Consider the following 57,671-nt stretch of genomic DNA (forward strand, 5'->3'; position numbering starts at 1 on the left):
GTTCCCGCGCACAGCGCCAGGGTGGGCGCCGCGACCAGCACCGGGTCGATGCCCAGCTGCCCGGCGGCGTCCGCCGAGAGGCCGCCGGTGCGGGCGGCCAGCTGCTGGTAGGTGATCACGGCCAGCGCCAGCAGGGTCAGGTCGGCGCCGGAGCGGGCCACGGTGGAGACCACCGCCTGCCGGCGCGACACCACCCGGTCGGCGTCGCGCCGCAGCACGGGCGGCAGCGCGACCAGCACGACACAGGCCAGCGCGCACAGCGCGGCCACCGGCCAGCGGACGGTGGTGTCGGTGTGGTCCAGCGACATCCCGGCCAGTGGGCCCCAGGAGGTCAGCAGCCGCAGCAGCGGCCCGGTCAGCAGCGGGGCGAGTACCGCGGCGGGCAGCGCCAGCAGCAGTGCCTCGACGGCCGTCCAGGCGGCGAGTTGCCGCCGGGTCGCGCCGCGCGAGGTGAGCAGGGCGTTCTCCGGGCGCTGCCGTTCCGCCACCAGGTGCACCACCAGCAGCAGCGCGGCCCCGGCCAGCACCGCCAGTTGCAGCGCCCCGATCAGCAGGCTGGAACGGGCGACCAGCGTCGCCGAGTGCAGTTCGGCCAGCAGGGCGGGCAGTTCGGTGCGCGTCTGGAGGCCCGGGGAGTGCTGCTTGACGAGGTCGTTCAGCTTGTCGGCGCGGGAGCGGATCCGGTCGATCCGCTCCGGGTCGGCGGTGGAGAAGTCGGCGGTCAGCTGAAGGCTCCGGCTGCCCTGGGTCAGCAGGCCGGAGGTGAACACGCCGTCGTCCACCATCAGCGGACCGTACGTGGTGAAGCCCTTGACCTGGATCTCGCGGCCGCCGAGCGGGTCGAGCCGCCAGTAGGGGGCGTCCCGGTCGGCGACCTGGTAGACGCCGGTGACCTCGACGGTGAGCGGGCTGCCGCCGTACCGGTCGGCCAGCGTGACCTTGGCGGGCAGCGCGCTCTCGGTCAGGCCCAGCCGGAGCAGGGCGCTTCTCGGCACGACCGTCTGCACCGTGCCGCCGGCGGCCGGCCACTGACCGGCGGTCAGCTTCAGCCGGCTGCGGTCCAGCGCGGCCAGCACCGTCAGGTCCACCTCGCGGCCGGCGGCGCTCGACAGGGCGGGCAGCCCGTACGCGCGGCTGAGGGCGAGCGACTGCGTGGTGACCGGCAGCCCGTCGAACAGCTGCGTGCCGAGCGCGGCGGCCTTCGCGTCGTCCGCCGCCCTGGTGTCCGCCGCGTGGTCGGCGCCCAGCTGCAGGACGGCCCGGCTGCCGCCGTCCAGGTTCCGGCGCAGGCCGGCCTCGGCGACGGTGCGGTTGAAGGCCACCAGGGTGGTCAGCACCGTGGTGGTGATGAGCACCGTGAACAGCACGGCGGCAGCCAGCGGCAGCCGCCCGCGCAGTCGGCGCAGCACAAAGCCCAACATTGCTCCCCGTACCCCCGTTCCGGTTCAGCGTGTACCGGATGGCGGACGACTCTGTCAGATGGGATCAAGCAGCGGAAGGGCCTTGCGCGAACCGTTGTCAGAGTGAGCAGAATCGTGCACCTTCACACCCAACCGCCAACGGGGGAGACCGAGATGACCGAACCGCAGGAGCCCATGGTCGTGGTCGAGGAGCTGTGGCGCAGCTTCGGCACCGGGGCCCGCACCGTGCACGCGCTGCGCGGCGTCTCCTTCACCGCGGCCCGCGGTGAACTCACCGCCCTCAAGGGCCGCTCCGGCTCCGGCAAGACCACCCTGCTCAACCTGGTCGGCGGCCTCGACACCCCGACCAGCGGCCGGATCTCGCTCGACGGCACCGACCTGTCCGGCCTCGACGAGGCGGGGCGGCTGGCGCTGCGCCGGGACCGGATCGGCTTCGTCTTCCAGTCCTTCGGCCTGCTGCCGACGCTCACCGCCGCCGAGAACGTCGGCGTCCCGATGCGGCTGCGCCGGCTCCCCGCCGCCGAGCGCGAGGAGCGGGCGCGCACCCTGCTGGCCCTGGTCGGGCTGGCCGAGCACGCCGGGCAGCGGCCGACCGAACTGTCCGGCGGCCAGCAGCAGCGGGTGGCGATCGCCCGGGCGCTGGCCAACGACCCGGTGCTGATCATCGCGGACGAGCCGACCGGCCAGCTCGACTCCGAGACCGGCCTGGCCGTGATGGAGCTGCTGCGCGCGGTGGTCCACTCGCAGGGCGTCACCGCCCTGGTGGCCACCCACGACCCGGCCCTGATGGAGCAGGCCGACCGGGTCGTGGAGCTGCACGACGGCACCGTGACCCTGCCGGAGGCCACTGCCGCGTAATACGGGGAACGGTCAGGGGGAGGGGATGACCCTGGCGAAGTCGTGGTGGGTGCGGACCGCCTGATTCCATTCCAGGGTGCGGATCAGGCGGTGCACGACCAGCAGCGGAATGACGCCGAAGACACCGAACGACATGTCGACGAATTGCCAGAACAGCGGGATGCCGCGCAGCGGGCCGCAGATCAGCGCGAGCGGGATGACGGCGCCGCAGGCCAGCATCGCCCAGCGGATCACCCACAGGTTGCGGACCGGATCCCGCAGCGGCCCCCAGAACGCGGCCGCGATCACCAGGTGCGCGAACGCCAGCCAGTCGGTGCCGTAGGCGAGGAACGGGTGGTTGCCGTAGCCGTCGGCGACGCCGTCGCGGACCCGGTGCACCCAGGCGTCGAGGGCGGGGAGCGCGGAGTCGAGTCCGCTCGCGTCCAGGGCCCGGACCAGCAGGTCGGTCTCGATCTGCAGCGGGAACGCGGTCACTCCGCTGAGTACCAGGCAGACGATGAACAGCCACAGCCAGCGCCTGATCCGGCGTCGGACGAGTGCGGTGTCGGTGACGGTGGCGGGGCCGGGGCCGGCGGTGGTGGAACCGGTCGGGGCGGTGGCGATGTCGGACATGGGGATTCCCCCCTCCATGACGCGGGTGCCGGAAACGGCACGCGGTGTCGCGAGAGGGACTCTAGACCTGAAATTGAACGCGTTCAACATGCCGGAGCAGCCCGCCCAAAGGGGACGTTTCGGACCTGTCCACGGAAAGCCCTAATCTTGTCCCCCGTGACCGCCATCGCAGACCAGCCCACCAGGCCCGCCCCCGGACCGGCCGCCGACGAGGGACTCGCCCGCCGGCTCAAGGCGCTCGCCTGCACCGCGCCGCTGCACGACCTCGACAGCCGCAAGGTCAACCTGGCCGGCGAGTACGCCTCGTACACGATGGCCGAGATCGGCCTCGCCGCCATCGACCTGGTCACCCTCAACATGGACTTCGACACCGGCGCCGACCGCGACATAGTCCTCAGCCGGCTCCACCCCCGGATCGCCGCCCAGAACCCCGGCCGCGCCGCCACCGAGCACGAACGCGTCGCCCGCTGGGTCCTGGAGTCGCTGATCAACGTCGGCAGCGTCGACCGCGGCTTCCGCGCCGTCTACGGCACCTTCGGCCCCGACGGCGAATACACCCGCCGCGACTACGACTTCAAACTGATCGAGGAAGTCCCCGGCCAGGACGGCGGCGTCTACCTGCGCACCACCGACGAGGCCGTCAACGTCCTGGTCGGCGCGCTGGACACCGACGTGACGAGCGCTCAGATCGCCGCCGAGGTCAAACTCGAGGTGCTGATCCGCCGCGGCCGCCTCGCCGACGCCCAACTCGCCGCCGAACAGGCCCGCTACCGCACCGTCCAGTACGCCGAAACGCTGCGCCGCGCCCTCGAGGCCACCCGCCGCAACGTCCGCGCGGTCGACTGGATGGAGACCGTCCCCGACCTGATCGACGAGGCGCTCGACCACATCGCCGACCGGTACCGGCACGAGAACGCGATCCTCACCAACATCCGCAAGGCCCGCGACGAGAGCACCGACGCCGAACACAAGCGGCGCGCCGCCGAACTCGTCGACATCGTCAAGGACTGCATCCGCCGGCACACCCAGCTCCAGACCCGCCTGCTGGAAGCCGGCCCGCTGTTCCGCGCCGAACAGGACCGGCAGGCGTTCTCCGCACCCACCGCGCGCACCGGCATCGACCTCTACGGTCAACTCCTCGCCCCGGTTCTCACCCTCCCGCTCGCGGACGCCACCCGGCCCACCGACGCGTTCTTCGCCCGCGGCACCGGCCTGCGCACCCCCGTCTCGGTCCGGGTCAGCGACCTCGTCGACCTGCTGCTCACCCCGCCCGTCGAACGCGAACACCTCGGCGCCGAACTGCCCGAACCCGACCTGGTCGCCACCCCCGACGACAGCCGGTTCTCCGAGGCCCAGCTGGAAGCCGCCCTCGACCTGCTCGACCTGCCCGCCGACGCGCCCCGCCGCCTGTCCGGCCTGCTCGCCGACGCCCGCGCCCGCGGCACCGACGACGGCGAGGACGGCGAAGAACTCGCCTACCTGGTCGCCCTGCTGGCCGTGCACGCCGCCAGCCCGCCGGTCGGCACCGCGTACCGGCAGGGCGAGGAACGCCTGCTGTTCGCCGTGGACGACGGCACCCGCCTGGACGACCCGGGCTTCGGCGGCGCGGACCTGATCGTCGGCAGCGCCCTGCTGGACGCCGCCGGGATGGCCGCCGACCGCCGGGACGCGAAGTGACGAGCCGCTCTTCCAGCACCACTTGCACCGCCCGCACCGCCCGCACCGAAGGAGCACCCGCATGACCACCAGCACCGAGGCGTGGGCGCCGCAGGACGCCGAGCCGGCCGCTGCCGCCGCCCACCCGGCGATCAGCCCGGCGGACGTCGCCGAGGCCGCCCGCCTGGTGTCCTTCGGCCTGCAGGCCAAGCTGCTGCCGTCCCGGGACGCGGAGTACGCCGAACTGGTGCGCCGCTACCGCGACGACCCGCAGTTCGGGCGCCTCGCCGACGCCGTCGCCACCGGCATGGGCCTGGTGGTGCTGGAGGTCTCGCCGCGCGCCGGGATGGCCGTCGCCGCCGCCGAGGAGTCGGTGTTCGCCGTCCGGATGGGCGACTACTCGCGCCGCGCCGCCTCCGAGTCCACCGACCGCTTCCTGCACGGCCTCGCACACCTCGCGGTCGCCGCGCTCGCCTTCCCCCGCCCCGAGGACCTCGCCGACGACGGCTACCTCGGCCGGGTCAGCGTCAACGGCGTGGACGCGTTCGTCCGGCAGGCCTGCCGCCGCCTCGAGGAACGCGCCGCGGCCGAGGGCAGCAACACCGACCCGGCGAGCTCCGCCCCCGCCCTGGAGGCGGCCTGGCGGGTGTGGGCCCGCCGCTCCGCGACCGGCGCCACCAAGGACGCCCGCCGGCTGTCCGGCTCCACCACCGGCATCGTCTCCAAGGCGGTGTCCTTCCTGGTCGACTCCGGCTTCCTGCAGAAGACCTCCGACGACGCCGGCGGCACCTACCGCACCACCGCCCGCTACCAGTTGCAGGTCCGCGACCTGGCCGGCAGCGCCGCCATGGGCGAACTGCTCGACCTGGGCGTCGTCCCGGTCAGCGACGGCACGGCCACCCTGCTGCCGCCCGACGACAGCGACGAACTCGTCGCCGACGCGGGCCTGCCCTTCCACGCACTCTGACACTCCGTCAACTGTCCAGCGCCACCCTGCAACTGCCGCTCCAGGAGAACCACCGCACATGTACGAGCTGAACCGGGTCCGCCTGTACTCGATCGGACCGGCGGGCGCCCGCTACGCCGACACGGTGCTCGACCTGCGCGGAGTCGGCGATCCGGTCCCCGAACCGCAGCCGCAGCAGATCGGCCTGTTCGGGGAGGAGCCGGAAGGCCCGCAGCGCCGCCCCGCGCCCGCCGGCGTGCTGTTCCTGGAGAACGGCGGTGGCAAGTCCGTCCTGCTCAAGCTGATCTTCTCGGTGATGCTGCCCGGCCACCGCAACACCCTGGGCGGCGCCTCCTCCGGCGTGCTGCGCAAGTTCCTGCTGGCCGACGACTGCGGCCACGTCGCCCTCGAGTGGCAGCACACCGTCACCGGCGAACTCGTCGTGGTCGGCAAGGTCAGCGAGTGGCGCGGCCGCCAGGTCTCCTCCGACCCGCGGAAGTTCGCCGAACTCTGGTACTCCTTCCGGCCCGGCCCCGGCCTCACCCTGGACGCGCTGCCGGTCGCCGAACGGCCCAGCCTGGCCGGCGACCAGAAGGCCCGCGGCCGCCGCCGCACCATGAAGGGCTTCCGAGACACCCTCACCGAGGCCGCCAAGGCCCACCCGCACCTCGACGTCACCTTCGAGGAGATCCACGACCGCTGGATCGAGCACCTCGGCGCACTCGGCCTCGACCCCGAACTCTTCCGCTACCAGCGCGAGATGAACGCCGACGAGGGCGAGGCCGCCGGCCTGTTCGCGGTCCGCAACGACGCCGACTTCACCGACCTGCTGCTGCGCGCCGTCACCGACACCCGCGACACCGACGGCCTCGCCGACCTGGTGCACGGCTTCGCCGCCAAGCTCGGCCGCCGCGCCGAACTCACCGCCGAACGCGACTTCACCGCCGGCTCCGTCGACCTGCTCCAGCGCATCGTCGACGCCACCGCCGGCCGGGAGACCGTCCGCGAGGGCCACCGCGCCGCCGAACGCCGCACCCGCAAGCTCGCGACCTCGCTGTCCGCGCGCTCCGCCGTCGAACGCGACCGGATGCACGACCTCTCCGTCGAGGTCGCCGCCGCCGCGAGCGCCGTCACCGCCGCCGAGACCGACCGCACCCGGCACGCCCTGATCGTCTCCGAACTCGGCTACCGGCACGCCACCCTCGGCCTGGAGGCCGCGACCGCCGAAGCCGGCCGCCTGCGCCGCGAACTCACCGACGCCCGCGCCCAGTTCACCGCCTGGCAGGCCGCCGAAGCGGTGCTGCGGCACCGCGCCGCCGCCGACCGCGCCAGCCGGGTCGCCGCCGCCATCCGGGAAGCCGAACTCGACGCCGCGCCCGCCCTCGCCGCCCGCGACCGCGCCGCCGGCGCCCTCGCCCGCGCCCTCGAATCCGCCGCGCTGAACGCCGAGACCCGCGCCGACCAGGAGGAGCTGCGCGCAGGCGAATTGCAGCAGGACGGCTCCGCCGCCCAGGCCGAAGCCACCGCCGCCGCCACCGCCGCGCAGAAGGCCCGCTCCGAGGCCGAACACCTGCGCCAGCGCCTCACCGAGGTCGAGCAGGAGACCGCCGCCGCCGTCGAAGCCGGCTGGATCGACGACTCCGGCGCCGAACCCGACCCCGCCCGCGCCGCCCTGCACGCCGCCGACGCCGAACGCGCCGCCACCGAAGAGCTCGAACTCGCGCGCACCGCCGCCGAATCCGCCGCCGTCCGGGCCCGCGAATCCGCCGCCGCCGAGGCCCGCGCCGAACTCGCCGCCGCCCGCGCCACCGACGCCCGCACCGCCGCCGAACGCACCCTCGCCGCCGAACAGCGCACCGCCGCCCAGCTCGCCGCCGAACCCCGGCTCGCCGAACTGCTCTCCCTGACGCCCTACCAGGACGGCGCCGAGGAGGCCGAAGGCTTCCTGACGCCCCGTCAACTCGACGCGTCCGCCGAGGACTTGCGCGAACTGCTCGACCAGTCCGTGGCGAACGCCGAACGCACCCTGTTCGACCTGCGCACCGCCGCCGCCGACGACTCCCGGATCCTCGCCGCCCTCGGCGACGGCGGCCTGCTGCCGCCCGGCCCCGACGTCCTCGCCACCGTCGAGTACCTCGGCGAACAGGGCATCCCCGCGCTGCCCGGCTGGCGCTACCTCGCCCAGTCCGTCGACCCCGCCGACCACGACGCCATCCTCGCCGCCCGCCCCGAACTCGTCGACGGCGTCGTCGTCACCGACCCCAGCTCGCTCGACCGGGCCCGCGAAGCGCTCGCCGCCGCCGCCCTGCTGCCCCGCTCCACCGTCGCCGTCGGCACCGCCGCCGCCCTCACCGCCCCGATCGAAGCCGAGCCCGCGTTCTTCCTGGTGCCGCCGAACCCGGCCATGCACAACGAGACCGCCGCCGACGACGAACGCCGCGAACTGCGCGCCCGCGCCACCGCCCGCGAGGAACACATCCGCGAACTCGCCGCCCGCCTCGGCGGCGACCGCGCCCTCGCCGCCCGCCTCGCCTCCTGGCACGCCAGCTGCCCGCCCGGCACCCTCGCCGAACTCGCCGAAGCCGCCGCAGCGGCAGCCGAACACGCCGAAGCCACCGCCGCCGAACTCGCCACCCTGCGCGCCGACCACACCGAAGCCGACGCCGACCACCAGGCCGCCGCCGCCCGCCACGAGGAATGCCGGGAAACCGCCCAGCGCACCCGCCGCCGCGCCGACGCCCTGGCCGGCCTCGCCTTCCGCCTCCGCGAACGCGCCAACTGGACCCGCCGCCAGCGCGAACTCGCCGACGACGCCACCGAATGCGAACGCCGCCAGGCCCTGTGCACCGAACGCGCCCGCACCTGCGACGAGGACCGCCGCGCCGCCCAGCGCGCCGCCGACGACGCCCGCCGCACCGCACGCACCCTGCGCGGCGAACGCGCCGAGATCGCCGCCGCCGACACCAGCACCGAACCCGACGAGACCGCCACCCCCACCTCGCTGCCCGCCCTCCGCGAGGCCTACCGCGCAGCAGCCCAGCTGTACGAAAAGGTCGGCGTCGGCGCCGACCTGCGCGCCGAACAGGCCCGCGCCGAAGGCGACGAAGCCGCCGCCGCAGCCGAACTCGACCGCCTCAGCAACAAGGTCAAGGCCCGCGCCGAGGAACTCCTCGCCAGCCCCGACGGCGCCGACGGCCCCGCCCGGCAGGCCGCCGCCGCCCGCGCCGAAGAGCTCGTCACCATCATCGAAGCCCGCTCCGGCGCCGCCGCCGAAGAAGTCGGGCGCCTGCGCGGCGACGCCGAACGCTCCGCCCCCGTCAACGGCGAAGCCCACACCGAACTCCCCGACGACCTCCTCCCCGCCGACCCCGAACACGCCCAGGCCCTGCTCCGCACCGCCACCGCGCTGCTCGCCGAACGCCGCGAACGAGTCGACACCGCGCGCACCGAACACGCCGACCTCCAGCGCACCCTGGACCAGGCACAGGCCGCCGCCACCGACTTCGAGGAACTCGCCGGCCAGCTCCGCGACTCGCTGCGCGACAACGGCGAGGAGACCGAGACCGCCGACGCCTACCTCGGCGGCCTCGCCGCGGCCCGCGCCGCCGTCGCCGACACCCGGCGCGCCATGCGCACCGCCGCCGGCGAACTCACCGGCGCCGAACTCGCCGTCCGGGACGCCTCCGACGCCCTCGTCCGGCACGCCAACGCCGCCCGCTACGAAGCCGTCCGCACCCCCGCCCGCCAGCAGATCCGCGAGCTGCCCGCCGCCGCCCTGCCCGACCACGCCGCCGCCTGGGCCGCCGCGTTCGCCCCCCGGCTGCGCGTGCTCACCGACGAACTCACCCAGCTGGAACGCAACCGCGCCTCCATCGTCGACCGCCTGCGCGGCCTGGTCGAATCCTCGCTCGCCACCCTGCGCGCCGCGCAGCGGCTCTCCCGCCTGCCCGAAGGCCTCGGCGAATGGTCGGGCCAGGAATTCCTGCGCATCCGCTTCGAGGACCCCGACCACGCCGTCCTGGTCGAACGGCTCGGCGAAGTCATCGACGACGCCACCCAGTCCGCCGTCAAGAAGAACTCCGACCTGCGCCGCGACGGCATGTCCCTGCTGCTGCGCGGCGTCGCCGCCGCGATCGGCCCCAAGGGCGTCTCGGTCGAAATCCTCAAGCCCGACGCCGTCCTGCGCGCCGAACGGGTCTCCGTCGGCCAGATGTCGGACGTCTTCTCCGGCGGCCAGCTGCTCACCGCCGCCATCGCCCTCTACTGCACGATGGCCGCCCTCCGCGCCAACGACCGCGGCCAGTCACAGCTCCGCCACGCCGGCACGCTGTTCCTCGACAACCCGATCGGCCGCGCCAACGCGACGTACCTGCTGGAACTCCAGCGCGCCGTCGCCGACGCGCTCGGCGTCCAACTCATCTACACCACCGGCCTGTTCGACACCACCGCGTTGGCCGAGTTCCCCCTCGTCATCCGCCTCCGCAACGACGCGGACCTCCGGGCCGGCCTGAAGTACATCTCGGTCGAGGAACACCTCCGCCCCGGCCTCCCGGCGGCGCAGGACCCTGACGGGCCGACGATTCACGGGGAGATCACGGCGACGAGGATGTTCCGCAAGCCTGAGTAAACGGTGGGAGCCCGCCTGCAAGGTCGCGAACACGTGCAAGTCATTGCCTGTGCCGCGATCCTGCTGACGGGCTCCTTCCGATTCGCGCAGTTCCCCGCGCCCCTGGTGGCCCTTACAGGTGGGTCGACACGGTGACCGACGCGACCTTCATCGGGTGGCCCGGTTCGGTCGCCGCCGTCGGTGAACTGCCGTAGGCGCTCGGCAGGTTGCCGCCGATGGCGACGTTCAGGATCAGGAAGATTCCGTGGTGCACCGCCTGGTCCCAGGCGGTCGGGTCGACCTGGTCGGAGGTGACCTTGAAGTACTCCTGGCCGTCGCGCAGCCAGCGGACCTTCTCGACCGGGGCGGTGCGGTCCACCTCGACCGTCCAGGTGTGGAACGTGCCCCAGCAGTCCGCGCAGGACTGTTCGCCGGAGCCCAGGCCGTTGGGCTCCTTGCAGGGGCCGCCCGGCGTGGTGCCGCAGTGCATGGTGCCGAAGACGCCCCGCCCGCCGACCGATTCGAGGACGTCGAGTTCGCCGACGCCGGGCCAACCGGTGTACCCGTCACGGAGCTTGCCGCCGAGCGCCCAGAACGCGGGCCAATAGCCGGAGGCCGCAGGCCCGTTGACGGCGGGCAGGGCCAACTTGGCTTCCACGCGCAGCACTCCGCCCGTAGGTGCGGTGAAGTCCGCGCGCTTGGACTCGATGCGGCCCGAGGACCAGTGGCCGCTCGCGTCCCGGGTGGGGACGATCTCCAGTGCGCCCTGGCCGTCCAGGCGGACGTTGGCGGTGGAGTCGGTCATGGTCTCTATCTCGCCGGTGCCCCACTGGGCGGCGGGGCAGCCGGGGTAGCAGGTGCCCAGGTCGTACTGCCAGTTCGCGGGGTCGGGCTTCGCGCCGGCGGGGCCGTCGAACTCGTCGTGCAGCAGGGTGGTCCAGCCGTTGCCGAACACGTCTGCCTCGATGAGGAGTTGGTCGAGCCGCGCGGTGAGGACGACGGCCGCCGCGTTGGTCAGGTGCGAGTCGTCGCGGTACAGCAGGACGTGCTCCAGGACGGCCGGGCACATCCGGCCCTCGCCGGGGCACAGCACCTGGTTGACGCCGATGGTGCGGACGCCGGGGACGCGGCCCGCGGCGATCTCCTCGGCCAGCGGGTCGGCCCACAGGCCCTCGCTGCGCGGGAAGTCGCAGGCGGAGGTGGTGTCGGGGTGCCCGGAGACGCAGGCAGGGACGTCCCGGCCGGGGTTCGGCGTGTCCTGCAGGTAGACGATCGGGACGCCCAGCTCCCGCAGCGGGGTGAGGGTCTGCTCCCAGCCGTGCAGCAGCGCGTCGCGGTCGGCGGTGTAGCGGTTCAGCGTGGAGACGACGATCAGTTTGGGTTTGGGCCCGTCCCCCAGCCGGCGCAGCGTGTTCGCCCGCCAGGTGTCGCACTCGTGGTAGGTGCGCCCCAACTGGGGGTTGGTGACCGTGAGTTCGGGCAGCGGGCAGCCCTGCTTGACGAGTTCCTCGACGGACAGGTGGTGCTGGGCGGCGATGCCGAGCAGCGCGGAGAACCACTGGCCGGCGTGCGAGTCGCCGAGCAGCACGATCCGGTCGTCGCCGGTGCCGAAGCGGCAGGGCGGGCTGGTGGTGTCGGCGGGGTTGACCTCGCAGGCGCCGTCCGGCGGGAAGTCCCCCCGGGCCTGGAGGGGGTTGGGTACGGTCGGGGCGTGTGCGGGCGGGGCGGCGGCGAGCAGGGTGCGGCCGTCGCGGGCGCCCGGCGGCAGGCCGGACGGGTCCGGGGGAGTGGCGGGGCCGAGCATCCGGATGGTGCCGGTGCCGACGACCAGCGCCAGCACCACCGGCAGCACCACCGCGGTGAGGCCCAACGACAGTCCGCGGCGCGGGATTTCGCCGAGCACCAGGCTGCGGCGCAGCGGCTGCTCCAGCCAGTTGAGGGCGGCGAGCGCTGGCAGCGCGGCGGCCGCCGTCAGCGCGACCTTGACGCCCCAGTGCAGGCTGCCCCACTGGGCTTCGGCGAGCACCAGCACCGGCCAGTGCCACAGGTACAGGTTGTAGGAGAGCCGGCCGATCGCGCGCGGCGCGCCGAGCGACAGCAGCCGTCCCACCAGGTGCGGCCCGGTGCCGGCCAGGATGATCGCGGCGGTGCCGACGGTCGGCACCAGCGCGGCGTAGCCGGGGTAGGGGGTGCGGGCGTCGAAGAGCAGGACGGCGGCGAGCACCGCGGCCATGCCGCCGAGGCCCAGCAACTCCCGTACCAGGCGCGGTATTCGGCGGATCGGCAGCAGCGCGATGACCGCGCCGGCCGCGAACTGCCAGGCCCGGGTGGGCGTGGAGAGGTACGCGCCGGCGCTCCAGTGCAGCGAGAGCCAGAACGAGCCGGCGCCGAGCAGCACGGTCAGGCCGAGCAGCGTGCGCCGCTTCCAGACCCAGCGGGCGGCGAGCGCCATCAGCGGGGCCCACAGCAGGTAGAACTGTTCCTCGACGGCGAGCGACCAGAAGTGCAGCAGCGCGCTCGGGTCGCGGCCGGCCGCCAGGTAGTCGGTCTGTTCGGCGATGAAGCGCCAGTTGGCGACGGACAGCGCGGAGGCGAGGACGTCGCGCTCCAGGTCGGCGCGGCGCAGCGGCGCGGTGAGCAGGGCGCCGAGGACGGCGACCACGGCGAGCACCACGGCGGCGGAGGGCAGCAGGCGGCGGGCGCGCCGGGAGTAGAACTCGGCGAGCCGGACCCTGCCGGTGGCGGCGCTCTCGCTGCGCAGCAGTCCGGTGATGAGGTAGCCGGAGATGACGAAGAACACGTCGACGCCGACGAAGCCGCCGGCCAGGCCGGGGACGGCCGCGTGGAAGGCGAGCACGGCGAGCACGGCGACGGCCCGCAGTCCTTCGATGTCCGGTCTGAACTTCGGTCGCTCGACGGGTGGTTGCCCGAGAACGACGGTGAGCGGGGCGGTGCTGGTGGACACGGGAGGTGGACCTTTCAGCCCAGCCAGGGCAGCATCGGCGCTACCCAGCCGGAGGCGAGCAGGGCGATCAGGGCGAGCGTGCTCGTGACGGCGAGGGCCTCGGGCCAGCGCCTGGGCCGCATCGCCGGGCGGGCCCCGGATTCGGTGTTCTGGGTGGGGTGCGGCCGCAGCTCGGCGTACAGGTCGCGGACCAGCGGGACGCCGGCGTGCAGCTGCACGGCGAGGTACAGGGCCAGGCCCCAGGTGTAGTGCCAGCCGTACATGGCGGTGGCGACGGTGACGCCGACGGCGGTGGCGACCAGCGTGCCGGCCGTCCACAGCAGCGAGACCAGCAGCACCTTGCGGGCCATGCCGCCGGAGGCGCCGGGCTTGGCGACGCCGGTGGGCACCCAGGCGGCGCTGCGGCCGCGCAGGGTGTGCCAGTAGGCGGTGGCGGCGGCGAAGCTCATCAGCACGTTGGCGCGCAGCACTTCGGTGCGCCAGCGGGTGCGGCTGACCCGGGGCAGCAGCACGTGCCACAGCCACAGCAGGGAGAGCATCGGCAGCACGTACCAGGCGCGGACCTCGCCGGGGAAGGCGAACAGCATGACCAGCGGCGGCAGCGGTGCGGTGAGCACGTTCACGGCGGCGGCCAGGTAGCCGACGATGCCCTCGTCGAAGCAGCGCCGCATCCGCCAGGTCATGGCCTTGCGGGCGGGCCGGTCGCCGATCAGGTGAAGGTTGCCCATCGCCCAGCGGTACTGCTGGTTGACGAAGCTGGTGGTGGACTCGGGCGAGGTGCCCTTGGCGACCAGCACCGGCACGTACCGGGTGCTGAATCCCTGCTGGTGCAGGGCGAGTCCGGTGTACATGTCCTCGCTGTGGTCGAGCCGGGCGAAGCCGCCGGCGGCGTCGATCGCGGAGCGCCGGTAGACGGCGTTGGAGCCGCAGCAGATGGCCGCGTCGGAGGCGTCCCGGCTGGGCTGCACCCAGCGGAAGAACCACTCCTGGGCGGCGCCGGCGGCGCGCTGCACCCAGCCCATCGAGGTGTCGGTGTCGAAGCACTGCGGGCTCTGCACGATGCCGACCTTCGGGTCGCCGAAGTACGGCAGCAGGTGCTGCAGCAGGTCGGCACGCGGCGCGAAGTCGGCGTCCAGGATGGCGATGTACTCGCCCTTGCTCAGGGTGAGCGCGTGGTTGAGGTTGCCGGCCTTCTTGAACTCGCCGCGGTTCGGCCGCACCACGTAGTGGTACCCGAACTCGGCTGCCAGCGAGGCGACTTCGGGCCGGTCGCCGTCGTCCAGCACCCACACGTCGAGCGTGCCGGGGTGGTCCATCCGGGCCACCGCGCGGTAGGCGTTGGCGAGGATGTCGAGCGGTTCGCCGCAGGTCGGCAGGTACAGGTCGACGGACGGCGGGTCGGCGGGCTGCCAGGCGGCGACCAGCAGTTCGTGGCCGGCCCGGGTGAAGCGGCGGCGGCGGAGCCCGTTGACGCAGGTCAGGGCGAGAGCCACCACGTTGATGCCGAGCACGGCCAGGAACGGCCAGAGCGCGGGATTGCGGAGCGAAAAGCTGAACATCGTGGCCGCGCTGAACACGAAGGCGAGCGCGGAGAGCAGCGGGACCCAGCGGCGCTGAGGTCCGAAGTACCAGTAGAGCTCCTGATCGGAGGGTGGCGACGGAAGGTGATTGACAGTCATAAGGCCCCCCACGGCCGGTCATTGACACCTGTCGACGGTCAGATTACCTGATTGGTATAGACCAAATGACCACGCTCGATGAACGCTGGGGCAACTTCGGTGAAGCCTGTGTGACAAGGCATGACCGCGCCAGAAATTACCCCTCGGCGGCGCCAGGAGGGGTTGCTGTGGCGGCTGACGTGCGGCGTTGTTCGAGTGGTTGCGAATGTGGTTGGCGAAGGGTCGCCGAAGTCCATGGCGGGGACTCGCCGCGAGAATTGACGCGCCGTCAGGCTCGTGGCCTGCGGTTCGGTCGAAAGGTCAGCGGGCAGCCGGCTTCGGGGTGTGGAGGCACGGCTCGGCGGCGGCCAGCACCGCGTCCAGCAGACCGGGAAAGCGCTCGCCGAGATCGGCCGAGCGCAGTGTGTTCATCTTAGAAGTGCCGCGCCGATGCTGACGAATCAGTCCCGCATCGCGGAGGACCCGAAAGTGATGTGTCAATGTCGACTTGGTGACTGGAAGCTCGAATGCGAGGCAATTCAGCTCGTCGCCACCCGCTTCCGCCAGTTCGGCGACGATCCGCAACCGGGTCGGATCGGAGAGTGCGTGCAGCACGGCTTCCAGCCGCAGCTCGGCGACGGCCGGCTCGGGCAGCAGCTTCTGGCACTCCGGGTCGCCGGCACAGTCCTGGTCGATGGTCACCCCGCCATAGTACGAGAGTCCTCGTAGTTTGACAGATCTCGTAGTACGGCAGCTATCGTACGAAGCGAAGAGACCGTCGCTGTCGGGACCACAGGAAGGACGGGCCGTCGTGAGCGCCCTGTTCGAGCCGATCACCCTCCGTACGCTGACCATCCCCAACCGGATCTGGCTCAGCCCGATGTGCATGTACTCGGCCGCCGCCGAAGGCCCCGAGACCGGCGTCGCCACCGACTTCCACCTCGCCCACCTCGGCGCCCGCGCCGCCGGCGGCGCCGGCCTGGTCATGGTCGAGGCCACCGGCGTCCGCCCCGACGCCCGGATCTCCCCCTGGGACCTCGGCCTGTGGAACGACCAGCAGCAGGACGCGCTGGCGCGGATCGCCGCGCTGATCCGTTCGCACGGCTCCGTGCCCGCCATCCAGCTCGCCCACGCCGGACGCAAGGCCTCGACGGCGAAGGCGAGTTCGGGCGGCGGGCCGCTCGCCGCGGAGGACGGCGGCTTCCCCGTCGTCGGCGCCTCGCCGATCCCGTTCAGCGACGGCTACCCGGCGCCCGCTGAACTGACGGAAACTCAGATCGCCGAACTGGTCGAGGACTTCGCGTCCGCCGCCCGCCGCGCCCTGGCCGCCGGCTTCCAGGTGGTCGAGGTGCACGGCGCCCACGGCTACCTGATCCACCAGTTCCTCTCCCCGCTCACCAACCACCGCACCGACGGCTACGGCGGCGACTTCGCCGGCCGCAGCCGCCTCGCCCGCGAAATCGCCACCGCGGTGCGGGCCGTCTGGCCCGCGGACCTCCCCGTCCTGTTCCGCGTCTCCGCCACGGACTGGGTCCCCGAGCAGCCCAGCTGGACGGTCGAGGAGAGCGTCCTGCTCGCCAAGGAACTCCAGGCCATCGGCATCGACCTGATCGACGTCTCCTCCGGCGGCCTCGTCCCGGACGCGAAGATCACCGTCGGGCCCGGCTACCAGGTCCCGTTCGCCTCCCAGATCCGCGAGCAGGCCGGCGTGGCGGTCGGCACGGTCGGAATGATCTCGGAGCCGGCCCAGGCGGAAGCCATCCTGACGGAAGGCCGCGCGGACGTCGTCATGCTCGGCCGCGAGCTGCTCCGCGACCCGTACTGGCCGCTGCACGCGGCGAAGACACTGGGCGCGGAGCGCAACTGGCCGGTGCAGTACGGCTACGCGATCGGCACGCGAGGTTGAGCAACTAGGGGCGCTGGGGGTACCCCCAGCGAAGCGAGGGGGCGGAACGGCGCGGCCAGCCGAGGACCGTCAGTCAGATCGCGATGCAGGGCAATGAGTTGCACTATCGCGCGACCTGGCTGTCGGGGTGCCTTCCGCTGCGCGCAGTTCCCAGCGCCCCTGTTTTCGCGCCCGTCAGCAATGTCGCGCGATAGTGCAACTCACCATCCTGCGCGGCGATCCGGCTGTTGGTGCAGGGCTGGCCGCGCCGTCCCCCGCGCCCCTGTATGCGCATCTGCACGCGAGCCCGTCATCGGACTCGCCGAGTGCGGAGCGCGCCTGCGGCTTGCCGCAACCTGGCGGGAGACCACGATGTCTATCAGGCACCACGCCAGGATGAAGACGCCCATCGCCATCGTCGCCAGCGCGGGCACGATCAGCGTGGTGTGCGACCAGGACGCCAGGACGGCGACGATCACCGTCACCACCGTGAACGCGAACGCCAGGCCCGCCCGGACCGCGGCTGCCCGCACTTCGTCCGGCAGTCGACTGCGCCGACGACGCGCCATCGCCACCCCCTGTCGGATGCGCACCCGTCCGGTGCTTCCCAGACTGCCCCAATAAGGGTGAAGGTATGCGGCCACCCGGTGGAATTCCACTCAAACCGGGCGTGTCGTGCCGACGGGCCGTCAACCCCCCGTCGGGAATCGTATTCAGGTCCGCAAGAGGGTCAGTCGGGCAGGGTGGCTTCCAGCTCTTCCACCGCGCCGACCACGATGGTGCGCATGGCCCGTTCGGCCAGTTCCGGTTCGCCGGCGCAGATCGCCTCGGCGACGTCCCGGTGGAGTTGCACCGCGTACTCGCGGGGGCGGTGCGGCATCAGCCGGTGTTCGGTGCGGCCGGTGAGGACGGCGCCGACGGTGTCCTTCAGGTGCGCGAACATCTCGTTGCCGGAGGCCCGCAGCACCGCCGCGTGGAAGGCGATGTCGTGCGCGAGGAAGGATTCGAGGTCCGCGGCCCGGGCGGTGACGGTCAGTTCGACGGCCAGCGCGCTGAGTTCCCGCCGGTCGTCGTCGCTGGCGTTCCGGGCGGCGAGGGCCGCCGCGGCAGGTTCGACCGCGACCCGCAGTGAGCCGAGCGAGCGCAGCTGCGCGGAGCGGCCCGCGCCGGCGAGGCGCCAGCGGATCACCAGCGGGTCGAACACGTCCCAGTCGCTCTGCGGCCGCACCGTGATCCCGACCCGGCGGCGCGGTTCGACCAGTCGCATCGACTCCAGGACGCGCACCGCCTCCCGCACCACCGTGCGGGACACCCCGTGCTGCTCCTCCAACTCCTCGGTGCGCAGCACGGTGCCCGCGGGCAGCTCGCCGGAGGCGATCGCCGGACCGAGGTGGGCAAGCAGGCGGCCGGGCAGGCCCTGGATCTCCATTCGGCCAGCCTATCGGCGAGGTCACGGGCGATCGGGGGGAGGGGGATTGGTGGAGGGCCTCCCACCTGCGGCGATGCATATACGTATGACGATTGGGTTTCGGTGGCTTGAATAAGTCATACCTTTGGGCTTACCTTGCCCGTGACCAGGCAAGGACAGGAGCACCACCCATGGCTCTCAGCGTCGAGAACCAGCAGCCGCCCGTCATCGTGGTGATGGGCGTCTCCGGAGTCGGGAAGACCACCGTCGCCCGACTGCTCGCCCACCGCCTCGGCCTCCCGTACGCCGAGGCCGACGACTTCCACCCCGCCGCCAACATCGCCAAGATGAGCGCCGGGATCCCGCTGGACGACCAGGACCGGCAACCCTGGCTGCGCGCCCTCGGCACGTGGCTCGGCGAACGGGCCGCGGCCGGTACCGGTGGCGTCGTCACCTGCTCCGCCCTCAAGCGCGCCTACCGCGACACCCTGCGGGCCGCCTGCCCCGAGGCGCAGTTCCTGCACCTGACCGGCAGCCACGCACTGGTCGGCGACCGACTGGCCCACCGCACGGGCCACTTCATGCCGACCTCGCTGCTGGACTCCCAGTACGCCACCCTCGAACCGCTCCAGGCGGACGAGCGCGGCACCGTGCTGGACGTCGACGCCGACCCCGACACCCTCGTCGAACGCGCCGTCGCCGCCCTGCCGGCCTGACCCCGGCTCGGAAACCCCCGCCCCACCCCGTCACACCCCGCCACCGCCCACCGGACCCCCGGGCGGTGCCGGCTCGTCAATGGAGACTCGCGTGACCCCCACCCTGCTGGCCGCCGCCGCGCCGGCGCTCCCCCACACGGACAGCAACGGACAGCTGCTGCTCGCGGTGCTGCTCAGCATCGGCACGATCGTGCTGCTGATCACCAAGTTCAAGCTGCACCCGTTCCTGGCGCTGACCCTCGGCTCGGGCCTGCTCGCGGCCGTCGCCGGCGCGCCGTTCGACAAGCTGCTCAGCAGCTTCTCCACCGGCTTCGGCTCCACCGTCGCCTCGGTCGGCCTGCTGATCGGCCTCGGCGCGATGCTCGGCAAGCTGCTCGCGGACTCCGGCGGCGCCAACATCATCGCGGACACGGTGCTGGCCCGGACCGGCCCGAAGATGCTGCCCTGGGCGATGGCGCTGATCGCCGCCGTGCTCGGCCTGCCGCTGTTCTTCGAGGTCGGCGTCGTCCTGCTGATCCCGATCGTGCTGCTGGTCGCCCGCCGCGGCAACGTCCCGCTGATGCGGATCGGCATCCCCGCGCTGGCCGGCCTGTCCGTGCTGCACGGCCTGGTCCCGCCGCACCCGGGCCCGCTGGTCGCCGTCGACGCCCTGAAGGCCGACCTCGGCGTCACCCTGGCGCTGGGCCTGCTGATCGCCGTCCCCACCCTGATCGTGGCCGGCCCGCTGTTCTCCCGGTTCGCCCAGCGCTGGGTCGGCCCGCTGGAGATACCCGCGGACACCACGCCCGCCGAGACCGTCAAGAACGAGAAGACCCCGCGGTTCGGCGCCGTCCTCGCGACCATCCTGCTGCCGGTCGGGCTGATGCTCGGCAAGGCCCTCGCCGACGTGGTGATCGACGACCCGAAGAACACCGTTCAGCGGTTCTTCGACTTCATCGGCTCCCCGCTGATCGCGCTGCTCGCCGCCACCCTGCTGGCCATGGTCACCCTCGGCAAGGCCGCCGGGTTCGACAAGACGAAGATCTCCGCGACGGTCGGCAACTCGCTCGGCCCGATCGCCGGCATCGTGTTCATCGTCGGCGCCGGCGGTGGCTTCAAGCAGACCCTGATCGACGTCGGCGTCGGCCAGGCCGTCAGCGAGTGGTCCGGCAAGTGGCACATCTCCGCGCTGCTGCTCGGCTGGCTGATCGCCGTGCTGATCCGCCTCGCCACCGGCTCCGCCACGGTCGCCACCATCACCGCCGCCGGCATCGTCGGCCCGCTGGCCGCCGACATGTCGACCACTCACGCCGCGCTCATGGTGCTCGCCATCGGCGCCGGGTCGCTGTTCCTGTCGCACGTCAACGACGCCGGCTTCTGGCTGGTGAAGGAGTACTTCGGGATGAGCGTCGGCCAGACGCTGAAGTCCTGGTCGGTGATGGAGACGGTGATCTCAGTGGTCGCGATCGCCCTGATCCTGCCGCTGAGCCTGATCATCTAGCGATCAGCACCCCACATACCGCGACGCCCTCCGGATCCCGCTTCTCTCTCCCGGAGGGCGTCGTCGCGTTCTTATCGGGCCAGCAGCTCCGCGGTCCGCTTGCGGACCTCCTCGGTGTCCAGCCCGCGCACCGTCAGCGTGGTGCGCCGCCGCAGCACGTCGTCCACCGTGTACGCCCACTCCTGCTCGGCCGCGTACACCACCTGCGCCCACACGTCCGGCCCGTCCGGGTGCACCCGCTCGCCCAGCTCGGGGCGTTCGGCGATCATGCGGGCGATCTCGAACGACAGCGTGCCGTAGTGGGTGGCCAGGTGGCGGGCCACCAGCGGGTCCATCCGGGAGCCCGGCTCGCGGTCCATCAGCAGGCGGTGCGCGACGGCCTGCGGGGCGCCGATGCCGGGCAGCGGCACGGTCGACGGGATGGGCGAAATGTCCTCGGCCAGGCCGACGCCGCGCGCGTTCTTCAGCTTCTCCAGCACCACCCGGCCGATGTGCCGGTAGGTGGTCCACTTGCCGCCCGCCACCGACAGCATCCCGGCGCGGCCCTCGGTGACCACCGTCTCCCGCTTGGCCGCCGCCGTCGCCCCCGGACCGCCCGGCAGCACCCGCAGGCCCGCGAACGCGTAGGTGATGTCCTCGCGCCGCAGGTGCTCGTCGCGCACCGCGTGGCCCGCCTCGGACAGGATCTGGTCGATGTCGGCGTCGGTGGCCTGCACGTCCAGCGGGTCGCCGGTGTACTCCTCGTCGGTGGTGCCCAGCAGGACGTGGTCCTCCCACGGGATGGCGAAGGACACCCGGTACTGGTCGATCGGAATGGTCAGCGCGGCCCGCCACGGCGCCTGCCGGCGCAGCACCACGTGCGCGCCCTTCGACAGCCGGATCGACGGCTCGGCGCCCGGGAACTCCATCCGCCGCAGGTGGTCAACCCACGGGCCGGTGGCGTTCAGCACCAGGCGCGCGTCGATGCCGAACTCGGTGCCGTCGAGGCGGTCGCGGACCTCCGCGCCGCTGACCCGGCCGCGGGTGAAGCGCAGCCCCGTCACCTCGGCGTGGTTGAGCACCACCGCGCCCGCGTCCACCGCCGCCCGCACCGTCATCACGGCCATCCGGGCATCGTTCATCTGGTGGTCGCCGTACACCGCGACCCGCCGCAGGCCCTCGGTGCGCAGCCCCGGCACCGCGCGGGCCGCCTGGGCGGGGGAGACCACCCGGCCCAGGCCGTCGCGGAACGCCGACAGCGCCGAGTACAGGAACACGCCCGCGCCCAGCTTGGGCGCCGAGTGCGGGCCGCCCTCGTAGACCGGGACGAAGAAGGTCAGCGGGTTGACCAGGTGCGGGGCCACGTCGGTGGCCAGCGCCCGGCGCTCCTTGTGGTTCTCCGCGACCAGTTTGACCGCGCCGGTCTGCAGGTAGCGCAGGCCGCCGTGGACCAGCTTCGAGGACGCGGAGGAGGTGGCGTTCGCGAAGTCCCCGGCGTCCACCATCGCCACCTTCAGCCCGGCCTGGGCGGCCGTCCAGGCGGTGGCGGTGCCGAGGATGCCGCCGCCGATGACCAGCAGGTCGTAGCGGGCCCGGCCGAGCAGGTCGCGGGTGGCGGCGCGGGAGGCGACGCGGCCGGCGGCGCGCTCGGCGCCCAGGGTCGGGATGCTTGCCATGGTGTGTGCGGCGGGCCCGGTTCGCGGCCGGTCCGCGTCTCCTTCCGATCGGTGATGCGGGCTCTGACGGAGGTGTCAGAGCTGCGGCTGCTCGTCGTCCTGCTCGATCCAGCCCATGGTGCGCTCCACCGCTTTCAGCCAGTTGCGGTGCTCGCTCTCGCGGGTCGCGCCGTCCATCCGGGGCGTCCACTCGGCGGCCCGGTGCCAGTTGGCGCGCAGCGTGTCCAGCCCGTCCCAGAAGCCGACCGCGAGGCCGGCCGCGTAGGCCGCGCCGAGAGCGGTGGTCTCGGCGACGTACGGGCGCTCCACCGGGACGTCCAGCACGTCCGCGATGTTCTGCATCAGCAGGTTGTTGGAGGTCATGCCGCCGTCGACCTTCAGCGCGGTCAGCGTGACGCCGGAGTCCTTCTGCATGGCGTCCACCACCTCGCGGGTCTGCCAGGCCGTCGCCTCCAGCACCGCCCGGGCCAGGTGGCCCTTGGTGACGTACCTGGTCAGGCCGGTGATCACACCGCGCGCGTCGGAACGCCAGTACGGGGCGAACAGGCCGGAGAACGCGGGCACGAAGTACGCGCCGCCGTTGTCCTCGACGGTGCCCGCCAGGGTCTCGATCTCCGCCGCCGTGGAGATGATGCCGAGCTGGTCGCGCAGCCACTGCACCAGCGAGCCGGTGACCGCGATCGACCCCTCCAGCGCGTACACCGGCGGCTGGTCGCCGATCCGGTAGCCGACCGTGGTGAGCAGCCCGTGGTAGGAGTTGACGATCCGCTCACCGGTGTTCAGCAGCAGGAACGTTCCGGTGCCGTACGTCGACTTCGCCTCGCCCACGTCGAAGCAGGTCTGGCCGAACAGCGCGGCCTGCTGGTCGCCCAGCGCCGCCGCCACCGGCACACCCGCCAGCACCCCGACCGCCTCGCCGTACACCTCGGCGGAGGAACGGATCTGCGGCAGCATCGCCATCGGCACGCCGATCGACTCGGCGATCCGCTCGTCCCACTCCAGCGTGTGCAGGTTCATCAGCAGCGTGCGGGACGCGTTGGTGACGTCCGTGACGTGCCGGCCGCCGTTCGCGCCGCCGGTCAGGTTCCAGATCACCCAGGTGTCCATGGTGCCGAACAGGATGTCCCCCGCCTCGGCGCGCTCACGCAGCCCCTCGACGTTGTCCAGCAGCCAGCGGATCTTCGGCCCCGCGAAGTAGCTCGCCAGCGGCAGCCCCGTCTCCCGGCGGAAACGGTCCTGCCCGACATTGCGGCCCAGCTCCCGGCAGAGCGCCTCGGTACGGGTGTCCTGCCAGACGATCGCGTTGTACACCGGCTCACCGGTGTGCCGGTCCCAAAGCACCGTGGTCTCACGCTGGTTGGTGATGCCGACCGCCCGGATGTCCTCCCGGGTCAGCCCCGCCTTCTCCAGCGCACCCCGCACCACCGCCTGCACCCGCGTCCAGATCTCTGCCGCGTCGTGCTCCACCCAGCCCGGCTGCGGGAACAGCTGCGCGTGCTCCTGCTGCTCGACGGCGACGATCCGGCCGTCCGCCCCGAACAGGATGCACCGGCTGGACGTGGTGCCCTGGTCGATCGCGGCGATGTAGCTGGCAGTCATGCGGTTCCTCGGCTCGGCTCGGGGACGTCAACGGGCTCGGGGTGACTCTTCGTCAGTCCCCGTGCGCGCGGGTCCGGCAAACCACGCGGGCGGCGCGGAACGCCCCGGACCCTCCAGCCGTCGTTCGACAATGTCGACCGACGTTTGGAAGCCAACAGCAGCCGGACGCCCGACGTCAAGGCGTTGTGACCCGCGACGCCCCGACGACCACGCGCCGCCGCCGAACGATCACCCACTGCCCACCGGACACCCTCAGAACCGGTGCGCCCACTCAGAAGCGGTGCGCCCCGAGATCGCGGGAGATCGCCCGTGCCGCCGTCCGCACCGACGCCACCAGCGACGGCCGCACCACCCCGTCCTCGCACACCGTCTCCACCGCACCGCTCACGCACACCGCGCCCACCGGGTTGCGCCGACGGTCCTGGATCAGCGCCGCCACCGACGCCACGCCCTCCCAGGTCTCCTCCACCGCGTCCGCCCAGCCCCGCTCCCGCACCAGCGCGCACTGCGCGTCCAGCGCCGCCGGCTCGGTCACCGTCCGCGGCGTGAACGCCTCCCACGGACCGTCGCCCAACTCGCCGCGCGCCACCGGGTCGTACGCCAGCAGCACCTTGCCCAGCGCCGTCGCGTGCAGCGGCTGCATCGAACCGACCTCCAGCACCTGCCGCGAATCGTCCGGCCGGAACACGTGATGCACCACCAGCACCCCCCGCTGGTGCAACACCCCCAGGTACACCGTCTCGCCCGCCGCCCGCGCCAGATCGTCCGCCCACACCAGGGCCCGGGCCCGCAACTCGTGCACGTCCAGGTAGCTCTGGCCGAGCCGCAACAGCTCCGCCCCCAACTGGTACTTGCCGCTGTCCGGGTCCTGCTCGACGAACCCCTCCTGCTGCAACGTCCGCAGAATGCCGTGCGCCGTACCCTTCGCCAGCCCCAGCCCCGTCGCCACCTCCGACAGGCCGAGCCGCCGCTCCCCACCCGCCAACAGGCGCAGGATCGCGGCCGCCCGCGACAGCGACTGGATCGCACCGGACACCGGCCCACCTCCACAGACCACCGGTCGGCCATGCCGACCCCACCTACCGTCGTCCGACCGTACTACCCCAACGACCACCCCCGGACGCCCGGCACCGAAACCCGCACCTCCGGCGCCCGGCCCGGACAGCGCCGAATCCGTGCGGGCCCGGGCTTCGCCACGTCCGGCGCGTGGCCGGGCTGCGTCGGGCCCCGTGCCGTTCCCCTCGCGGGAGCAGGCGCGCCGTCCTCAGGACTACGGTGCCGGCTGCGCCGCGCAGCCTGCCGTTCGCGTCGGCTTCGGCGTCTGTGGTGCGGCGGCGTCGAGGCCTTCCGCGAGCTCCGCCGCGGCCTCGGGTATGGGGTCCCGTCTGCGGCCCGCTGCCAGTGCCGTGCGGCGCGCCGTGCAGAGCCGGGCTGCGTCGGGCCGCGTGCCGTTCCCCTTACGGGAGCAGGCGCGCCGTCCTCAGGACTACGGTGCCGGCTGCGCCGCGCAGCCTGCCGTTCGCGCCAGCCCCGGCGTCTGTGGTGCGGCAGCGTCGAGGCCTTCCGCGAGCTCCGTCGCGGCTCCGAGTGCGGAGTCCCGTCTGTGGCTCGCTGCCAGTGCCGTGCAACGCGCGGCGCCGGGCCCCGTGCCGTCCCCCTGCGGGAGCGGGCTCGCGTCCTCAGGACAGTGGCGCCGGTTCCGTCACCCAGCCCGCCATCAGCACCAGGCCCGAGGTGCGGTGCACCGCCAGGAACGCGAACGGCCGGTCGAAGCGGGCCGTCGCGTGGCGGACCCGGAACCGGCGGAGCGGGGTCATCGCGGCGGACCTGACCATCGTCATCGCCGTCACCGCGCCCGCCTCGAAACCCTCTGCCGAGAATTCCGCCATCGCGACCTGCCGGGCCTGCGACACCTTCAGCGGGGTGCTCCGGCTGATGCCCCGGAACCAGTCGCCGTCCTGCGCGGCCGTCCGCAGGCCGAACAGGTCCGCGCTCCGCAGCAGGTCGTGCTCGGAGCGGACGAGGAAGCCGACGGTCTGCAGGGCGCCGACGTCGCCCGGCGACGCGGCCTCCACCGTGGTCAACTCCAGCCCCGGCCACGGCTCCCCGTCCGGGCGGTCGGCCAGCGGCAGCCGCCGCGACTCGCCCGACACCAGCTCGAACCCGGCCGCCACCACCGCACCCGGCGCGGCGCCGCTCCCGCCCAGCACCAGGTGAACGTCCACCTCGCCGTCCCCGGCCACCCGGACCTCCGTCACCCGGCCCGCCGAGGTCTCCGACACCGAGATCCGCTCGAACAGCTCGGGCCCGGTCCGCTCCAGCTTCTCGAACTCCCGCCCCGCCCAAGGGCCTTCGGTCACCGGGAACCAGCCCGGCTTGAACGGGACCACCCAGCTGGTCCGCACCGTCACCGCCGACGCCAGCACCAGTTCGGCCTCGGTCGGGTCCACCGGCATCCGCTTCAGCAGGCCGCCGGTCTGCTTCGCCGCCCACTGGTCCAGCACCTTTCGGTCCTTCGCCGGATCACCCGTCAACCGTCCCCACAGCGACGCACCCAGCTGCTTCACCCAGTCGGGCTCCACCTCGACGTGCTCCGCCGTCCACAGCCCGAGCGCCGCCGCACACCCCGGCACCCGCCCCACTCCCGCCAGCAACTCCCGCGCCGCCGCCGGAGCCTGCTCGGCCGGCACACCCATAGCCTCAGCCAGCTCCTCGCACACCGGTTCGCCCGCCCCGGCCACCAGCATCGCCAGTAGCGGCCACACCCCCACCGCCGTCCACACCTGCCCGGAGCCGAACGCCAACTCGTGCCCCCAGCGCGCCCCGAGACCGTTCACCACACCGACCGCCCGCACCGCGACCCCTCTCCGTCCACGGACATCCTCCCTCCCCGGGCCGGTCCGGCGCGCGGCAGCACAACGGGGGAGGCAGCGGACAGCCGCTGCCTCCCCCGACCGCGTTACGGTTACTGCGGGTTGTTGTCCGCGATGGCGTCGGCCGGCAGGGCGGGCGCGCAGTCCGGGCCCGGGATGTCGGTCAGGCCGCCCATGATGACGCTGGTGCCGTGGGCCGGGTCGGTCTTCGCCAGCGGGAAGACGATCTGCACCTGCTTGTCCGCGGGGATCCGAGCGGGGTTGAGGATCAGGACGAGCTTGCCGTTCTCCCGGCCGAGGGTCCAGCTCTGGTCACTGGGCTCGGACGCGGGGCTCGCGTTGGGGACCGGGGCGTCCGCGGAGGGGGCCGGGGCGCCCGCGGAGGCGGACGGCGAGCTCGAGGGCGCGGAGCTGGCCGAAGTGGACGGCAGAGGCGCCGGGGCCTGGCAGTTGGGATCGCCGGCGTAGACGCGGGCGCGGACGCCGAGCCGATCGAGTTCGCGCTGCACCTTGGCGAGGTCGATCTTCCCCGCCGGGTTGACGACGGTGAGCTTCACGGTGCCGTTGTCGGCGGTCTGCAGGGTGTACGCGGCCGCGGTCTGGGCCGGCAGCGCGGCCACGACGACACCGGCCGCGGCGGCCACCAGACCGGCCGGCAGCGCGATCCGCACGCCGAGACGCCGACGCTTCGTGTTCGCGTTCCGCCGCTCGTCGTCGTGACGGGACGTGGTCAGCAAGCTGCTCATCAGATGTTCCTCACGTTGGTGCCCACGGCCGGCGGGAAAGTCGCGTTCGGCAGGCACCGGCAGCATCCGACGCAGCGTCCGCAGGTCGTCGTCCTGGTACCCGGTCATCACGCGTTCCCCTTCTTCGGCCCGACCGCTTCGGTGCGGTCATCTGTTACCTGCCGTCCTGTGGCCGCCGGTTCCACCCGCAGGCCGAGATTTTTTTGTGCGAGCCGGTCCAAGCGGCGGCGGGCCCGGGACAGCCGGGAACGGACCGTGCCCACCGGCACCCCCAGCGCGTGCGCGGCCGCCGCATAGTCCAGCCCCGCCCACACGCACAGCGCCAGCACCTCGCGGTCGGAGCGGGAGAGACGTTCGAGAACCTCCTGCACCGACGCGATGCGCTCCTGGTCCTCCAGCCGCCCGACCAACTCGTCCGCGAAGTCGGGCAACAGCTCCGGCTCGGGCATCCGTTCCATCAGCGCACGGTGCCGGCGCGCCACCCTGCGACGGCGGTGCACCACGAACGTCGCGATTCCCAGCAACCACGGCAGCAGACTCCCGCCGGTCGGCTCGGCCTTCTCCCGCAGCCGCCACGCCTCCAGGAACACCAGCGAGGCGCAGTCCTCCGCCCCCGACCAGTCGCCGGTCAGCCGGAAGCAGTGGTTGTACACCGCCTTACCGTGCTCACGGAACAGCACCCCGAAGGCGCCCTCGTCACCCGCCCGTATCCGGGCCCGAAATCCTGGATCCATACCTTTCTCCGCCGACCACGGGCACACGGGTTCCACGTGAGCTGAACCACACCGCGACCGAGCGCTGCCCGCTACGGGGACCTCACCGCCGCCCGCGGTTGCGCACGGCGTCCGCCACCGCCGCGATCCGGTCCGGCCCGCGCCCACCTGTCGCGAGACGCTCCCGGGCCGTCCGGGCAGGCGTCACAGCGTTCCGGCGTCCGGCCAGTGGGACCAGTGGGTGTTCGCGGGGAGCGTCGGCCGGTACCGGGCCGGGTCGCCGGAATCCAGTACCTCGGCGATCATCCGGAAGGTCTCGTGCCCGCTCGGCATGACGGCCCCGAGGTCCTCCGGCTGGTGCCACTCGTCGAGGCGCAGCAGCTCGGGCAGGTCGGCGGGGATGCGGGCGCGCAGCTCCGTCCCGTCGGCCATCAGGAGGTCCCTGTTGGCCGGGGCCAGCAGGCGGAACACGTCCTGCAGCGGGGTGCCCGCCGGGGCGTCGACCGTCAGCGCGGTGCCGCGGACCACGACCGGGACTCCGCCCGCGTAAACCTCTTCGCCGTGGGGGTCGATCTCCGCCATGTTGTCCACCCGGTCCAGGAAGTCGCCGAACCCGGGCTCACCGCGCGTCAGGCAGTTGCCGAAGCAGTGCACGACGTCGATGAGGTTGCCGCCGCGCGGGGTGTAACCCAGCAGCTCGGCGACCACGGCCCAGCGGGTGTCGTCGCCGAACAGGTGGATCCGTGCATCGACCGGGTAGTAGTAGCCGTTGTCCTGGTCAGGGAACTCCGCCCGGTCCGCACAGAGATCGAACTGCCCGAGAATCGACGAGATTGTCATCACGGCCTCAGGCTACGGGCCGTCGCCGTCGCCGTCGCCGTCGCCGTCGCCTTCGCTGTCGCCGTCGGCCCGGAGTCGGCCGGCGGTCACCCGCCCAGTGCCGCCGCCACCGCCGCGATCCGATCCGCCCCCACCCGGCAGCAGCCGCCCACCAGTTGGGCCCCGGCCGCCACCCAGCCCGGTACCTCGCCCGGGTCGAACGCCGCTGCGCCCGCCCAGTCGTGGGCCGTCGCGTTCCAGCCCTCGCCGCTGTTCGGGTACGCCACCGCCGGCCGGCCCGTCACCTGCACCGCCAAACGCACGGCCGACGAAACCTCCTGCGGCGCACAGCAGTTGACGCCCACCGCCACCACCTCCGGCACGTCCGCCACCAGCGCGAACGCCTCCGCGAGCGGCTCCCCGCCCCGGGTCAGGCCGTCCGCCGCGCCGAACGAGAACCACACCGGCACGCCCAATCCCCGTACGCACTCCGCCAGAACGGACGCCTCCAGCAGATCCGGCACCGTCTCCACCGCCAGCACATCCGGCCCCGCCACCGCCAGCACCTCCAGGCGCGGACGGTGGAAGGCGGTCAACTCCCGGGCGGAGAGCCCGTGATGACCCCGGTACTCGGAGCCGTCCGCCAGTACCGCCCCGTACGGACCCACCGACGCCGCCACCCAGCGCGGTCGACCGTCCCCCAGCTGCGAAGACGTCTCCTCGGCCGCCAGCCGCGCCAACTCCACGCTCAACGCCAGCAGTCGGTCCGCCTTGGCCGCGCCCGCGCCCCGCCCCGCGAAACCCGCCCGGCTCGCCTGGTAGCTCGCGGTGGTGGCGACCTGCGCCCCCGCCTCGAAGAACGCCCGGTGCGCCGCCACCAGTTGGCCGGGATCGTCCAGCAGCAACCGTGCCGACCACAGCGCGCTGGACAAATCGCAGCCCTGTGCGGCCAGTTGGGCGGACAGCCCGCCGTCCAGCACCACCGGCCCCGCCGCCAGCGCCGCCGCGAACCCGCCGGGGTCCTTGCGCACCGTTGTCATCCCTCCAGCCTGCCGCACGACCCGGCACCGGGCTAACCGGTGCGCGCGGGCGGGACGGTCAGCCCTCGGTGGCCGGCACCGGCCGGGAGGTGACCGCGATCCGGTTGTACGCGTTCACCACCGTCGCCGCCCACGCCACGAACGCCGCCTCGGCGTCGGACAGCACCGCGCGCGCCGCACGCTGCGCCCGTGCGCCCTCCGCGTGGTCCGGAAGGCGGGTGACCGCCTCCGCGAGGGCCAGCGCGGCCCGCTCGCGGGGCGTGAACAGCGCGCCGGACTCGCGCCAGGCCGCCAGCCGGCCCAGCCGCTCGTCCGACTCGCTGGCCTTCCGGGCGGCTGCGGTGTGCAGGTCCACGCAGTACGTGCAGCCGTTCAGCTGCGAGCAGCGCAGCCGCACCAGTTCGAGCAGCAGCGGTTCCAGCCCGGCTGCCGCCGCGGCCTGCTCGACGGCGGCGTGCAGGGCGTGCACGGCGGCGAAGGCCTGCGGGGCGAGCTCGATCAGCGGGAGCGCGGGGAGCGCGGGGAGCGTCGCGGAGGTGTCGGTCGTGGAGGTCTCGGTCACGGAGCGAGGCTAGGGGCCCGGAGCGCGCCCTCCGCCAGCGAACCGGACGACGATCACCCGCTCGTGAGGCCGGTCGCGAAACCGTTGACGGAGTCCCCAAAACGTGGCTGGAGGCCTGGAGTTCAAGGGGTGTGGGCCTCGCGTTCGGTCAATGCGGGGGCGCCGTCACCCAGTTGGCGGTACGTCGGCGAACCGGAGTGCGTCACGCCGGTACTGTGACGTTCCGTGTCCGACCGCACCGATTGTGTGATGGCCGACTCACTCGAAATGATCCGCCCGCTCAGACTCAATCTGGAGACCCGAGATGACCAGTTCCGTGCAGGCCGACCGTACCCAGAAGCGCTTCGACCTCTGGGACGTGAACGGTGACGGCCAGATCGACCGGTCCGACTGGGACGCCGAGGCCAAGCGCATCCTGCAGGCCTTCGGCGAGGACCCGACCTCCCCGGCCGCTCGTCAGCTGACCGACGCCTACCTCGGCATGTGGAGCTTCTTCGCCGACAAGGTCGGCATCGACGAGCAGACCGGTGCGCTCACCCCCGAGCAGTTCAACCACGTCGCCGAGGAGCACGTCCTGGAGAACGGCGGCGCCGGCTTCGCCCGCGTCGTCAAGCCGACCATCCAGGCCATGGTCGAGCTGGTCGACGTGGACGGCGATGGCCAGGTCAACCCGGCCGAGTTCAAGACCTGGCTGGACGCCATCGGTGTCGAGGGCGTCGAGCCGGCCGAGGCGTTCCGCCAGATCGACGCCAACGGCGACGGCCAGCTGTCCGTCGAGGAGCTGGTCCAGGCCGTCCGCGCCTACCACATGGGCGAGTTGGACGTTCCGCTGCTGGGCCGCTGAGCCCCGCCGCGCGGCCGGCGACGGCCTGACGCACCCGGGCCCGGAACGGGGGGAGGCGCCTCCCGCTCCGGGCCTTCGTTCGTTGTTCGGGTCGCCTCGGGCTCCGACAGGCGTCAGGATTCGGTGGCCGCCGGGACGAACCGCACCGGCAACTCCGGTCGCAGGTCCAGCCTTTCGCCCGTCATCAGGTGATCGGCCGCGATCAGCACGTTGTAGTGGTTGGGGAAGTGGCAGGCGTCGAAGCCCAGCACCGTCCCCACTCGGTGCTCGCCGACGAACACCTCGTCGCCCCGGTCCAGCACCCCGGCCGCCGCGATCTCCGCGAAGCCGAGGAACCCCACCCGGTCGATCCGTGCGCCCGCTGCCGTGTCCCGCTGGTCGGTGGTCACCAACTCGTGCACCTCGCCGGCCCGGACGCACCGGCTGGCGAACGGCTCCAGGCTCATCCCGCGATCCGTCCGGCTGTGCAGCAGCACCTTCACCAGCGTGCCCGTCACCGTCCGCTTCGGCCCGTTCTCCCGTACCGGGGCCGCGAGTTGGGCCCGGTCCTCGCGCTGCCGGATCATCCGCGCACCCCCGCCCGCTCGGCCCGGTACGCCGGCTCGACCACCCGCAGCGCGTCCACGCCGTCCGGGCCCCGGAAGCCCCGGAGCCTGTTGCCGCCGCCCGCGCCGCCGCCCGCGCCGCCGCCGGCCAGGAGGTCGGCGAAGTCGGTGACGATGCCGACGTACTCGTGCCACAGTGACTGCTTGAACCCGTCGTGCCCGGCCAGCAGGTCGGCCCGCAGCACCGAGCCGTCCGCCAACTCCACGGCCACGTCCTTCAGTTCGCCGGGGTACGACCAGTCCAGCTCAATCCGACCGCGCACCCCGCGCGGACCCGACAGCTCCAGCAGCGCGTACCGGTCCACCCCGCCCTCGTCGCGCACCACCTTCGCGGCCTCCACCCGCATCGGGCCGGCCAGCAGGCGCAGCAGGTCGTACGCGTTCGGGCCGTTGTCGGCGATGCAGCCGCCGCCGCAGCGCTCCGGGTCCAAGTACCAGCGGTCCCGGCCGACATGCTCCTCGATCCGCTCGAAGTACCGCGCCGTCACCGACCGCACCGGCGCCGCGCCCTCCAGCGTTCGGCACAGCTCCCGCACCGCCGCGTTGTACCGCCGGTGGAACGCCGTGAACAGCGGCACCCGGCGTTCGACCGCCAGCGACGCCAACTCCGCACCCTCCGTTGCCCGCAGCGCCAGCGGCTTCTCCACGCACACCGGCAGGCCCGCCCACAGCGCGTCCCGGCAGATCGTCAGGTGCAGGTCGTTCGGGACGGTCACCACGACGGCGTCCAGGCCACCCGTGGCCAGCAGCTCCCGGTGGTCCGTGAAGCACCCCACCCGTCCCTCGAACTCGCGCAGCAGCTCCGCGTCCCGGTCGCACACCGCCGCCAGTCGCACCCCCGGGACCTGCTCCAGCGCGGCCAGGTAGAACCGCGAGATCACCCCGAGCCCGATCACGCCCACCCGCAGGCCGCTCACTCCGCCACCTCCACCGGCCGCACTCCGAACTCGGCTGCCACAGAGGCGAGTTCGGCCAGCAGCGGGGCGGCCAGTGGCACGCCGTCACGGTGCGCCGCAGCGGTCCGCCGGGCCTCGTGCCAGCCGGGGTAGACGACCGGACCGGCCTGCCCGGCGGCGGGCGGGCAGGCCAGCACCGTGGAGAACAACGTCCGTGCGTCCGCGGCGACTTGCTCCGGATCGCGGAGCGCCGCCGGGGCGATCGCCAGCGCGAACAGGCCGATGTCGTCGTCCCGGCCGGTCGGACCGCCGTCCCCGTCCAGCGCCGCCGGTTCCGGGCCGAGACCCGCACCGGGCAGCATCGCCGCCAGCACCTCCACCATCAGCCCGAGCCCGAACCCCTTGAACCCGGCGCCCGAACCCGAGCCCAGCCAGAGCAGATGCGCCTCGCCCCGGTCGAACGCCGCCGGATCCGTCACCGGCCGCCCGTCCTCGTCGGCCAGCCACCCCTCGGGGATGGTCCGCCCCGCCCGCGCCGCCGCCCGCACCCGTCCCGTCGGAACCGCCGTGGTGCTCATGTCCAGGACGTACGGGGGGAGTTCACCCGCCGGCGCGGCCACGCTCCACGGGTTGGTGCCGAGCAGCGCGACCGCGCCACCCGGCGGGCGGGCGATCCGCTGCCGTCCGCAGTTCGACGCCAGTAGCCCGATCATGCCGCGTCCGGTCACCCGCGCCGCATGGTGCCCCGCACACCCGAAGTGGGTCGCCCGCCGCACCGAGACCAGCCCGATGCCGAGCCGCTCCGCCCGGTCCGCCGCCAACTCCATCGCCGCGCCCGCCTGCCACAGCCCGAGCGCGTTCCGCGCGTCCACCAGCACCGCCGCCCCCCGGTCGGCCACCACCTCCGGTTCGGCCAGCGGATCGGCCCGGCCCTCCGCCAGCAGCGGCAGATACAGCCGGGACAGGTTCACCAACCCGTGCGAGTCCATCCCCGCCGCGTCCCCGTAGCACAACGCCTCGGCCGCCAACCTGGCTCGCCCGGGCGGCAGTTGGTTGGCGACGAAGACCTCGGTGGTGAACCGGACCAGCTCGGCGTACGGAACGTGAACGGTACGGGCGGCGGCGGACGTTGGCGAGGATGCCAAGGTGGTCATGGGAAACAGCCTCCGGACAGTGATGAAGTCTTGGACGGGGGAGCGGAGTTGGCGAACGCCCTGCCGGGCATCTCCCGGCGGGTTGGCGGTCGGCCCGGTCAGCGGCGGTGCGGTCGGTGACGGGCGAAGGCCACCAGCAGGCGGGCCACCGCCGCGGCGAAGCCGTCGAGTTGGGCGAGGTCGGCGAACTCGCCCTCCGCGTGCGCCCGGTTGGCGCCCAGGTCGCCGGGGCCGAGTACCACGGTGAACGCGTCCGGCAGGCCCGCCGTCCAGATCGCGTCGCAGGTGAACGCCGGTTCGCCGTCCGGGAGTCGGGGGATGCCGGCCTGCCGCGCCAGCAGTTCCTCGAACGCGGGATGCCGGTTGTCCAGGACGGGCAGGCCGCGCTTGAGCCAGTCCAGTCGGGTGATCCGCGCGCAGTCGGCGGCGGTCCGGGCGAACTCCGGCAGCCCGGCGAACTCCCGCCGGAACGCGACCAGTCCGGCCTCGACCGCCGCCAGCACCGACGCCTCCGCCCGGCGCCCCGAACTCGCGTCCCGGTAGGGGAGATTGAGCAGCAGATCGCCGGTTCCGTACACCCGGTTGTGCAGCGGACCGGTGCTCAGACCCGCCACGCACACCGGGTCGCGCGGAGCGGCCACGGTGCCCAACTCCCTCGCCAGGTACTGCGCGAGGAAGCCGAGCAGGACGGTCGCGTTGTGGCCCGCGCCCGGGCAGTCGTCGATCGCGTCCTCGCCGCGCACCCGCAGCCGGGCGGTGGCGGCGGCGGTGGCCCGGGGCAGATAGCGCAGGCCGGTCGGCTCGCAGAACACGTTCAGCGCGCCCACGTACCCGGCCTCCACCAGCGGACGAGTGCCGAACACGCCCATCGCGCCGCCCTCTTCACCCGACACGGCCTGCACCAGCACCCTGACCGAACTGCCCACGCCGGGCTCAGCCGCGACCGCCGCCCGGATCCCCGCCAGCAACGCCACCGCCGGGCCCTTGGCGTCGATCGAGCCCCGCCCCGTGAACCGCTTCCCGTCGAAGCCGACCGGCTCCGGGCCGGCCACCGTGTCCAGGTGCACGTTGAACATCACCGTCGCCGACCGGGGCAGCTCCGGGCCGAGCCGCAGCACCAGGCTCGGCTGGGACGCCAAGAAGCCTTCCTCGCAGGCCCGTTCGCGAACATTCAGCGGCACGTCCGGACGGTCGAGATCCGCCGCCCGGGGCGCGCCGCGATACACCTCGGCCAGGCCGATCGCCCCCGCCGCCCGGGCGTACACCCCGAGCGCCTCGGCAAGCAGCGGACGCGGCGCGCCCGGGCCGGTTTCCAACGGGCCGGCGGTCGGCAGCCGGAGCAGGTCGAGTAGCAACTCCTGGTCGCCAGGCCCGAGTCGGGCGTCCATCGGTGCTGGCGCTGGCGCTTCCGTCGGCGTTGGTGCTGCCGTCGGTGCTGGTGCTGGTGCTGGTGCTGGTGCTGGCGTCGGTGCTGGCGTCGGCGCTGGCGTTGGCGTCGGCGTTGGCGCTGGCGTTGGCGTCGGCGTTGGCGTCGGCGCTGGCTTTGGCGGGTGGGCGCCGTTTTCGGCACCGAGGGCTGTGGTGTCACCGCGCACGCGACACCCCCGCCTGCTCCAGCCCGCCGGGCTCTGGGCGCCAACCGGCCGCGGACGGCAGGATCTCGCGCTCCACCAGCGCGCTCAACGCCCGTCCGGCCGCGACGAACCCGCTCGCGGCAGTGCCGTCCGCCGCCAGGCCCTGGTGCGGGCGGGTGGCGAGATGGGGCTCCAGTGACCATCCGCCGCTCCAGCCCCGGTCCACCAGGAAGCGCAGGCTCTCCGCGAGCCGCGCCGCCCCGTCGCCCGGCAGCACGTACTCGGTACGGTCGCCGCCGCCCACCGCGTCCTTGATGTGCACGTGCGCGACGTGGTCGGCGATCTGACGGAGCATCAGGTACCCGTCGTAGCCGTGCGGGACTCCATTGCCGGCGTCGAACAGCAGGCGCAGCGCCGGGCTGTCGACGGTGGTCACCAGGTCGAGTTGGCGTTCGGCGGCGGTGCCGGCCCAGCCGCTGCAGTTCTCGTGCAGCAGGGTCAGGCCGTCCTGGCCGGCCAGCTCAGCCAAGCGGGCCAGCCGCTCCAGCACCCGCCGGCGCCAATCCGCCTCCGACAGGCCCGCGTTGGGGTAGGACATGACCCGGATCCGGTCGGTTCCCAGCAGCGCGGCGCGGGCGGCGAGTGCGGCGAGTTCCGTCAGGTCGCGGTCGAAGTCGGCGGTGATCCGGCTGTCCCAGTTGCCGATCCGGGAGGCGAGGCAGGTCACCCGGACACCCCGGGAGGCAAGCGTCTCGGCGATCCGCCCGACCCGGTCGAGCGGCAGCTCGGCGATCCAGCTGCCGTCCACGGTCCGCAACTCGAGGTCGCGCCAGCCGAGCTCGTCCAGCGCGTCGAGCTGGCCGGGCAGGTCCGGGGCGGCCTCGTCGCCGATGCCGCCGAAGCTGATCGTAGGGGCGGCTTCGCCCGACGTGGTGACGGCGGTGCCGGTGGCACGCGGGGCGGGGGCGGCGGTCATCGGGCCGCCGTCGCGCGGCGCTGCACGTCATGCGTCTGCGCGTCACGGACCTGGGCGTCACGGACCTGCGCGTCACGGACCTGGGCCTGGGCCTCACGCGCCTGCGTCTCACGTGCCTGCGCGGCGATCGTCTTGGCCTGGTCGAGCAGCCGCACCACCTGGGAGTTGACCGCCAGGTCGGGGTGCGGGTGATGAACGCCGCCCGCCGTGCCGCCCGCCGCGCCGCCCGCCGCGAAGTAGGCGTAGACGCGGTGCAGGAAGGTGCTCAGCGAGTCGTCGTGGAGCAGTTCGGTGCTCTCGCCGTCGTGGTCGATGACGGTCAGCCGGGCGTAGGCGTCGGCCTCGCTGCCGGGGAAGTGGCCGATCAGGGTGCCGTGGGCGAGTTCCAGGGTGACCCGGCGCTCCCGGACGGGGGAGGTGAGGTCGGAGCGGATCCGGGTCCACGCGCCGCTCTCGTGCTGGAGGTTGAGCCAGGCGGTGCCGAGCCGGGGCAGCACCCGCCCGCCGACCACCATGTCGGTGCCGCCCGCGCCGGTGACCCGGCCCGGCCCGGCGAGCGAGAGGCAGAGGCCGAGGGAGTGCGGCAGTTCGATGTCGAACGCGGTGGGGTGGCCGTCGCCGGCCAGCGAGCGGGAGAAGCGCGGCTTGCGCTGCACCACGTGGATGGTCCGCAGCGGGCCGTACGCCCCGCTCGTCAGTGCGGCGCGCAGCCGGTCGGTCAGCCGGCTGCCCAGCCACTGGGCGACCACCACCAGGTCCAGCCCGTGACGCTCGCGCAGCGCGAGCAGTTCGTCCAGCCCGGCCGCGTCGGCGGCGAACGGCTTCTCCAGCAGGATGCGCCGGTAGCCGAGGCGGCCCAGGGTGTCCAGGGCGGCGACCCGTTCGGTCGGCGGGGTGCAGAGATGGACGACGGTGTCGGCCGGGTCGGCCAGCCGGGGTGCCTCCGCGAGGCTGACCGGCCGCAGATCGGCGGCTGCCCCGGGACGGCGGTGCGGGTCGACCGCGAGTATCGGTGCGGGGGCGAACAGGTGCGCGGAATCGGCGGCGGTGCGCAACCGGCGCAGCACCGGCAGATGGAGTCCGCTGCCCGCCCGTCCCATTCCGACCAGTAAGGTCCCGAGTCCGTTCGACATGGCGAGCCGTCCTTCCGTCCGATTCGCGGGGATCGCTTCGCCGGGTATTCAACCAGCACTTCCGGCCATGCCCGCGTGGACGTCAACTCGCTTGTTCTGCAAGCCATTCGAAAGAGTGAAGTCGCCATTCTCGCGCGGTGGACGGCGGTGGTGGCGGCATAGATTCAGCGGGGTGTACCCGGCTGCCGTGCGGACGATTCACCTGCTCCGGAAGGCCGGTACCGAATCCAACCGGAAAGCGCTTTCCCGTTCCCTGTGGCGGTGTTCGGAAAGCGTTTTCCGGTTGCCTCCGAACCGGCGGCGCCGCCGCCTTCGCGCAACGTCGGCATGCCCCCCTACCGCCCCACCGTCCATCACCGCCCCACAACCGATGAGAGTTCCATGGGTGCCTCCTCCGGCGTCTCCTTCTTCAGCCAGGCCGAGACCTTCGAATCCCTCTGGCCCACCACCCGGCGCCACCTCGACGAACTGATGGACCGCGGCAAGTACTCGCACGGCCCCAAGGTCGCCGAACTCGAAGCCGCCCTCGCCGCCTGGACCGGCGCCCGCCACGTCGTCGGCGTCAACAGCGGCACGGACGCGCTGGTCCTGCTGCTGCGCGCGGCCGGCCTGCAACCGGGCGATGAGGTGATCGTCCCGACGTACAGCTTCGTCGCTTCCGCCACCGCCGTGGTGCTGGCCGGCGGCCGCCCGGTCTTCGCCGACATCGACCCGCTCAGCTACAGCATCGACCCGGCCGGTGCGGAAGCCGTCCGCACCGAGCGCACCCGCATGATCATGCCGGTCCACCTGTTCCACCAACTCGCCGACCTGCGCGCCCTGCTGGACTTCGCCGACCGCCACCGCCTGACCGTGGTCGAGGACAGCGCCGAGGCGTTCGGCATGCGCTGGGACGGCGTCCACGCCGGACTGCACGGCACCGGCGGCGTACTGTCCTTCTTCCCCACCAAGACACTCGGCGCGATCGGTGACGCCGGCGCCGTCCTCACCGACGACCCCGCCATCGCCGACGCCGTCGCCGCGATGCGCCACCACGGCCGCACCGGCCGCACCGTCGACGACTTCCCCACCATCAACCGGCCCACCGAACTCCTCGGCACCAACAGCAAGATGGACGACATCCAGGCCGCCGTCCTGCTCGCCAAGCTCACCCGCGCCGACCAGTGCATCGCGCGCCGCGCCGAGCTCGCCGCCCGCTACACCGAGCGCCTGTCCGGCACCCCCGGCCTGACCCTGCCCACCGTCGTCCCGCGCGAAGCCGCCACCAACCCCGTCTGGTACGTCTACCTGATCGAGTCCGACCACCGCGACGAGCTCGCCGCCCACCTCGCCCGGCACGGAGTCCAGACCGAGACCTACTACCCGACGCCGCTGCACCTCCAGCCCTGCTTCGCCCAACTCGGCCACCGGCGAGGCGAGTTCCCGCAGGCCGAGGCCGCCTGCGAACGCGCCCTCGCGCTGCCGCTCTACCCCGACCTCGCCGACCACGACCTGGACCTGGTCAGCGACCTGGTCCGCGGCTTCCAGCACGGAAAGCACGGGACTCACCGATGACCACCACCGCACCCCCGCCGATCCCGTTCTTCCCGCCCGACCTCTTCGAGGACGACCGCGACCTGCTGCTGGACCTCGTCCACGAGGTCGCCACCGACCCCGCCCAGCGCTTCATCCTCGGCGAACGAACCGCCCGCCTCGAGGAGTTGCTGCGCGCCGACCTCGGTGTCGCCGACGTCATCGCCTGCGGCAGCGGCACCACCGCACTCACCCTCATCCTGCGCGCCATGGGCATCACCACCGGAGACGAGGTGATCGTCCCCGCGTTCGGCTGCGCCCCGCTCGCCAACACCGTCCTCGGCGTCGGCGCCACCCCCGTGTTCGCCGACATCGACCCGCACACCCTGGTCATCGACCCGGACGCCGCCGAGGCCCTGATCACCGCCCGCACCAAGGCGTTGATGCCCGCCCACATGTTCTCCGTGATGGCCGACATGCCGCGCCTGCGCGCCCTCGCCACCCGCCACGGCCTCCGCCTGATCGAGGACTCCGCCGTCGCCCAGGGCGCCGTCCTGGACGGCCGGCCCGCCGGCACCTGGGGCGACGCCGGCCTGTTCTCGTTCGTCCAGGTGAAGTCCTTCGGCGGCCCCGGCGAGGGCGGCGTCGTGGTCACCGACGACCCCGAACTCGCCCGCGCCGTAAGGATGCTGCGCAACCACGGGCAGGACGGCGTGCACCGCTTCCGGCACCACCTGATCGGCATGAACAGCCGGTTCGACGAAATCCTCGCCGCGTTCCAGCTGCGCCGCCACCCCGGCCTGGCCCGCCGCCTGGCCCGCCGCGCCGAGATCGCCGCCCACTACACCGAACGGTTCACCCCGCTCGCCGACCACGGCATCACGCCGCCGCCGCCCGGCACCAACGGCCGCTGCTACTACGTCTATTCACTGCTCGCCGAGCACCGCGACCAGCTCAGGAAGCACCTCGCCACCCACGGCATCGACAGCCACGTCTACTACCCGAGCCCGCTGCCCCACCAGCCCGCGTTCGCCTCCGCCGTCCCCGACGGCGGCCACTGGCCGAACGCCGAACGCGCCGCCCGCCAGTGCCTCTCCATCCCGGTCTACCCCCACCTGACGGACACCCAGGTCGAGCGGATCACCGCCGCAGTGCTCTCCTTCGCCGACGCGCCCGCCCCCGTCGGCTGACCCGCCACGCATCGCCGCGGCCCACCCAGCAGCTGTGGTGGGCCCCGGCCGTCACGCGTCTCAACTCGCGGCAACCACCTGTCCCTGCCCACGGGTTGCCGCGGCCGCCAACTCCGTCAGCACCAAACGGTCCGGCTTCCCGGACGCGCCCAGCGGCAACCGCTCCAGCAGCACCAGCCGCTCCGGCCACTTGTACTTCTCCAGCCCGCACAACTGGCCCAGGTAGTCAGTCAGTTCAACGAGCGCCAACCCGCCCGCCGGCTCGCGCGGCACCGCGCAGACACACATCCGCTCGCCGAGATCCGGATCCGGCACCGGCACGCACACTGCCTCCACCAGCCCGGGATGGCCCTCCAGCAGACGCTCCACCTCCGACAGCCCGATCGACACCCCACCCCGGTTCACCATCTGCTTGATCCGCGCCACCACCCGCAGCGACCCGTCCGCCTCCAGCACCCCCCGATCGCCGGACCGCACCCACCCGCCGTCCACCCGCAGCCGGGCGTCCAACTCCGGTTCCCCGACGTGACACAGCGGACTCATCGGCCCCCGGGCCTGCACCTCACCCGCCATCCCCACCGGCACCGGAAGGCCGTCCGGCCCGCACACCCGGAACTCCGCCACCGCCGGATCCGGACGCCCCACCCGCAGCACATCGACGTCCGAACTCGTCCACCGCGCATGACAGTTCACCCCGTCACTGGACCCGTACACATTCACCACCGGACACCCGAACCGCCGAAGCGCCGCCCCCAGCACGGCTGACGACAGCATCGCCGAACTCGACACCACCGCCTGCAAGGACGACAAGTCCTCGCCCTCCACCGGAAGTTGATCCGCCAGACGGCGCAGCATCGTCGGCACCGCCGCCAGATGAGTCGGCCGCCAACGCCCCACCGCCGCCAGCGCATCCGCTGGATCGAACCGCTCCCGCAACACCACCGTCGCCCCGCACCGCACCAACGACACCACCGCCAACGAGCCGTACGCCGTCGCCGGATGCACCAACAGCAACACCCGCGGTGGCGCCCCGTCCACCGTCTCCAACACCCGCTCCACGTACCGCCCGCGGCCCCCCGCCAGCGCATTGTGCGAATACGCGATCAACTTCGGCGCGCCCTCCGACCCCGACGACACCAGAATCCGCGCCGGCGCCTCCGCATCCACCACCGCGGGCTCCCACCCCACCCGCTCCGGCCACGGCTCCGCCCCCAACACCACCACCTCGTGCAGCCAAGGCAGTTCGGGCCGCAACCCGTCCACCAGCGCCTTCCACTCCGGCACCGTCACCACCACATCCGCCCGCGACGTCCCCAACAACGCCAGCAGATCCCGCCGCCCATGCCCCGGCACACACGGCAACACCACCGCCCCCAGCGCCGCCACCGCCAGATCCACCGCCACCGCCCGCCAATCCGCCGGCACCTTCGTCGCCACCACCGACCCCGGCCCCACCCCCCGCGCCGCCAGCCCCGCCGCCAACCCCCGCACCCGCCCCGCCAGTTCCGCGAACGTCACCTCACCCCCGTCATCCACCACAGCCGCCCGCCCCCCATCAACCCCCACCCGCCCCACAAACAACTCGTACAACCCCCGCCCCGGACACCACCCCCGAGCCACCCACTCCTCCCGCAACCCCCGCCCCACCTGATCCGGAAACTCCACCCCAGCCACCGAGACCCACATACCGCCCACAACCACCACTCCCATCACTGATCGATCCCACACCGAAACCCCCACCAACACCCCTCGCTCAACACGCCAACTCCCCGCCCACCCCACGCCATTGCCGCCCACCCCCGCCCGCACCGCCGACACCCCTTGCCCCGACACGCCGCCGACGGCGGGGCCGACACGGGCGCCCCAGGCGCAACGCCGCAGTGCCGACACCCTTGCCCCGACACGTCGCCGACGGCGGGGCCGACACGGGCGCCCCAGGCGCAACGCCGCAGTGCCGACACCCTTGCCCCGACACGTCGCCGACGGCGGGGCTGACACGGGCGCCCCAGGCGCAACGCCGCAGTGCCGCCCGGCCGAACCCACCGGGCCGCGTAGCGTCCGGGCCGCCACCGACGCACCTGCGGTCCGGGCAGTCGGTATTTGTCGCCGCCGAAACGCCAGGTGCCACCGGCTCTGATTCGTTCTACAGCCGCAGTCGCGTCTGCCCGACGCCGATGCGTTCGCCGGGTTGCGCCGCCCGGCAACGCTGCCTGGCGGGCAGGCGGGGCGAGTTGGTCGTTGCTGAGTTGCGCGGCGTTCAGCGTCACCGGCCTTCCAGGGCCGAGCCGTCGGTGACCTGCGGTGCCGCCCGCCGGCACCCCGCGGCGGTTCCGCCAGTGCGCGTGTTCCCGGCGCGGCGGGGTGAGCCCGCAGCTGTGGACCCGTCCCATCGAGACAACGGCGTTCACCTGCCAGGCCTGCCGCAGCGCGGTAACGCCGCCCGGCCACGTTCGTCGAGACACCTTGCCGTCCCTTGACGTCCGCAGGCCGAGGGCGGCGCACCACCGAGCGCCCCCGCCTGCCGTCGACCGCCTTAGGCCAGGCAGTTGGTCGGCAGCGCATGAATGGTCGATCGCCAGATCCGCGCGACCGAACGCCGCCTCGCCGGCCTGCTTCGTCTGAGTGTGCAGCGCCGACTTCCAGAGCCTGGCCAGCTCCACAGCCCCAGTCGTTTCTGCCCGCCGCCGATACGTTCACGGCGTCGCGCCGCCCGGCGGCGGTGCCTGGCATGCAGGTGGGGCGAGTTGGTCGTAGCCGAGAGGCGCGACGTTCGGTGTCAATGCCCCTACAAGGCGCGGCCGTTGACGGTCTCCCAGCTCGCATACCGGCGCCCGGTGGCTGCCCTACCGGTCCAGGAACGGGGTGAGCCGGCAGCTGCGGACCCGTCCCACTGGGGCCACTGCGTCCACTTGCTGGGGTAGCTGCGGTGCCGCAGTGCCACCCGACAGCGTCTGCCGGGATGCGGCGCCGTCCCTTCGTTCCAGCAGGCAGAGGGCGGCACCTCGGCGAGCGCCCCAGCATGCCGTCGGCCGCTTGGATCGGGGTGGTTGTTCGGCAGCGTGCGTGTGGTCGATCGCCGGATTCGCGTGGCCGGGACCCGTTTCGCGGTTCCGCTTCGCCTGAGTGGGCAGGGCCGACTTCCGGAGCCTGGCCGGCTCCACAGCCCCAGCCGTGTCTGCCCGCCGCCGATGCGTTCACAGCGTCGCGCCGCCCGGCGGCGGTGCCTGGCATGCAGGCGGGGCGTGTCCGTCGAGGTGTGAGGCATTCAGCGCCACCGGGCCTCCAGGGCAGGGCCGTTGGTGACCTGTCGCACCGCGCACCGGCACCCTGCGGCGGTTCCACCGATGCAGAAGCTCCTGGTGCGCCGGAGTGAGCTCGCAGCTGCGGGCCTGTCCCACTGAGGCCACGACATCCACCTGCTGCGCCAGCCGCGGCGCCGCAACGACACCCAACCGCATCCGCCGCAACGCAGCACCATCCCTTCGCTCCGCCATACAGAGGGCGGCACCTTGGCGAGCGCCCCAACATGCCGTCGGCCGCCTGGATGGGGGTGGTTGTTCGGCAGCGCGCGTGTGGTCGATCGCCAGATCCGCGTGACCGGGCCCCATTCCGCGGGTCCGCGTCGCCTGCGGGGGCGCTACCGATCACTGGAGCCTGGGCAGCACCGAAGCCCCGGCCGCGCCTGCCTGTCACCGACGCCTTCGCCCTGCCGTGCCGCCGGTCTCCGGGGTCGGACGCGCAAGTACGGTGCTTCGGTCGCGGCCAGTGCCTGCGGCGTGACGAGTCGCGCCACCTGCAGATCTCCTGCGGAGTCCCGGCGGGGCTGGGCATGAGTGGCGTGACAGGAGTTCCACCGAGCCAGCGACCCCCACCCGCCAAGCCCGCCGCACCGCCGCAATGCCACCCGACCGTACCTGCCGGGACGCCGTTTCGCCCCTCCGCCGCAGCAGGCAGAGCGCGGCACCTTCGAGCGCACCCCCACCTGGTATCGGCCGCCCGGCGCAGGGTCGTTGCTGGGCAGCGGGAGTGTGGTCGGCTTCCAGGTGGACGTGACCAGTGCCTGCACCAGCGGACCATTCCAGCCGAGTGGGCGTCGCCGACCCCGGGGGCGTGCGCAGCTCCGCAGGCCCACTTGCCGCCGCGTGTCACGGCGTCGCGCCGCCCGGCCGCACCGCCGCGCGTACATACGCCGCGCTTCGATCGTGGCCGAAGCGTGTGGCCCGAACCGCCACCACCCGGGCAGGAAAAGGACGTTGGTGACGCGACCCGCTGTCCACAGCCAATCGGCAGAGTCCCGGCCGGACCGAAACAGCGGCCTTCACCCGCCGAGCCTGCCGCACCGCCGCGATGCCACCCGACCGCACCTGCCGGGACGCCGTTTCGCCCCTCCGCCGCAGCAGGCAGAGCGCGGCACCTTCGAGCGCACCCCCACCTGGTATCGGCCGCCCGGCGCAGGGTCGTTGCTGGGCAGCGGGAGTGTGGTCGGCTTCCAGGTGGACGTGACCAGTGCCTGCACCAGCGGACCATTCCAGCCGAGTGGGCGTCGCCGACCCCGGGGGCGTGCGCAGCTCCGCAGGCCCACTTGCCGCCGCGTGTCACCGAGGCGTGCACAGCGTCGTGTCGCCCGGCTGCAGCGCCGCTCGCACGTACGCCGCGCTTCGATTGCGGCCGAAGTGTGCGGCGTGAACCGCCACCGCCCGGGCAGGACAAGGACGTTGGTGACGCGACCCGCTGTCCACAGCCACCCCGCAGAGTCCCGGCCGGACCGAAACAGCGGCCTTCACCCGCCGAGCCTGCCGAGCCTGCCGAGCCCGCCGCACCGCCGCAACGCCACCCGACCGCGCCCGTCGAAGCCCCACGCCGCCCCTCCACCCCAACACCCGGAGCGTCGCACCTCCGCGAACCTCCCCACCCGCCGTCGGCCACCCGGAGCAGGGCCGTTGCTCGACAGCGCGCGGATGGCCGACCGCCGGGCGAACGCGTCCAGGGCCCGCAGCGTCGAACCGCGCCGCCACCGCCAGCCGTCGAACCGCGAACAACTCCCCGGCCGCGCCGCCCTCTGCCCGCCACCAACGCGCTTCCGGCGCCGCACCACCCCGCCCCCGCCCCGGGCGTCAGCGCACGACACACCCGCCGTCGCCGAAGCCCACCACAGGCCGCACGGTCACCCCGCCGCGAACCGGCACTTGCCGAGTCGCCCGCGGGCCCGCACCTGGTGCGCCGTAGACCCACAGGCGCAGCCGTGCCCGCCACACCACGACGAACGCCTCCGTGCCGGGCCACCCCAGCCGAGCCCACGCCGCTCCTCGCCGCCGACGCCGGGCCACCCGCCCGCCAACGCCGCCCCGGCGCGCACGCCCCCCGCCCGCCCGAACCACCAGACCCCAGCGCGCCACCCCGCCGCCCACCGCCGTCAGCCGTCCATCCACCCGTCGTCGCCGGCCACTCGTCACTGCGCCCAGGCCCGCACCCGCCCCCCTGCCCTCCGTCCGAAACGCCCTCGGACGGAGGGCAGCACCGACCCCACCGCCCGTACGCGCAGCGCCTGCGGCCCCGCCCGGCGAGGCCCCTGCGGCGTGACGCCCGTTGTCCTGAGCGTCCGCACAGCGGTCGCGGGCGCCGCTCGCGCCACCGCCACCCGCTCACGTCCGGAACTCCCAGGGCGCGCGGACGACGGCGCATCCCGAACTGTCCAGCGTCTCGGCGAACCGCGGATCCCGGGCCAGCGCCGCCAGATCCGTGCACACCCCGCTACTGCTCTCGCTCCCGCTCCCGCTACTGCTCTCGCTCCTGCTCCCGCTCCCGCTCCCGCTCTCGACCTCAACCCCACACCGACCGGGCGCACTTACCGCGCCACACAACAGCCGCGCCGCCGACAACAGCGACGACTCCACCCGCTGCGCCCGCCCCGTCCGCGCCTGCGCCGCCAGCCCGGCGACGGCCGCCGTCGCGCAGACCAGTCCGCCCAGCACGTCGCAGACCGTCAGTAGCGTCGGTTGCGGCGGCAACCCGGGCGGGACCAGGAGCGCGGCGAGACCGGAGTGCGCCTGCACGGGGAAGTCGGTGTTCAACCCGGGCGCGCCACCGGACGCCTGTGCGTAGACCAGGCCAGGCCGGACCGCGTCCAAGGTCTCGGCGTCCAGGCCCAGGCCGACCACCTTCGACGGCGCGAGACTGTGCAGGAGCACATCCGCAACCCGCACCAACTCCCTTACAGCAGACCGGCCTTCCGCCGACCGAAGGTCCGCCTCCAGCACCTCCTTGCCACGGTTGAGCGCAGCGAATCGCGCCGACACCGGCTCCCCGTCGATCCCGGTCATCGGCGGCACGCCCCGCAACGGGTCCCCGCCGGGCGGCTCGACCCGCACCACCCGCGCACCCAGCAGGCTCAACACCCGTCCAGCCATGGGGCCTTGTACGCGCCGCGCCACCTCGACGACCGTCACGCCGTCCAGCGGGCCGCGCCCACCCGCCGGAGCAACGCACCGCGAGGCCCCTGCCGACCCCTCCCGCAACTGCCACGGCACCCCACCTGCCGTCATCGGCCGCGCCTCCACCGGCGTCGCGGTGACGTCACACCGCTCCGCCGACGCGACCACCTCCGGGAACGTCAACCGACCAGCCGCAACGAAGAGTTCGTCCGGCAACGGACACGTCGCCGTCCCGTACCGCGCCTGGAACGGGAGCCACGAACGGCCCACCACCCGCCGCTCGACGCCGAGTTCGGTCCAGAACCGCAACCACCTGTCGGCGGCCAGGGCTTCCAGCTCGAACCGGACACCGTCCGACGATCGGAACGGCGGACCACCCGCCCCCGCCGGCTCCGGGCACGGCTCCTCCGCCGTCGCCGCCGCCAGGTACTGCGACACACCGAGCAGCGCGGCCTGCGCCACCGAGACCTCCACCTCCCGGTACGGCACGCCCAACTCCCGTGCTCGCAAGGCCGCGAGAGTGCCACCGGCGGCCAGCACCCCGGCCGCAACCGACGCGAAGTCCACCCCCAGCGGGCGCGGGCCACCGTACCTGCGCCCGTGGACGTGCATCACCCCGCACGCCGCCTGCACGTCCGCCTCGCTTCGCAACGGGAGCGCCACCGGCCCCGCCCACGTCAACCGGCAGGTCAAGGCCCCGCCGACCTCCAGCGCCCCGCCCGCCGCCGTCACCTTCGCCCCGGCCGCCCGTAGCAGGTCGGCTGCTACCCGAGAAGCGACCGACGGCAATGCGTCCTGCACCTCTCTGATCAACGCCCCTTCATCGCACAGCACTTGCTTGACAGCCATCCGAACCTCCCAGACACGTCACGGGCCAGCCGCACCACCCCGCCCCGCCCCACCGAGAGGCCGCCACGTCACACCCGACCGAACCGCTCGCCCGCCCCGACCGGTGAGCGAGAACCGACACCTCCACCACCGTCACGGCTTGCGGCCGTGCACCGCGTACACCACGTTCGAGCAGGCCCGAAACACCGGATCGGCGAACAAGGCCCGTAGCTCGGCGAGTTCGTCGTCCGTGAGGCCCTCACGCAGCAGGGCCTCACGAAGATGCCAGGTGTTGTGCACCTGCATCTCCAGCTGCGGCGTGCCGGGCGCGAGCGTGTCGAGGTGCGGCGACGCCTCCACCCCGACGAACCCGGCGCGCACCATGGCGGCGGCGCACTTCCGCCCCCAGCCCTGATCCGAACCGCGCGCGCGGAAGGCCCGCAACTTAGCCTGCTGGTAACGCTCGTAGAGATCACGGGCCCGCTCGCCCGGGACGGTCAGCACCGGCGCGTACTCGGCATCGAACTCCAACAGGTGCAGCACACCGCCCGGCCGTAACGCCGCGAACAGGCGCGCCAACACGGCCTCCCGCTCCGGCAGATGGGACAACACCAGCCGCACATGCACCAGATCGAACGACGCTTTCGGCAACGCGTCCCGCACCACATCGTGTCGCCGCACCGCCAACGCACGCCGGTCGGCCGTCGGCAGCGGCGCCACATCCGTGGCCAACACCGCGCCCTCGGGCCCGACTTGGTCCGCGAGCCAGACCGCGATACTCCCCGCCCCGGCCCCCACATCCAGACAACTCATCCCGGGCCGCACCCCGACCCGGCTCAGCGCCCCGATGCTGATTCGGTCCAACCACCCCGCCAGACACCGATGTTGACCACCAGCATGCGCACTGGCGTTGTCGAACAGATACGAACTCCCACCACTCCCGAACGCCAACTCCCGTACCACCCCACCCATCAGGCCACCTCGGCCGTCTCAGCCGCCCCACCGGCCTGCCCACCCGGAGCATCCGCCTCAGCACCCGACCGCACCGCACCCGGCTCCACACCATCCGGTTCAGCCGCACGAGGCGCCGGCACCGCCACCGCATCCTCGGGCGGCGCAACATCCGACCGCACCACACCCGGCTCCACACCATCCGGTTCAGCCACACGAGGCGCCGGCACCGCCACCGCCACCGCATCCTCGGGCGCCGCAACATCCGACCGCACCGCGTCCGTCTCCGCGACCTCCGCCTCCACGCCATCCGGCTCAGCAACGCGAGGCGCCGGCACCGCCACCGCCCCGCACGCCCCTACCCCGGACACCCCGGACGCCCCCACCACCCCGGACCGCTCCGCCGCGAAGGCAAGCACCCGCTCGGCCGCCAACTTGCCCGAACGGACGGCACCTTCACTGCTCGGCCGGAGCATCACCCAGTCACCGGCGTACTCCACCGCCCGGGCCGGCCGGGCCAGGAACGCGGCCCGTTCCCGCACCGCCGCCGGCGAACCCTGCGGCAGGCCCAGCCGGAAACGGTGCACCAGCGTGCGGGCGGTGGCGTCCCGCAGGCCCGGCAGGAAGCGTTCGGCCTCCGTGCAAACCGTATCCACCACCCGGTCGTCGGGCTCGTCCATCAACTCGGGGGAGATCCACGGCGACGCGAAGACACTCGCCAGCCCCTGCCCCTCGGGGGCCCGGCCCTCCGCCTTCAGATGGTCCAGGATCACGCCGGTACACACCCGGCTCTCACTCTCCGGCACCGACATCGCATAACTGGGGGAGCGGGTCGGACTCGGCAGCGGACGGTCCAGCAGGCACGCCACCTTGAGCATCGGCGTGAACGTACTCGCCGCGAGGTACGGCCGCGCATCCTCCGCCGCTGTGCCGTGCAACTCCAGGGCCAACGGTGCAGGCACCGCCAGCACCACCTGCCGGGCCACCACCTCCGCACCGTCGGCGAACTCCAGCCGCACGCCGGCCCCACCGGGCTGCTCCTGGACTGCCGTGACCCGCGAGCCCAGCTCCACCCGGAGGCGCTCCGCAAGCCGTCGGGCCAGGGTGTCCATGCCGCCCCGGTACGTCATCCAGCGGGCACCGGCCCCACCGACCGACATCAGCGTCGCCACCATCGGTGCCACCGCGGAACTCTCCGGCCGCCAGCCGAAACAGTGACTGGACAGCGGTTGCAGCATCGCCGCCAGCAACTCCTCCCGCCCGGCCGAACCGGCGCAGAACTCGCTGAGCGTCAGATCCCGGCTGGGCGCGGTCTCCGGCCGGTCCGGGTCGAAACCGCGCCAGGACGTGGCCAGCTCCATCGCGAACCGCACCCACGCCGCCCGGCCCCGCCAGGACAGTCCCGCACCCGTCAACAGGCCCTTCGGGCGGCCCAGATGAGCATGCGCCCGACCGCCTCGCCACAGCGCGAAGCCCGGCTCGATCACCGGCACCTCCGACTCCGGGATGCCGACCGCGCGAATCAACTCCCAGGTCGCCTCGTACCCAGCCCCCGCGATGGTCTCCGCGCCCTCGTCCAGCAACCACCCGTCCACCCTGGTGGACGCCATCCGCCCACCCACCCGCTCCGCACCCTCGAAGACCCGCACCTCACGCCCGGCGGCCGCCAGGTGGTGAGCGGCAGACAGCCCCGCAATTCCCGCACCGACCACCGCAACATCGAGCTCGTCCATGCCCAACTCCTCCATCCGTTCCCACATCCGCCAGCCGACCCGTTGCAACCCCGCCCGTGACCCAACCGGCCCTACCGCCGGACTCGAAGGCCGTTTAGTCCCTGCGTAGACAATCTCCGACGCGTGATCGCTGCTGACCGAAAATGATCAGCACCCCCGGGCGAGTTGGTCTACGCGTAGACAATCTCCGACGTGCGCACGACCGCTGATCGAAAATGACCAGCGCCCCCGCGGCGAGTTGATCTATGCGTAGACAATCTCCAGCGCGTGACCACCCCGCCGAGAACCCACGGCCCCAGAGCTACCCGACCCGGCGCCCACTCACCGGCCGCCGGCCCACCTCCATCGGCCACCCCCGCCGGCCCAGGCTCACCGCCCACTCGCCACCAACTCACGTCCACCGCCCAGTCCCGATCGGTGAGCTCCCCGCCAGCACCTGCCCACGCAACTCGTGCCGCCGCACCTTCCCGGTGGCCGTGCGCGGCACCGCGTCCCAGGGAACGATCAACGGCTCGGCCAGTGGCGGCAGATCACGCACGGCGTCCTGCCAGCGCTGCGGGTCGAGTTCGCCGGCCGCGGTGACCAGCACCGGCTGCGGGTGTCCGTCCGCCACCGACAGAAGCACGGCCTCCTCGACGTCCGGCAGGCGCTCGTGCAGCACGTCCTCGATCTCGACGCAGCTCAGCCCGGGAACCATGTCCACTTCCCGGTCCAGCACGAAGACCCGACCGTCGCGGGTGTGCACCCCGAGGTCGCCGGTGTTGAACCACGGGCCGTCGACCTTCTGCGCCCACCGTTCCGGCTCGCCGAGGTAGCCGAGGCACAGCGCCCCGGTGCGGGCGTACAGCATGCCCGTCTCGCCACGCCGCACCGCCCGCCCGGGCCGCTCGGGATCGGCCACCTTCACCCGCACCCACCCGGGCACCGGGCGTCCCAGGTCGCGCGTGGTCGGATGCCGCCCAGTGGGTGCGGAAAGCGTTTTCCGAGTCAGGAACCGGAAGCTCAACGGACCGGTCTCGCTCTGCCCCCACCCCTGCATCCACAACGGCCGCCTCCGCCGGCTCGCCCCCAGGAAGGCCCGCACCGTCGGCGGATGCATCGCGTCGAACGTCGAGATGAACAGCCGCACGTCCCGGAACGGATTCGCCGCCGCCGCAGCCGCCGCTGCCGCCGCAGCCGCCCCGGCAGTCCCAAGAGACCCAGCAGCCCCCTCGGCACCCACCCCCGCACTCACCCCCGCACTCACCCCCGCACCCACCATCTCCCCTCCGCCTGCCAGTTGCTGCCACCGCACATAGCTGGACGGCATCGCCTCCAGCACGGTCGGTGGGTGGCTGCGCAGCAGCGCCGCAGCGGTCGAAACGTCGGAGTCCGGCAGCAGCGCGACAGTTCGCGGCGCACGCCAGAACGCGCTGACGGTCCAGGTCAGAGCCCGCCCGTGGGCGAACGAGATGGCGCTGGCAACGGTGTCATCGCCACGCACCGACAGCACCGGCCAGGGCCGCGCCTCGAACGCGGACAGCCGCCGGATCAGCGTCCGGGTGGAGTGCACCACCAGCTTGGGCACCCCGGTGGTGCCCGAGGTGTGAATGATCGCCAGCGGCTCGTCGTCCCCGCGCGTGTGCACCGCCGGAACCGCCCCGCCGCGCAGGTCGTCCGGCGTCAACGTGCCTTCCGCCGGCCCGTCCAGGCACACTGTCCGGACGGCCAGCCGGTCCAGGTCGTGCCCGGCCGCCCGGGCGCCGGCGAGGACGTCCCGCTGGGTGACCAGTACGTCCGGGCGCAGCCGGTGCAGCAGCGCGACCAGCCCGTCCGGCGCGACCCGGTCGGAGAGCAGTGCCGGTACTGCACCGAGCCGCGCCGCCGCGCACGCCAGCAGCACGTAGTCCCAGTGGTTGCGCTTCACGATCGCCACCGACGACCCCGGACGTGCACCCGCCGCCGCCAGCCACGCCGCCGTCTCCTGCACCAGCCGGGCCAGCCCGGCGGTGTCCCAGCAGGTGCCGCTGTCCGGCGCCAGGTCCAGCGGGCGCCCCAACCGGACGTCCACCGAAGGACGTTGGGACGCCAGCGTGTCGAAGAACGGGCCCAGGTCCAGCGGCAGCCGCCGCACCACGGACGCGAGGCCGCCGCGCCGGTTCGTCCGGCCCGGCGCCGTCACAGCCCGCCGCCGAACGCCGCCACCGCCAGGTCCACGCCCACCAGCAGCGCACAGCACAGCCGGTGCAGGTGGATGCCCAGCCGGCGCGCCAGCAGAATGTCGCCCCGGACGAATCCGAGCACCCACTGCCGGGCCCGCAGAGCCATCACGGGAGCCATCACCAGCGGGAACCACCACGGCGCGATCCCGGCGACCGCCGAACCCACCAGCAGCGCCGCCTCCAGCGCCGAACACCCGGCCACGAACGCGGCGTTGCCGCGCGGCGAGGCCAGTACCGCGACCGTCTTGCGGCCCACCGCCCGGTCGCCCGGAATGTCATTGGTGTTGGAGTACACGCCGAACAGCAGCGGCCCCAGGCCGAACACCAGCGCCTGCACCGCGACGAAGCCGTCGAACCGGCCGGTCAGCAGTCCGTACAGGGGCAGCACGAAGAGCCAGCCGAGTGCGGCGAGGAAGAACTCCTGGAAGCCGTTGTAGCTGATCCGCAGCCACCACGAGTACTGGAAGCCGCACACCGCCAGCGCGACCACCCCGGCCACCGCCCACCCTGGCCGGGCCGGTGCCAGCGCAACCGCGGCAAGCCAGCACACCACGCACGCCGCGACCGTCGCCCAGCCGAACCGGATCGCTTGCGGCTCGGTCAACGTGCCTGCCACCAAAGGCTTTCGGGCCAGCCGACGGGCCGGCGCGTCCGGCCCGTAGTTCACCGCGTCGCTGCCGTCCCGGTACCCGGTCACGTCGTCGAAGGTGCACATCGCCGCACTCATCGCGACCTCGCCGCCGAGGAACAGCACCAGCACCGCCAGCGCGCCGCCGACACTCGCCCCCGAGCCCGACCCGGTCGCCACCACCATCGCGCCCACCAGCGGGACGCTCAAGTAGTAGTCGTAGATGTCGAGTTTGGCCAGCCTGGCGTACGCCCGCCAGGAGGCCGGGGTCGCCTCGCGGGTGGAGACCGCCGCCTCCAATGCGGCTTGCTCTGGGGCGACGGACACAGCGACGTGCTCCACGGGACGCAGTCCTCTCAATGGCGGCCGCAACCCGGGTACGCCACTGCGCCGGGGGGCCTCAGGCAAGGAGCCGACCGCGCTGATGGTGCGCCAATTCGCCACGACGGGCGAGAAGTCGGCGATCACCATGATGACACAGAGCCACCGGTTGGATGCATTTCTGTGATAACCATAAAAAGCGGGCGGACGCCCATTTCTTCGTCCGCCCACCCGAATTCCCGAACCGTCGGGTCAGGCGGAGAAGCTCCCCGCGCCACCCGGCACGTGCGTCCCGTACCCGGGCTGCACCGTCACCGACGGGCCGAGGCAGAGCGGGTTGCCGTACACCCGCACGGGAGCGTCCGTCTGGTTGCTCAACACGTGTGCAACAGTGGGAAGTTGCTGGCAGCCGGACGGGTTGCTGTAAACATCCAGCGGCTGCAGCTCGGTGGAGAACACCACGACCTGGCCGTTGGCCGACCGCGTTGCCGCAGGCGCGGGAGCCGCCAGGCCGAGCACCGATGCCGCAGCCACCAGGGAAACCAGAATTTCTCGCACAATCATCCTTAAGCACATTCAAAGCCCATGTCTGTCACGGGCTCACTCATCGCTATCGCGCACGCACTCCCGAATTCCAACGGCAAACTCCGTATTCACCCGCCTGGCCGGTCCTCAACGCCGTCCGGCCGCCCCGCCCGCACCCCCCGTGCGCTCCCAACGCATGACGTCCGCGGCGGCCCGCCCGGCGCCACCACCCCCGCCGCCGGCTTCCCACTTCCCGCCCGGCCCGTCACCCGATCGAACTACCATCCATCCATGACGACCCAGCCGTCCGCCCGCCCCACCCTCTTCGGCCCCAACACGCACTGCCACTGGTGCGGGACGCCGTACCCGGCCGGCACCATGACCTGGCCACGCAGTTGCCCCGGCTGCCACGAGATCAGCTACCGCAACCCGCTCCCGGTCACCGTCAGCCTTCTCCCGGTCCACCACCCCGACGGCGACACCCGGCTCACCGTCATCCGTCGCACCATCGAACCCGGCAACGGCCAACTCGCCCTCCCCGGCGGCTACGTCGACTACGGCGAGAGCTGGGAGCAGGCCGCAGCCCGCGAACTGCGCGAGGAGACCGGCATCCTGGCGGACCCCTCCGAGGCCCGCCTGGTCTCCACCGACTCCGACACCCGCGGCGGCTTCCTCTGCCTGTTCGCCCTGTTCCCCGCCCGCAACCTCGCCGACCTCCCCCCGTCCGTCCCCACCGACGAGACCGAGGGCTGGCAACTCGCCACCGTCGACACCCCGTTGGCCTTCCCCTTCCACACCCGCGTCGCCCACTCCTGGTTCAGCGGCGAGTTCACCCGCCACTGACGTCGCGGCGACGGGGGAGCGGGCTGAGCGAGTGCCGGAAAGCGCTTACCGTGTACCGACCCCGGGATCGCCCAAACCAACGGGTAAGCGCTTTCCGGTTGCCGCACCCGGACTGCCGCCGCCCACTCGGTAAGCGCTTTCCCCCGCCCCGCCTCACCCCGCCCCGCCCCGCCGCCGCCGGCGCCACCCACCCCCGCTGCGCCCTACCTCCCCAGCACCGACATCGCCGCGTTGTGCCCCGGAATCCCGCTGACCCCACCACCCCGCACCGCCCCGGCCCCGCACAACAGGACCCGCGCTTCGGCAGTCTCCACACCCCACCGGCCGGACTCCACCACCGGAACCCCAACATCGCCGCTCCCGACGCCGCCCTCCTCCCGGAACGGGAACGCCAGGTCCCGGTGGAAGATGTTGCCGCCCGGCAGCCGAAGATCGGCCTCCAGGTCCAACGGGCTGCGCACCTCCATACAAGGCCGACCGTCACCATCAACCGCCAGGCACTCCGCGAGCGGCTCCGCCAGCACCCCGTCGAGCGCGGCCAGGACACCCGTCAGCGCGGCCTGCCGCACACCCTCCGGATCCCCGGACCCGGCGAACAGCCGCGCCGGCAACTGCAGACCGAACAAGGTGAGCGTGTGCCAACCGGCCGGCACCTCGGGGCCCAGGATCGAGCGATCCGCCAGCGAGTGGCAGTAGATCTCGGACGGCGCGGGCGAGGGGAGCCGACCCGCCGCAGCCGCCCGGTAAGCGCTCTCCAACTCCCGGTACGACTCCGCGATATGGAACGTGCCCCCGAACGCGTCCCGCACGTCCACCGCCCCGTCCCGCAGCCGGGGAAGCCGACGAAGCAGCATGTTGACTTTCAACTGCGCCCCCTCCGGCGCATCCTCACCACCCACCCCCTCATCACCACCCACCCCCTCATCACAAACCGCCCCAGCATCCGCCGCCCCCGCCCCGCCGCCCGCACCCAGCAGCCGCGCCAACTCCACCGGCGCCGCGTTGCACAACACCCACCGCGCCCCGACCCGCCGCTCCACCCCGTCCGCGTCCAGGTACCCGACCTCGGCCGGCCGCCCTCGCCCGCCCGGATCCACCGCGACGACCTCGCACCCCGTCAGGAACTCGGCCCCACCCGCCCTGGCCGCCTCCGCCAGCGCACCGGTCACCGCGCCCATGCCGCCCACCGGCACGTCCCAGTCACCTGTCCCGCCGCCGATCACGTGGTAGAGGAAGCACCGGTTCTGCCGCAGCGACGGATCGTGCGCATGCGTGAACGTCCCGATCAGGCCGTCCGTCAGTACGACACCCCGCACCACGTCGTCCGCGAACCGCCGCTCCAGCGACTCACCCAACGGCCGCTCGAACAACTCCGCCCAGGCCACCGGATCGTCCACCAGCGCCCGCAGCTCCGCCCGCGACGGCAGCGGCTCCGTCAACGACGGGAACACCCGCCGCGCCACCCGCCCGGTCATCCCGTAGAACTCCCGCCAGGCCGCGAACTCACCCTCCCCACCGGTCAGTTCACGGAACGATTCGGCCGTCCGCCGCTCGTCCGAGGCATCCACCAGCAGCCCGCCGGTCCGCCCGTCCCGCTCCCACGGTGTGTACGAGGAGATCCGCCGACGCCGCAGCTCCACCCGCACGCCCAGGTCCGTGAGGATCCGTCGCGGCAGCAGGCTCACCAGATACGAGTAGCGCGACAGCCGCGCGTCCACCCCGGGGAACGCCCGCTCCGAGACCGCAGCCCCGCCCACGTGCCCGAGCCGCTCCAGCACCAGCACCCGCAACCCGGCACGTCCCAAATACCCGGCCGCCACCAGCCCGTTGTGCCCGCCACCCACGATCACCACGTCATAAGCCGCTGTCATCCCGCCGTCCTACCACCCCCCACCACCGCCCACCACCCCCCGCGCACCCGCTGACCTCCGCGAAGCCGCACCCCACGCCGCCCACCACCCCCGCCCACACACCACGCACCGCCCACAACATGACCACTCCAACCCCCTTCCCGGGCCGCCCCAACCCCCACACTGTCCACCACCAGGACGAACCCTGGACCCCCGGACGATCACGTGGCATGGTCAGCACCGTCAGCACCCACGGACGGCCTGCCACAAGCCCATCCGTCCCCACCACGGCCTGGAGACCACCACGTGAGCACCCCTCCGACCCCCCAGGACCAGCAGCACCCGCACCCCGAGCCGCTCTGGCGCCCGGACCCCACCCGCGCCGCCGCCAGCCGCCTGGTCGCCTTCCAGCGCTGGGCCGCCGACCACCACGGAGCCCCGGCCGCCCCGCTCGCGCCGGTCACCACCGACAGCGAGGCCGCCACCCGCTACGCGGACCTCCACCGCTGGTCCACCGAGGACCTCCCGCGCTTCTGGACCGCCGTCACCGAGTACTTCGACGTGCGATTCCACACCCCGCCCACCGCAGTCCTCGCCGAGCCGGCCACCATGCCGGGCGCGAGCTGGTTCCCGGGCGCCACCCTCAACTACGCCGAGCACGCCCTGCGCGCCGCCGAGGACCCGGCCAACGCCGACCGCCCGGCGATCCTCCACCTCGACGAGCGCACGGCCGAGCCGGTCGCCACCAGCTGGTCCGAACTGCGCCGCCAGGTCGGCTCGTTGGCCGCCGCGCTGCGCGCCAACGGGGTCCGCCCGGGCGACCGGGTAAGCGCTTACCTGCCGAACATCCCGCAGGCCGCCGTCGCCCTCCTCGCCACCGCCGCCGTCGGCGCGATCTGGACCAGCTGCGCCCCCGACTTCGGCGCCCGCAGCGTCCTCGACCGCCTCCAGCAGATCGAGCCGACCGTCCTGTTCGCCGTCGACGGCTACCACTACGGCGGCAAGAACCACGACCGCACCGAGGTGGTCGCCGAACTCCGTCGCGAACTCCCCACCCTCCGCACGGTCATCCACGTCCCGCTGCTCGACACCCCCGCCCCCGAGGGCACCGTGCCCTACGACGACCTGGTCGCCGACGCCACCGAGCCGGTCTTCGAGCCCGTCCCCTTCGACCACCCGCTCTGGGTGCTCTACTCCTCCGGCACCACCGGCCTCCCCAAGGCCATCGTGCAGAGCCAGGGCGGCATCCTCGTCGAGC

Annotated in this window: 42 protein-coding genes (1 of these 42 running past the window's edge); 12 read left to right on the plus strand and 30 right to left on the minus strand. The window is 73.1% G+C overall.

Translation table 11 applies throughout. The features are described 5' to 3' along the window. On the minus strand, positions 1 to 1,421 hold a 1,421-nt coding region (locus ACIHEI_RS33700), incomplete at its 3' end, for an FtsX-like permease family protein (RefSeq protein WP_396609393.1). A gap of 153 nt (positions 1,422 to 1,574) precedes the next feature. On the opposite strand from ACIHEI_RS33700, the gene ACIHEI_RS33705 reads away from it, so the two are divergent. Continuing rightward, entirely contained in the window at positions 1,575 to 2,279 is a 705-nt protein-coding gene (locus ACIHEI_RS33705) for an ABC transporter ATP-binding protein (protein ID WP_387648363.1), read from the plus strand. A 12-nt stretch (positions 2,280 to 2,291) separates the two neighbouring features. On the opposite strand, the gene ACIHEI_RS33710 is transcribed toward ACIHEI_RS33705, so the two are convergent. Continuing rightward, positions 2,292 to 2,891 carry a hypothetical protein gene (locus ACIHEI_RS33710; RefSeq protein ID WP_387648360.1) on the minus strand — a complete coding sequence of 200 codons (600 nt, stop codon included), beginning with the start codon at positions 2,889 to 2,891 and terminating at the stop codon, positions 2,292 to 2,294. A gap of 156 nt (positions 2,892 to 3,047) precedes the next feature. On the opposite strand from ACIHEI_RS33710, the gene ACIHEI_RS33715 reads away from it, so the two are divergent. The 3 genes from ACIHEI_RS33715 (at position 3,048) to ACIHEI_RS33725 (ending at position 10,120) form a co-directional block, all read left to right on the plus strand. Beyond that, on the plus strand, positions 3,048 to 4,568 hold the full coding sequence (locus tag ACIHEI_RS33715; protein WP_387648357.1) for a hypothetical protein: 1,521 nt from the start codon (positions 3,048 to 3,050) through the stop codon (positions 4,566 to 4,568). Between the two features lie 61 nt (positions 4,569 to 4,629). Further along, positions 4,630 to 5,514, plus strand: a complete 885-nt coding sequence (locus ACIHEI_RS33720) for a hypothetical protein (RefSeq protein ID WP_396609394.1) — start codon at positions 4,630 to 4,632, stop codon at positions 5,512 to 5,514. A 58-nt stretch (positions 5,515 to 5,572) separates the two neighbouring features. Continuing rightward, positions 5,573 to 10,120: a hypothetical protein gene (locus tag ACIHEI_RS33725; RefSeq protein ID WP_396609395.1), complete on the plus strand. Its 4,548-nt coding sequence runs from the start codon at positions 5,573 to 5,575 to the stop codon at positions 10,118 to 10,120. 112 nt (positions 10,121 to 10,232) lie between these two features. Here ACIHEI_RS33725 and ACIHEI_RS33730 read toward each other — a convergent pair whose 3' ends face one another. The 3 genes from ACIHEI_RS33730 to ACIHEI_RS33740 form a co-directional block, all read right to left on the minus strand. Beyond that, complete coding sequence (locus ACIHEI_RS33730) at positions 10,233 to 13,064, minus strand: acyltransferase family protein (RefSeq protein ID WP_396609396.1); 2,832 nt, start codon at positions 13,062 to 13,064, stop codon at positions 10,233 to 10,235. A gap of 14 nt (positions 13,065 to 13,078) precedes the next feature. Further along, positions 13,079 to 14,743 carry a glycosyltransferase family 2 protein gene (locus ACIHEI_RS33735; protein WP_396609397.1) on the minus strand — a complete coding sequence of 555 codons (1,665 nt, stop codon included), beginning with the start codon at positions 14,741 to 14,743 and terminating at the stop codon, positions 13,079 to 13,081. 300 nt (positions 14,744 to 15,043) lie between these two features. Further along, positions 15,044 to 15,424, minus strand: coding sequence for an ArsR/SmtB family transcription factor (locus tag ACIHEI_RS33740; protein WP_387648346.1), 381 nt, complete (start codon positions 15,422 to 15,424; stop codon positions 15,044 to 15,046). A 109-nt stretch (positions 15,425 to 15,533) separates the two neighbouring features. Here ACIHEI_RS33740 and ACIHEI_RS33745 point away from each other — a divergent pair, with 109 nt between their 5' ends. Then, entirely contained in the window at positions 15,534 to 16,628 is a 1,095-nt protein-coding gene (locus tag ACIHEI_RS33745) for an NADH:flavin oxidoreductase/NADH oxidase (RefSeq protein WP_396609398.1), read from the plus strand. A gap of 200 nt (positions 16,629 to 16,828) precedes the next feature. Here ACIHEI_RS33745 and ACIHEI_RS33750 read toward each other — a convergent pair whose 3' ends face one another. Together ACIHEI_RS33750 and ACIHEI_RS33755 are read right to left on the minus strand one after the other, a co-directional pair. Continuing rightward, entirely contained in the window at positions 16,829 to 17,200 is a 372-nt protein-coding gene (locus ACIHEI_RS33750) for a hypothetical protein (protein ID WP_396609399.1), read from the minus strand. Positions 17,201 to 17,337: 137 nt separating this feature from the next. After that, positions 17,338 to 18,036 carry a FadR/GntR family transcriptional regulator gene (locus ACIHEI_RS33755; RefSeq protein WP_396609400.1) on the minus strand — a complete coding sequence of 233 codons (699 nt, stop codon included), beginning with the start codon at positions 18,034 to 18,036 and terminating at the stop codon, positions 17,338 to 17,340. A 170-nt stretch (positions 18,037 to 18,206) separates the two neighbouring features. Here ACIHEI_RS33755 and ACIHEI_RS33760 point away from each other — a divergent pair, with 170 nt between their 5' ends. Beyond that, the gene (locus tag ACIHEI_RS33760) at positions 18,207 to 18,731 is read left to right on the plus strand and encodes a gluconokinase (RefSeq protein WP_392956596.1); all 525 of its coding nucleotides are present in this window, start codon (positions 18,207 to 18,209) and stop codon (positions 18,729 to 18,731) included. A gap of 79 nt (positions 18,732 to 18,810) precedes the next feature. Beyond that, positions 18,811 to 20,211 (plus strand): gluconate:H+ symporter, encoded by a 1,401-nt coding sequence (locus ACIHEI_RS33765; RefSeq protein ID WP_396609401.1) that lies wholly within the window; start codon positions 18,811 to 18,813, stop codon positions 20,209 to 20,211. 71 nt (positions 20,212 to 20,282) lie between these two features. Here ACIHEI_RS33765 and ACIHEI_RS33770 read toward each other — a convergent pair whose 3' ends face one another. The 9 genes from ACIHEI_RS33770 to ACIHEI_RS33810 form a co-directional block, all read right to left on the minus strand. Next, a complete protein-coding gene (locus ACIHEI_RS33770) occupies positions 20,283 to 21,866 on the minus strand; it encodes a glycerol-3-phosphate dehydrogenase/oxidase (protein WP_396609402.1) in 1,584 nt (527 codons plus the stop codon). A gap of 75 nt (positions 21,867 to 21,941) precedes the next feature. Then, positions 21,942 to 23,465, minus strand: coding sequence for a glycerol kinase GlpK (glpK, locus tag ACIHEI_RS33775; RefSeq protein ID WP_396609403.1), 1,524 nt, complete (start codon positions 23,463 to 23,465; stop codon positions 21,942 to 21,944). Between the two features lie 271 nt (positions 23,466 to 23,736). After that, the gene (locus ACIHEI_RS33780) at positions 23,737 to 24,501 is read right to left on the minus strand and encodes an IclR family transcriptional regulator (RefSeq protein WP_387648324.1); all 765 of its coding nucleotides are present in this window, start codon (positions 24,499 to 24,501) and stop codon (positions 23,737 to 23,739) included. Positions 24,502 to 25,144: 643 nt separating this feature from the next. Then, on the minus strand, positions 25,145 to 26,320 hold the full coding sequence (locus tag ACIHEI_RS33785) for a serpin family protein (protein ID WP_396609404.1): 1,176 nt from the start codon (positions 26,318 to 26,320) through the stop codon (positions 25,145 to 25,147). Between the two features lie 110 nt (positions 26,321 to 26,430). Then, positions 26,431 to 27,084 carry a hypothetical protein gene (locus tag ACIHEI_RS33790; RefSeq protein WP_396609405.1) on the minus strand — a complete coding sequence of 218 codons (654 nt, stop codon included), beginning with the start codon at positions 27,082 to 27,084 and terminating at the stop codon, positions 26,431 to 26,433. Positions 27,085 to 27,191: 107 nt separating this feature from the next. Beyond that, positions 27,192 to 27,818: an RNA polymerase sigma factor gene (locus tag ACIHEI_RS33795; protein WP_396609406.1), complete on the minus strand. Its 627-nt coding sequence runs from the start codon at positions 27,816 to 27,818 to the stop codon at positions 27,192 to 27,194. A gap of 183 nt (positions 27,819 to 28,001) precedes the next feature. After that, positions 28,002 to 28,637, minus strand: coding sequence for a DUF7003 family protein (locus ACIHEI_RS33800; protein ID WP_396609426.1), 636 nt, complete (start codon positions 28,635 to 28,637; stop codon positions 28,002 to 28,004). 86 nt (positions 28,638 to 28,723) lie between these two features. Next, the gene (gene mmuM / locus ACIHEI_RS33805; RefSeq protein WP_396609407.1) at positions 28,724 to 29,656 is read right to left on the minus strand and encodes a homocysteine S-methyltransferase; all 933 of its coding nucleotides are present in this window, start codon (positions 29,654 to 29,656) and stop codon (positions 28,724 to 28,726) included. Positions 29,657 to 29,714: 58 nt separating this feature from the next. After that, positions 29,715 to 30,218, minus strand: a complete 504-nt coding sequence (locus tag ACIHEI_RS33810; protein WP_396609408.1) for a carboxymuconolactone decarboxylase family protein — start codon at positions 30,216 to 30,218, stop codon at positions 29,715 to 29,717. 304 nt (positions 30,219 to 30,522) lie between these two features. On the opposite strand from ACIHEI_RS33810, the gene ACIHEI_RS33815 reads away from it, so the two are divergent. Continuing rightward, the gene (locus ACIHEI_RS33815) at positions 30,523 to 31,062 is read left to right on the plus strand and encodes an EF-hand domain-containing protein (protein WP_392956579.1); all 540 of its coding nucleotides are present in this window, start codon (positions 30,523 to 30,525) and stop codon (positions 31,060 to 31,062) included. Positions 31,063 to 31,175: 113 nt separating this feature from the next. Here the strand turns inward: ACIHEI_RS33815 and ACIHEI_RS33820 are convergent, their stop codons facing one another. The 6 genes from ACIHEI_RS33820 to ACIHEI_RS33845 form a co-directional block, all read right to left on the minus strand. After that, positions 31,176 to 31,628 (minus strand): DUF6917 domain-containing protein, encoded by a 453-nt coding sequence (locus tag ACIHEI_RS33820; RefSeq protein WP_396609409.1) that lies wholly within the window; start codon positions 31,626 to 31,628, stop codon positions 31,176 to 31,178. Continuing rightward, positions 31,625 to 32,584, minus strand: coding sequence for a Gfo/Idh/MocA family protein (locus ACIHEI_RS33825; protein WP_396609410.1), 960 nt, complete (start codon positions 32,582 to 32,584; stop codon positions 31,625 to 31,627). Before ACIHEI_RS33825 ends, ACIHEI_RS33820 begins: the two co-directional genes overlap by 4 nt. Further along, positions 32,581 to 33,717, minus strand: coding sequence for an Ldh family oxidoreductase (locus ACIHEI_RS33830; protein ID WP_396609411.1), 1,137 nt, complete (start codon positions 33,715 to 33,717; stop codon positions 32,581 to 32,583). The genes ACIHEI_RS33825 and ACIHEI_RS33830 overlap by 4 nt, the downstream gene beginning before the upstream one ends. A 98-nt stretch (positions 33,718 to 33,815) precedes the next feature. Further along, positions 33,816 to 35,105, minus strand: coding sequence for a M20/M25/M40 family metallo-hydrolase (locus ACIHEI_RS33835; RefSeq protein WP_396609412.1), 1,290 nt, complete (start codon positions 35,103 to 35,105; stop codon positions 33,816 to 33,818). Positions 35,106 to 35,301: 196 nt separating this feature from the next. After that, positions 35,302 to 36,267 carry a sugar phosphate isomerase/epimerase family protein gene (locus tag ACIHEI_RS33840; protein WP_396609413.1) on the minus strand — a complete coding sequence of 322 codons (966 nt, stop codon included), beginning with the start codon at positions 36,265 to 36,267 and terminating at the stop codon, positions 35,302 to 35,304. Further along, positions 36,264 to 37,367: a hypothetical protein gene (locus tag ACIHEI_RS33845; protein WP_396609414.1), complete on the minus strand. Its 1,104-nt coding sequence runs from the start codon at positions 37,365 to 37,367 to the stop codon at positions 36,264 to 36,266. Before ACIHEI_RS33845 ends, ACIHEI_RS33840 begins: the two co-directional genes overlap by 4 nt. 414 nt (positions 37,368 to 37,781) lie before the next feature. Here ACIHEI_RS33845 and ACIHEI_RS33850 point away from each other — a divergent pair, with 414 nt between their 5' ends. Continuing rightward, the gene (locus ACIHEI_RS33850) at positions 37,782 to 38,954 is read left to right on the plus strand and encodes a DegT/DnrJ/EryC1/StrS family aminotransferase (RefSeq protein WP_392956565.1); all 1,173 of its coding nucleotides are present in this window, start codon (positions 37,782 to 37,784) and stop codon (positions 38,952 to 38,954) included. Then, a complete protein-coding gene (locus ACIHEI_RS33855) occupies positions 38,951 to 40,102 on the plus strand; it encodes a DegT/DnrJ/EryC1/StrS family aminotransferase (RefSeq protein ID WP_396609415.1) in 1,152 nt (383 codons plus the stop codon). The genes ACIHEI_RS33850 and ACIHEI_RS33855 overlap by 4 nt, the downstream gene beginning before the upstream one ends. Positions 40,103 to 40,162: 60 nt before the next feature. On the opposite strand, the gene ACIHEI_RS33860 is transcribed toward ACIHEI_RS33855, so the two are convergent. The 7 genes from ACIHEI_RS33860 to ACIHEI_RS33890 form a co-directional block, all read right to left on the minus strand. Continuing rightward, the gene (locus ACIHEI_RS33860) at positions 40,163 to 41,812 is read right to left on the minus strand and encodes a class I adenylate-forming enzyme family protein (protein WP_396609416.1); all 1,650 of its coding nucleotides are present in this window, start codon (positions 41,810 to 41,812) and stop codon (positions 40,163 to 40,165) included. Between the two features lie 3,932 nt (positions 41,813 to 45,744). Then, positions 45,745 to 47,382 carry a CoA transferase gene (locus ACIHEI_RS33865; RefSeq protein WP_396609417.1) on the minus strand — a complete coding sequence of 546 codons (1,638 nt, stop codon included), beginning with the start codon at positions 47,380 to 47,382 and terminating at the stop codon, positions 45,745 to 45,747. 132 nt (positions 47,383 to 47,514) lie between these two features. Beyond that, positions 47,515 to 48,225: a class I SAM-dependent methyltransferase gene (locus ACIHEI_RS33870; RefSeq protein WP_396609418.1), complete on the minus strand. Its 711-nt coding sequence runs from the start codon at positions 48,223 to 48,225 to the stop codon at positions 47,515 to 47,517. A gap of 107 nt (positions 48,226 to 48,332) precedes the next feature. Continuing rightward, positions 48,333 to 50,045, minus strand: a complete 1,713-nt coding sequence (locus ACIHEI_RS33875; protein ID WP_396609419.1) for a protoporphyrinogen/coproporphyrinogen oxidase — start codon at positions 50,043 to 50,045, stop codon at positions 48,333 to 48,335. Positions 50,046 to 50,436: 391 nt separating this feature from the next. Further along, entirely contained in the window at positions 50,437 to 52,206 is a 1,770-nt protein-coding gene (locus ACIHEI_RS33880; RefSeq protein WP_396609420.1) for an AMP-binding protein, read from the minus strand. Continuing rightward, positions 52,203 to 53,201 carry a UbiA family prenyltransferase gene (locus ACIHEI_RS33885; RefSeq protein WP_396609421.1) on the minus strand — a complete coding sequence of 333 codons (999 nt, stop codon included), beginning with the start codon at positions 53,199 to 53,201 and terminating at the stop codon, positions 52,203 to 52,205. Before ACIHEI_RS33885 ends, ACIHEI_RS33880 begins: the two co-directional genes overlap by 4 nt. A gap of 246 nt (positions 53,202 to 53,447) precedes the next feature. Further along, positions 53,448 to 53,729 carry a hypothetical protein gene (locus ACIHEI_RS33890; RefSeq protein ID WP_392956549.1) on the minus strand — a complete coding sequence of 94 codons (282 nt, stop codon included), beginning with the start codon at positions 53,727 to 53,729 and terminating at the stop codon, positions 53,448 to 53,450. A 282-nt stretch (positions 53,730 to 54,011) separates the two neighbouring features. Here ACIHEI_RS33890 and ACIHEI_RS33895 point away from each other — a divergent pair, with 282 nt between their 5' ends. Next, on the plus strand, positions 54,012 to 54,563 hold the full coding sequence (locus tag ACIHEI_RS33895; protein ID WP_396609422.1) for an NUDIX domain-containing protein: 552 nt from the start codon (positions 54,012 to 54,014) through the stop codon (positions 54,561 to 54,563). A gap of 203 nt (positions 54,564 to 54,766) precedes the next feature. On the opposite strand, the gene ACIHEI_RS33900 is transcribed toward ACIHEI_RS33895, so the two are convergent. After that, positions 54,767 to 56,434, minus strand: a complete 1,668-nt coding sequence (locus ACIHEI_RS33900; protein ID WP_396609423.1) for a phytoene desaturase family protein — start codon at positions 56,432 to 56,434, stop codon at positions 54,767 to 54,769. 285 nt (positions 56,435 to 56,719) lie between these two features. Here ACIHEI_RS33900 and ACIHEI_RS33905 point away from each other — a divergent pair, with 285 nt between their 5' ends. Next, positions 56,720 to 57,671, plus strand: partial view of an acetoacetate--CoA ligase gene (locus tag ACIHEI_RS33905; protein WP_396609424.1) — the start only. 1,094 nt of this gene lie beyond the right edge of the window; 952 of the gene's 2,046 nt are visible here — the first part of the coding sequence; its start codon is at positions 56,720 to 56,722; its stop codon lies beyond the right edge, outside the window.

Source organism: Kitasatospora sp. NPDC051984, from assembly GCF_044593455.1.
Taxonomy (GTDB): domain Bacteria; phylum Actinomycetota; class Actinomycetes; order Streptomycetales; family Streptomycetaceae; genus Kitasatospora.

What these genes read in the sequence shown, in the direction of transcription:
- ACIHEI_RS33835 (WP_396609412.1), bottom strand. Translation starts at nt 35,105, where the DNA reads ATGGACGCCCGACTCGGGCCTGGCGACCAGGAGTTGCTACTCGACCTG.
- ACIHEI_RS33860 (WP_396609416.1), bottom strand. Translation starts at nt 41,812, where the DNA reads ATGGGAGTGGTGGTTGTGGGCGGTATGTGGGTCTCGGTGGCTGGGGTG.
- ACIHEI_RS33720 (WP_396609394.1), top strand. Translation starts at nt 4,630, where the DNA reads ATGACCACCAGCACCGAGGCGTGGGCGCCGCAGGACGCCGAGCCGGCC.
- ACIHEI_RS33760 (WP_392956596.1), top strand. Translation starts at nt 18,207, where the DNA reads ATGGCTCTCAGCGTCGAGAACCAGCAGCCGCCCGTCATCGTGGTGATG.
- mmuM (WP_396609407.1), bottom strand. Translation starts at nt 29,656, where the DNA reads ATGACAACGGTGCGCAAGGACCCCGGCGGGTTCGCGGCGGCGCTGGCG.
- ACIHEI_RS33790 (WP_396609405.1), bottom strand. Translation starts at nt 27,084, where the DNA reads ATGAGCAGCTTGCTGACCACGTCCCGTCACGACGACGAGCGGCGGAAC.
- glpK (WP_396609403.1), bottom strand. Translation starts at nt 23,465, where the DNA reads ATGACTGCCAGCTACATCGCCGCGATCGACCAGGGCACCACGTCCAGC.
- ACIHEI_RS33875 (WP_396609419.1), bottom strand. Translation starts at nt 50,045, where the DNA reads ATGGACGAGCTCGATGTTGCGGTGGTCGGTGCGGGAATTGCGGGGCTG.
- ACIHEI_RS33765 (WP_396609401.1), top strand. Translation starts at nt 18,811, where the DNA reads ATGGAGACTCGCGTGACCCCCACCCTGCTGGCCGCCGCCGCGCCGGCG.
- ACIHEI_RS33770 (WP_396609402.1), bottom strand. Translation starts at nt 21,866, where the DNA reads ATGGCAAGCATCCCGACCCTGGGCGCCGAGCGCGCCGCCGGCCGCGTC.
- ACIHEI_RS33900 (WP_396609423.1), bottom strand. Translation starts at nt 56,434, where the DNA reads ATGACAGCGGCTTATGACGTGGTGATCGTGGGTGGCGGGCACAACGGG.
- ACIHEI_RS33830 (WP_396609411.1), bottom strand. Translation starts at nt 33,717, where the DNA reads ATGACCACCTTGGCATCCTCGCCAACGTCCGCCGCCGCCCGTACCGTT.
- ACIHEI_RS33795 (WP_396609406.1), bottom strand. Translation starts at nt 27,818, where the DNA reads ATGGATCCAGGATTTCGGGCCCGGATACGGGCGGGTGACGAGGGCGCC.
- ACIHEI_RS33800 (WP_396609426.1), bottom strand. Translation starts at nt 28,637, where the DNA reads ATGACAATCTCGTCGATTCTCGGGCAGTTCGATCTCTGTGCGGACCGG.
- ACIHEI_RS33865 (WP_396609417.1), bottom strand. Translation starts at nt 47,382, where the DNA reads ATGGCTGTCAAGCAAGTGCTGTGCGATGAAGGGGCGTTGATCAGAGAG.
- ACIHEI_RS33850 (WP_392956565.1), top strand. Translation starts at nt 37,782, where the DNA reads ATGGGTGCCTCCTCCGGCGTCTCCTTCTTCAGCCAGGCCGAGACCTTC.
- ACIHEI_RS33815 (WP_392956579.1), top strand. Translation starts at nt 30,523, where the DNA reads ATGACCAGTTCCGTGCAGGCCGACCGTACCCAGAAGCGCTTCGACCTC.
- ACIHEI_RS33855 (WP_396609415.1), top strand. Translation starts at nt 38,951, where the DNA reads ATGACCACCACCGCACCCCCGCCGATCCCGTTCTTCCCGCCCGACCTC.
- ACIHEI_RS33725 (WP_396609395.1), top strand. Translation starts at nt 5,573, where the DNA reads ATGTACGAGCTGAACCGGGTCCGCCTGTACTCGATCGGACCGGCGGGC.
- ACIHEI_RS33755 (WP_396609400.1), bottom strand. Translation starts at nt 18,036, where the DNA reads ATGGAGATCCAGGGCCTGCCCGGCCGCCTGCTTGCCCACCTCGGTCCG.
- ACIHEI_RS33735 (WP_396609397.1), bottom strand. Translation starts at nt 14,743, where the DNA reads ATGACTGTCAATCACCTTCCGTCGCCACCCTCCGATCAGGAGCTCTAC.
- ACIHEI_RS33895 (WP_396609422.1), top strand. Translation starts at nt 54,012, where the DNA reads ATGACGACCCAGCCGTCCGCCCGCCCCACCCTCTTCGGCCCCAACACG.
- ACIHEI_RS33820 (WP_396609409.1), bottom strand. Translation starts at nt 31,628, where the DNA reads ATGATCCGGCAGCGCGAGGACCGGGCCCAACTCGCGGCCCCGGTACGG.
- ACIHEI_RS33710 (WP_387648360.1), bottom strand. Translation starts at nt 2,891, where the DNA reads ATGTCCGACATCGCCACCGCCCCGACCGGTTCCACCACCGCCGGCCCC.
- ACIHEI_RS33705 (WP_387648363.1), top strand. Translation starts at nt 1,575, where the DNA reads ATGACCGAACCGCAGGAGCCCATGGTCGTGGTCGAGGAGCTGTGGCGC.
- ACIHEI_RS33840 (WP_396609413.1), bottom strand. Translation starts at nt 36,267, where the DNA reads ATGACCGCCGCCCCCGCCCCGCGTGCCACCGGCACCGCCGTCACCACG.
- ACIHEI_RS33845 (WP_396609414.1), bottom strand. Translation starts at nt 37,367, where the DNA reads ATGGGACGGGCGGGCAGCGGACTCCATCTGCCGGTGCTGCGCCGGTTG.